66 protein-coding genes (2 of these 66 running past the window's edge) are annotated in these 57348 nt (G+C 34.6%); 41 read left to right on the top strand and 25 right to left on the bottom strand.

What is annotated here, in order from left to right; all coding sequences use genetic code 11:
- The 4 genes from OLM53_RS01430 to OLM53_RS01415 all read left to right on the top strand — a co-directional run.
- On the top strand, nucleotides 1-517 hold the final stretch of the coding sequence (locus tag OLM53_RS01430) for a hypothetical protein (RefSeq protein ID WP_264521278.1). Its footprint begins 791 nt before the window's first position; the window shows 517 of its 1308 coding nt (coding positions 792-1308); its start codon lies beyond the left edge, outside the window; the stop codon is at nucleotides 515-517.
- Nucleotides 518-626: 109 nt separating this feature from the next.
- Complete coding sequence (locus OLM53_RS01425; protein ID WP_264521277.1) at nucleotides 627-1106, top strand: TPM domain-containing protein; 480 nt, start codon at nucleotides 627-629, stop codon at nucleotides 1104-1106.
- Between the two features lie 132 nt (nucleotides 1107-1238).
- A complete protein-coding gene (locus tag OLM53_RS01420) occupies nucleotides 1239-1796 on the top strand; it encodes an RDD family protein (protein WP_264521276.1) in 558 nt (185 codons plus the stop codon).
- Between the two features lie 151 nt (nucleotides 1797-1947).
- Nucleotides 1948-2511 (top strand): hypothetical protein, encoded by a 564-nt coding sequence (locus tag OLM53_RS01415; protein ID WP_264521275.1) that lies wholly within the window; start codon nucleotides 1948-1950, stop codon nucleotides 2509-2511.
- A gap of 364 nt (nucleotides 2512-2875) precedes the next feature.
- On the opposite strand, the gene OLM53_RS01410 is transcribed toward OLM53_RS01415, so the two are convergent.
- Nucleotides 2876-3259 (bottom strand): winged helix-turn-helix transcriptional regulator, encoded by a 384-nt coding sequence (locus OLM53_RS01410; protein ID WP_264521274.1) that lies wholly within the window; start codon nucleotides 3257-3259, stop codon nucleotides 2876-2878.
- Nucleotides 3260-3382: 123 nt separating this feature from the next.
- Between OLM53_RS01410 and OLM53_RS01405 the strand changes: the two genes are divergently transcribed.
- The 3 genes from OLM53_RS01405 to OLM53_RS01395 all read left to right on the top strand — a co-directional run bounded on the left by OLM53_RS01405 (nucleotide 3383) and on the right by OLM53_RS01395 (nucleotide 5654).
- On the top strand, nucleotides 3383-4009 hold the full coding sequence (locus tag OLM53_RS01405) for an FMN-dependent NADH-azoreductase (protein ID WP_264521273.1): 627 nt from the start codon (nucleotides 3383-3385) through the stop codon (nucleotides 4007-4009).
- Nucleotides 4010-4053: 44 nt separating this feature from the next.
- Complete coding sequence (locus OLM53_RS01400) at nucleotides 4054-4428, top strand: VOC family protein (RefSeq protein WP_264521272.1); 375 nt, start codon at nucleotides 4054-4056, stop codon at nucleotides 4426-4428.
- A 686-nt stretch (nucleotides 4429-5114) separates the two neighbouring features.
- Nucleotides 5115-5654: a hypothetical protein gene (locus OLM53_RS01395; protein ID WP_264521271.1), complete on the top strand. Its 540-nt coding sequence runs from the start codon at nucleotides 5115-5117 to the stop codon at nucleotides 5652-5654.
- A 98-nt stretch (nucleotides 5655-5752) separates the two neighbouring features.
- On the opposite strand, the gene OLM53_RS01390 is transcribed toward OLM53_RS01395, so the two are convergent.
- The 6 genes from OLM53_RS01390 to OLM53_RS01365 all read right to left on the bottom strand — a co-directional run bounded on the left by OLM53_RS01390 (nucleotide 5753) and on the right by OLM53_RS01365 (nucleotide 14370).
- Nucleotides 5753-6055, bottom strand: coding sequence for a hypothetical protein (locus tag OLM53_RS01390; RefSeq protein WP_264521270.1), 303 nt, complete (start codon nucleotides 6053-6055; stop codon nucleotides 5753-5755).
- 152 nt (nucleotides 6056-6207) lie between these two features.
- A complete protein-coding gene (locus tag OLM53_RS01385; RefSeq protein ID WP_264521269.1) occupies nucleotides 6208-6582 on the bottom strand; it encodes a methylglyoxal synthase in 375 nt (124 codons plus the stop codon).
- A gap of 84 nt (nucleotides 6583-6666) precedes the next feature.
- Nucleotides 6667-7518, bottom strand: a complete 852-nt coding sequence (locus tag OLM53_RS01380) for a BadF/BadG/BcrA/BcrD ATPase family protein (protein ID WP_264521268.1) — start codon at nucleotides 7516-7518, stop codon at nucleotides 6667-6669.
- Between the two features lie 87 nt (nucleotides 7519-7605).
- Complete coding sequence (gap, locus tag OLM53_RS01375; protein ID WP_264521267.1) at nucleotides 7606-8616, bottom strand: type I glyceraldehyde-3-phosphate dehydrogenase; 1011 nt, start codon at nucleotides 8614-8616, stop codon at nucleotides 7606-7608.
- Between the two features lie 68 nt (nucleotides 8617-8684).
- Complete coding sequence (gene pfkA, locus OLM53_RS01370) at nucleotides 8685-9671, bottom strand: 6-phosphofructokinase (RefSeq protein ID WP_264521266.1); 987 nt, start codon at nucleotides 9669-9671, stop codon at nucleotides 8685-8687.
- A 142-nt stretch (nucleotides 9672-9813) separates the two neighbouring features.
- Entirely contained in the window at nucleotides 9814-14370 is a 4557-nt protein-coding gene (locus tag OLM53_RS01365) for a translocation/assembly module TamB domain-containing protein (protein ID WP_264521265.1), read from the bottom strand.
- Nucleotides 14371-14469: 99 nt separating this feature from the next.
- On the opposite strand from OLM53_RS01365, the gene tsaD reads away from it, so the two are divergent.
- From tsaD to OLM53_RS01335, 6 genes are all read left to right on the top strand, one after another.
- On the top strand, nucleotides 14470-15492 hold the full coding sequence (gene tsaD / locus OLM53_RS01360) for a tRNA (adenosine(37)-N6)-threonylcarbamoyltransferase complex transferase subunit TsaD (RefSeq protein WP_264521264.1): 1023 nt from the start codon (nucleotides 14470-14472) through the stop codon (nucleotides 15490-15492).
- A 2-nt stretch (nucleotides 15493-15494) separates the two neighbouring features.
- Nucleotides 15495-16199, top strand: a complete 705-nt coding sequence (locus OLM53_RS01355) for a 16S rRNA (uracil(1498)-N(3))-methyltransferase (protein ID WP_264521263.1) — start codon at nucleotides 15495-15497, stop codon at nucleotides 16197-16199.
- Between the two features lie 82 nt (nucleotides 16200-16281).
- Complete coding sequence (locus tag OLM53_RS01350; RefSeq protein ID WP_264521262.1) at nucleotides 16282-17397, top strand: thioredoxin family protein; 1116 nt, start codon at nucleotides 16282-16284, stop codon at nucleotides 17395-17397.
- On the top strand, nucleotides 17394-18035 hold the full coding sequence (locus OLM53_RS01345) for a DUF4159 domain-containing protein (RefSeq protein ID WP_264521261.1): 642 nt from the start codon (nucleotides 17394-17396) through the stop codon (nucleotides 18033-18035). Before OLM53_RS01350 ends, OLM53_RS01345 begins: the two co-directional genes overlap by 4 nt.
- An 11-nt stretch (nucleotides 18036-18046) precedes the next feature.
- The gene (locus OLM53_RS01340; RefSeq protein WP_264521260.1) at nucleotides 18047-19228 is read left to right on the top strand and encodes a class I SAM-dependent methyltransferase; all 1182 of its coding nucleotides are present in this window, start codon (nucleotides 18047-18049) and stop codon (nucleotides 19226-19228) included.
- A 3-nt stretch (nucleotides 19229-19231) separates the two neighbouring features.
- Complete coding sequence (locus OLM53_RS01335) at nucleotides 19232-19852, top strand: hypothetical protein (protein WP_264521259.1); 621 nt, start codon at nucleotides 19232-19234, stop codon at nucleotides 19850-19852.
- Here the strand turns inward: OLM53_RS01335 and OLM53_RS01330 are convergent.
- From OLM53_RS01330 to OLM53_RS01320, 3 genes are read right to left on the bottom strand one after another with little or no spacing between them, the layout of a single operon-like run.
- A complete protein-coding gene (locus OLM53_RS01330; protein WP_264521258.1) occupies nucleotides 19849-20511 on the bottom strand; it encodes a M15 family metallopeptidase in 663 nt (220 codons plus the stop codon). The genes OLM53_RS01335 and OLM53_RS01330 overlap by 4 nt on opposite strands.
- A gap of 3 nt (nucleotides 20512-20514) precedes the next feature.
- Nucleotides 20515-21819, bottom strand: a complete 1305-nt coding sequence (locus tag OLM53_RS01325) for an NAD(P)/FAD-dependent oxidoreductase (RefSeq protein ID WP_264521257.1) — start codon at nucleotides 21817-21819, stop codon at nucleotides 20515-20517.
- Nucleotides 21820-21876: 57 nt separating this feature from the next.
- On the bottom strand, nucleotides 21877-22194 hold the full coding sequence (locus OLM53_RS01320; protein WP_264521256.1) for a rhodanese-like domain-containing protein: 318 nt from the start codon (nucleotides 22192-22194) through the stop codon (nucleotides 21877-21879).
- Nucleotides 22195-22370: 176 nt separating this feature from the next.
- Between OLM53_RS01320 and OLM53_RS01315 the strand changes: the two genes are divergently transcribed.
- The 15 genes from OLM53_RS01315 (at nucleotide 22371) to OLM53_RS01245 (ending at nucleotide 35916) form a co-directional block, all read left to right on the top strand.
- Entirely contained in the window at nucleotides 22371-22826 is a 456-nt protein-coding gene (locus OLM53_RS01315) for a MarR family winged helix-turn-helix transcriptional regulator (protein WP_264521255.1), read from the top strand.
- Between the two features lie 13 nt (nucleotides 22827-22839).
- Nucleotides 22840-23472, top strand: coding sequence for an NAD(P)H-dependent oxidoreductase (locus OLM53_RS01310; protein ID WP_264521254.1), 633 nt, complete (start codon nucleotides 22840-22842; stop codon nucleotides 23470-23472).
- A 25-nt stretch (nucleotides 23473-23497) separates the two neighbouring features.
- Nucleotides 23498-24064, top strand: a complete 567-nt coding sequence (locus tag OLM53_RS01305) for a YceI family protein (protein ID WP_264521253.1) — start codon at nucleotides 23498-23500, stop codon at nucleotides 24062-24064.
- Nucleotides 24065-24317: 253 nt separating this feature from the next.
- The gene (locus OLM53_RS01300; RefSeq protein ID WP_264521252.1) at nucleotides 24318-25712 is read left to right on the top strand and encodes an anthranilate synthase component I family protein; all 1395 of its coding nucleotides are present in this window, start codon (nucleotides 24318-24320) and stop codon (nucleotides 25710-25712) included.
- A gap of 9 nt (nucleotides 25713-25721) precedes the next feature.
- The gene (locus tag OLM53_RS01295) at nucleotides 25722-26291 is read left to right on the top strand and encodes an anthranilate synthase component II (protein WP_264521251.1); all 570 of its coding nucleotides are present in this window, start codon (nucleotides 25722-25724) and stop codon (nucleotides 26289-26291) included.
- Nucleotides 26288-27283: an anthranilate phosphoribosyltransferase gene (gene trpD, locus OLM53_RS01290; protein WP_264521250.1), complete on the top strand. Its 996-nt coding sequence runs from the start codon at nucleotides 26288-26290 to the stop codon at nucleotides 27281-27283. Before OLM53_RS01295 ends, trpD begins: the two co-directional genes overlap by 4 nt.
- Nucleotides 27283-28068, top strand: a complete 786-nt coding sequence (trpC, locus tag OLM53_RS01285) for an indole-3-glycerol phosphate synthase TrpC (RefSeq protein ID WP_264521249.1) — start codon at nucleotides 27283-27285, stop codon at nucleotides 28066-28068. Before trpD ends, trpC begins: the two co-directional genes overlap by 1 nt.
- A 26-nt stretch (nucleotides 28069-28094) precedes the next feature.
- Complete coding sequence (locus OLM53_RS01280; RefSeq protein ID WP_264521248.1) at nucleotides 28095-28700, top strand: phosphoribosylanthranilate isomerase; 606 nt, start codon at nucleotides 28095-28097, stop codon at nucleotides 28698-28700.
- Nucleotides 28697-29884: a tryptophan synthase subunit beta gene (gene trpB, locus OLM53_RS01275; RefSeq protein ID WP_264521247.1), complete on the top strand. Its 1188-nt coding sequence runs from the start codon at nucleotides 28697-28699 to the stop codon at nucleotides 29882-29884. The genes OLM53_RS01280 and trpB overlap by 4 nt, the downstream gene beginning before the upstream one ends.
- A 2-nt stretch (nucleotides 29885-29886) precedes the next feature.
- Complete coding sequence (gene trpA, locus OLM53_RS01270) at nucleotides 29887-30648, top strand: tryptophan synthase subunit alpha (protein WP_264521246.1); 762 nt, start codon at nucleotides 29887-29889, stop codon at nucleotides 30646-30648.
- A gap of 160 nt (nucleotides 30649-30808) precedes the next feature.
- Entirely contained in the window at nucleotides 30809-31432 is a 624-nt protein-coding gene (locus tag OLM53_RS01265; protein WP_264521245.1) for a TetR/AcrR family transcriptional regulator, read from the top strand.
- A complete protein-coding gene (locus OLM53_RS01260; protein ID WP_264521244.1) occupies nucleotides 31422-32750 on the top strand; it encodes a TolC family protein in 1329 nt (442 codons plus the stop codon). The genes OLM53_RS01265 and OLM53_RS01260 overlap by 11 nt, the downstream gene beginning before the upstream one ends.
- An 11-nt stretch (nucleotides 32751-32761) precedes the next feature.
- A complete protein-coding gene (locus OLM53_RS01255; RefSeq protein ID WP_264521243.1) occupies nucleotides 32762-33835 on the top strand; it encodes an HlyD family secretion protein in 1074 nt (357 codons plus the stop codon).
- A 37-nt stretch (nucleotides 33836-33872) separates the two neighbouring features.
- Nucleotides 33873-35462: an MDR family MFS transporter gene (locus tag OLM53_RS01250; RefSeq protein ID WP_264521242.1), complete on the top strand. Its 1590-nt coding sequence runs from the start codon at nucleotides 33873-33875 to the stop codon at nucleotides 35460-35462.
- Between the two features lie 103 nt (nucleotides 35463-35565).
- Nucleotides 35566-35916, top strand: coding sequence for a hypothetical protein (locus tag OLM53_RS01245; protein WP_264521241.1), 351 nt, complete (start codon nucleotides 35566-35568; stop codon nucleotides 35914-35916).
- A gap of 27 nt (nucleotides 35917-35943) precedes the next feature.
- Here OLM53_RS01245 and yaaA read toward each other — a convergent pair whose 3' ends face one another.
- Nucleotides 35944-36702: a peroxide stress protein YaaA gene (gene yaaA / locus OLM53_RS01240; protein WP_264521240.1), complete on the bottom strand. Its 759-nt coding sequence runs from the start codon at nucleotides 36700-36702 to the stop codon at nucleotides 35944-35946.
- A gap of 191 nt (nucleotides 36703-36893) precedes the next feature.
- Here yaaA and OLM53_RS01235 point away from each other — a divergent pair, with 191 nt between their 5' ends.
- The 8 genes from OLM53_RS01235 (at nucleotide 36894) to OLM53_RS01200 (ending at nucleotide 44724) form a co-directional block, all read left to right on the top strand.
- A complete protein-coding gene (locus OLM53_RS01235) occupies nucleotides 36894-37349 on the top strand; it encodes a hypothetical protein (RefSeq protein WP_264521239.1) in 456 nt (151 codons plus the stop codon).
- 72 nt (nucleotides 37350-37421) lie between these two features.
- Nucleotides 37422-38141, top strand: coding sequence for a hypothetical protein (locus tag OLM53_RS01230; protein ID WP_264521238.1), 720 nt, complete (start codon nucleotides 37422-37424; stop codon nucleotides 38139-38141).
- A gap of 193 nt (nucleotides 38142-38334) precedes the next feature.
- On the top strand, nucleotides 38335-40938 hold the full coding sequence (clpB, locus tag OLM53_RS01225) for an ATP-dependent chaperone ClpB (RefSeq protein ID WP_264521237.1): 2604 nt from the start codon (nucleotides 38335-38337) through the stop codon (nucleotides 40936-40938).
- Nucleotides 40939-41070: 132 nt separating this feature from the next.
- On the top strand, nucleotides 41071-41673 hold the full coding sequence (locus OLM53_RS01220; protein ID WP_264521236.1) for a DUF2238 domain-containing protein: 603 nt from the start codon (nucleotides 41071-41073) through the stop codon (nucleotides 41671-41673).
- 92 nt (nucleotides 41674-41765) lie between these two features.
- Nucleotides 41766-42290, top strand: coding sequence for a hypothetical protein (locus OLM53_RS01215; RefSeq protein ID WP_264521235.1), 525 nt, complete (start codon nucleotides 41766-41768; stop codon nucleotides 42288-42290).
- Between the two features lie 69 nt (nucleotides 42291-42359).
- On the top strand, nucleotides 42360-42887 hold the full coding sequence (locus tag OLM53_RS01210) for a superoxide dismutase family protein (RefSeq protein ID WP_264521234.1): 528 nt from the start codon (nucleotides 42360-42362) through the stop codon (nucleotides 42885-42887).
- A gap of 6 nt (nucleotides 42888-42893) precedes the next feature.
- A complete protein-coding gene (locus OLM53_RS01205; RefSeq protein WP_264521233.1) occupies nucleotides 42894-43469 on the top strand; it encodes a YdeI/OmpD-associated family protein in 576 nt (191 codons plus the stop codon).
- A 55-nt stretch (nucleotides 43470-43524) separates the two neighbouring features.
- Nucleotides 43525-44724, top strand: a complete 1200-nt coding sequence (locus OLM53_RS01200) for an LETM1-related biofilm-associated protein (RefSeq protein WP_264521232.1) — start codon at nucleotides 43525-43527, stop codon at nucleotides 44722-44724.
- Between the two features lie 30 nt (nucleotides 44725-44754).
- Here the strand turns inward: OLM53_RS01200 and can are convergent, their stop codons facing one another.
- Nucleotides 44755-45393 carry a carbonate dehydratase gene (gene can / locus OLM53_RS01195; RefSeq protein WP_264521231.1) on the bottom strand — a complete coding sequence of 213 codons (639 nt, stop codon included), beginning with the start codon at nucleotides 45391-45393 and terminating at the stop codon, nucleotides 44755-44757.
- A gap of 152 nt (nucleotides 45394-45545) precedes the next feature.
- On the opposite strand from can, the gene OLM53_RS01190 reads away from it, so the two are divergent.
- Nucleotides 45546-46490 carry a LysR substrate-binding domain-containing protein gene (locus tag OLM53_RS01190; protein ID WP_264521230.1) on the top strand — a complete coding sequence of 315 codons (945 nt, stop codon included), beginning with the start codon at nucleotides 45546-45548 and terminating at the stop codon, nucleotides 46488-46490.
- Between the two features lie 32 nt (nucleotides 46491-46522).
- Here OLM53_RS01190 and OLM53_RS01185 read toward each other — a convergent pair whose 3' ends face one another.
- The 6 genes from OLM53_RS01185 to OLM53_RS01160 form a co-directional block, all read right to left on the bottom strand.
- On the bottom strand, nucleotides 46523-46717 hold the full coding sequence (locus OLM53_RS01185; protein WP_264521229.1) for a hypothetical protein: 195 nt from the start codon (nucleotides 46715-46717) through the stop codon (nucleotides 46523-46525).
- Nucleotides 46718-46865: 148 nt separating this feature from the next.
- Nucleotides 46866-47081, bottom strand: a complete 216-nt coding sequence (locus OLM53_RS01180) for a hypothetical protein (RefSeq protein ID WP_264521228.1) — start codon at nucleotides 47079-47081, stop codon at nucleotides 46866-46868.
- 105 nt (nucleotides 47082-47186) lie between these two features.
- Nucleotides 47187-47387: a hypothetical protein gene (locus tag OLM53_RS01175; RefSeq protein ID WP_264521227.1), complete on the bottom strand. Its 201-nt coding sequence runs from the start codon at nucleotides 47385-47387 to the stop codon at nucleotides 47187-47189.
- A 126-nt stretch (nucleotides 47388-47513) separates the two neighbouring features.
- Nucleotides 47514-48176 carry a tRNA (5-methylaminomethyl-2-thiouridine)(34)-methyltransferase MnmD gene (mnmD, locus tag OLM53_RS01170; RefSeq protein WP_264521226.1) on the bottom strand — a complete coding sequence of 221 codons (663 nt, stop codon included), beginning with the start codon at nucleotides 48174-48176 and terminating at the stop codon, nucleotides 47514-47516.
- Between the two features lies 1 nt (nucleotide 48177).
- Complete coding sequence (locus tag OLM53_RS01165; protein WP_264521225.1) at nucleotides 48178-48627, bottom strand: hypothetical protein; 450 nt, start codon at nucleotides 48625-48627, stop codon at nucleotides 48178-48180.
- Between the two features lie 6 nt (nucleotides 48628-48633).
- Nucleotides 48634-49128, bottom strand: coding sequence for a DUF4920 domain-containing protein (locus OLM53_RS01160; protein WP_264521224.1), 495 nt, complete (start codon nucleotides 49126-49128; stop codon nucleotides 48634-48636).
- A 280-nt stretch (nucleotides 49129-49408) separates the two neighbouring features.
- On the opposite strand from OLM53_RS01160, the gene OLM53_RS01155 reads away from it, so the two are divergent.
- The 3 genes from OLM53_RS01155 to OLM53_RS01145 all read left to right on the top strand — a co-directional run bounded on the left by OLM53_RS01155 (nucleotide 49409) and on the right by OLM53_RS01145 (nucleotide 51655).
- The gene (locus tag OLM53_RS01155; RefSeq protein WP_413614260.1) at nucleotides 49409-50476 is read left to right on the top strand and encodes a branched-chain amino acid aminotransferase; all 1068 of its coding nucleotides are present in this window, start codon (nucleotides 49409-49411) and stop codon (nucleotides 50474-50476) included.
- Nucleotides 50477-50976: 500 nt separating this feature from the next.
- Entirely contained in the window at nucleotides 50977-51183 is a 207-nt protein-coding gene (locus OLM53_RS01150) for a hypothetical protein (RefSeq protein ID WP_264521222.1), read from the top strand.
- A 22-nt stretch (nucleotides 51184-51205) separates the two neighbouring features.
- Complete coding sequence (locus tag OLM53_RS01145; protein ID WP_264521221.1) at nucleotides 51206-51655, top strand: hypothetical protein; 450 nt, start codon at nucleotides 51206-51208, stop codon at nucleotides 51653-51655.
- 740 nt (nucleotides 51656-52395) lie between these two features.
- Here OLM53_RS01145 and OLM53_RS01140 read toward each other — a convergent pair.
- From OLM53_RS01140 to OLM53_RS01125, 4 genes are all read right to left on the bottom strand, one after another.
- Nucleotides 52396-53220 (bottom strand): DNA adenine methylase, encoded by an 825-nt coding sequence (locus tag OLM53_RS01140; protein ID WP_264521220.1) that lies wholly within the window; start codon nucleotides 53218-53220, stop codon nucleotides 52396-52398.
- Nucleotides 53221-53286: 66 nt separating this feature from the next.
- A complete protein-coding gene (locus OLM53_RS01135; protein ID WP_264521219.1) occupies nucleotides 53287-53928 on the bottom strand; it encodes a thymidylate synthase in 642 nt (213 codons plus the stop codon).
- 196 nt (nucleotides 53929-54124) lie between these two features.
- Entirely contained in the window at nucleotides 54125-54481 is a 357-nt protein-coding gene (locus tag OLM53_RS01130) for a hypothetical protein (protein ID WP_264521218.1), read from the bottom strand.
- Nucleotides 54478-54903 carry a hypothetical protein gene (locus OLM53_RS01125; protein ID WP_264521217.1) on the bottom strand — a complete coding sequence of 142 codons (426 nt, stop codon included), beginning with the start codon at nucleotides 54901-54903 and terminating at the stop codon, nucleotides 54478-54480. The genes OLM53_RS01130 and OLM53_RS01125 overlap by 4 nt, the downstream gene beginning before the upstream one ends.
- Nucleotides 54904-55278: 375 nt before the next feature.
- On the opposite strand from OLM53_RS01125, the gene OLM53_RS14840 reads away from it, so the two are divergent.
- The gene (locus tag OLM53_RS14840; RefSeq protein WP_413614259.1) at nucleotides 55279-55443 is read left to right on the top strand and encodes a cysteine-rich outer membrane protein; all 165 of its coding nucleotides are present in this window, start codon (nucleotides 55279-55281) and stop codon (nucleotides 55441-55443) included.
- 739 nt (nucleotides 55444-56182) lie between these two features.
- On the opposite strand, the gene OLM53_RS01115 is transcribed toward OLM53_RS14840, so the two are convergent.
- The 3 genes in view from OLM53_RS01115 to OLM53_RS01105 are tightly spaced (at most 2 nt apart) and all read right to left on the bottom strand, a layout consistent with a single transcriptional unit that may run on beyond the window.
- On the bottom strand, nucleotides 56183-56503 hold the full coding sequence (locus tag OLM53_RS01115) for a hypothetical protein (RefSeq protein ID WP_264521216.1): 321 nt from the start codon (nucleotides 56501-56503) through the stop codon (nucleotides 56183-56185).
- 2 nt (nucleotides 56504-56505) lie between these two features.
- Nucleotides 56506-57216 (bottom strand): hypothetical protein, encoded by a 711-nt coding sequence (locus OLM53_RS01110; protein WP_264521215.1) that lies wholly within the window; start codon nucleotides 57214-57216, stop codon nucleotides 56506-56508.
- Nucleotides 57216-57348, bottom strand: partial view of a hypothetical protein gene (locus tag OLM53_RS01105; RefSeq protein ID WP_264521214.1) — the final stretch only. 365 nt of this gene lie beyond the right edge of the window; the window shows 133 of its 498 coding nt (coding positions 366-498); its start codon lies off the right edge, out of view — the gene reads right to left on this strand; the stop codon is at nucleotides 57216-57218. The genes OLM53_RS01110 and OLM53_RS01105 overlap by 1 nt, the downstream gene beginning before the upstream one ends.

Here is a 57348-nt window from a genome sequence, read left to right as displayed (position 1 = left end):
GGAATTAAAAAAGGGCGACCACATAATTCCAATAGAAACACTATTCCCGCATAACCCTGAATTCGAAAAACTACGCCATTACAAAACCCCAAAAGACAGCATGGTAATAGGCCTATTTATAATAGCTTGTGCCGGATTTTTTTTACTGACTTCCCTATTCTTTCTAATCCAGTATTTCAGAAGAAGGGAGCCTAAAAAGTATGCTTATCTACAACTAATGCTGTTTCCTATTGGCCTAATGCTATGCTATTATATGTATGTGTTAAGCGGACCCATTTCCGTTTTTTACTTTCCAGCACCCTATAAAGACCCAAAAAATATTTTTATAAGTGTAACTTCATACCTACCATTCCTAGTACTACTGCTGATAATCCCTTTTGGTGTGATGAATTACAAACTAATAAAAGAGAAAAGTTGGAGTTTCTTTGCCACAGGACTATTTACCCTAAACAATCTTATTTACCTTATACTAATTGGACTATTTGCCTATTGGAGGTTTTATGACATTTTCAACTAAGATACAGAATGAAAATAAAAAAGGATATTTCTATATATTTACAACTAAACAATAAAGACTTCATTGCCTGAACACATGTAACGTTATAAACAATTAAACCTCAATACTTTTGAAAAGAACACTTACAATTATTATACTATTCTTTTTTAGTTTCAGTTTTAGTCAAAACGAAATTAAAAACTTTGATGAAACAAACAAGTTACCTGAAATAGAAAAATTTGTTAATGATGTTGACGAAATATTATACCCATGGCAAGAAGAAAGCTTAACATCTACATTAAAATCAATTAAGGACAAAACAGGCGTAACAATTATAATCGTTACAATCAATTCGATTTTACCATATAAAAATATTTCAGATTACACGTCAGCATTGGTTAAACAATCAAAAAATGGGTGTATTTTCATAGTTGTTTATAGAAGTAAAGGACAAATTCAAATTAAGAATTGTGATTTTGTATCGAAAAAATTAACAAGTAAGGAAACTAATTTAATAATTAAAGACTGTATGGTATCTGAATTTATAAAAGGTAACTATCCAATTGGATTTCAAGAAGCACTAATTGAAATTGAAAAGCAAATAGAATAACTTCTAATAAAACCCCTTTCAAGCACCACCTCATATACTTTATAAACCATAACCCTCTAAAAAGATATTTCTAAATATTTACAACCAAAGAGGAAAGGCGTCAGCACGTTGTAAGCAAGCTTAATCATCTATATGAAAAAAATCACAGAGTTAACAGAAACAAGATTAGGAACAGTATATGTTATGGATGAATACGGCAATCGGGAACGCGATGCTGAAGAATATATATTGCAACGTCAAGTCAAAAGCGTTGAGGTGACTAAACGAATAGGACATTATATTATTGATATAATTTTATTTCGCCTTTTACTCATAGCTATAGGTCATCTGCTAGAAAATGCCAATGTTAGCATAACATTTGATACGGATCTTCAAGCAAGTGCCTTCAATTTGGCTTTTAATGCTTTTCTCTACGTGTTTTATTATGCCATCTTTGAATCCATTTGGCAAAGAACACCAGGAAAATTTATTACTAAATGCAGGGTAATTGACGAATATGGCAATGCCCCCGATTCAATGACCATACTTTTAAGATCTTTAATTCGAGTGGTACCCTTTGAACCTTTTTCCTGTACTGGCAATAAATACAGCTACGGATGGCATGATAAATGGTCCAAAACTTGGGTAGTGAGTCAAGATGAATTGGAAGAACTAAAAAGAATCCAAGCAGAACAAGAACAGTCAGAATAATTTATACCGCTACTCCTCTATAATTCCTTAGTTGTAGGTTGTAGGTTGTATGTTCTAGGTAGTAAGTGACAGCTTATATATAAAAGAGGGTATATTTGAGGTAATACCGCTACAAAATGACGGGGTTATGTAAGATTAATGCAACCATTACATGCGAAATTTAAAAGACATCGATATTAATAAAAGCCTTGAGCAAAAGAAATTAATCTATCCAGAAAAGTGGTTTGAGAAATTTGATTCATTGTGTGTTTATTTTTTTTTCTGTATTGTATTCATCATGCCATTTTTAGTTTATTTTGATCCATATAGAAATAAAATAAAAACAGGAAGTGAATATTATTTGCTTTTCATTGTTAGTTTAATTAGTATATATGGAATTTACAGAAAAGCAACAGAAAAATGTCTCTCGAAAATTATAACGCAAAATGAAAAGGCTAAAAATAAGAAGTTGGTCAAAGAATATTGTGAAAAGCTTGGCTATGTAATGTCTCAAAATTCTAAAAGCACTAAGGATTTATACATATTTGATGCCTCTGGTTTTATAAGTATGAGGCCTACTGATAAAACTTGCCGAATTTTCATATTTGATAAACAAACTATATATTTTACTACAATACGAGATAATTTTGCAGGGAATCCTCCAGTTTTGACTACGCATATTATATTAAAATATGATTTAAAGAAATTAGTACTAGATAGCCATGGCAAAAGTTAACAACCGTCTCAAACAATTGTAAATTTTGCAGTGAGTTCACGTTTTAGTTTTAGTAAATTTATAATTAAAGCCTCCAAGGCAAATCGGAGTTTTTTGTTTAAATGTCATCACACTTTGTCATACTGACGAAGGAAGTATCTCATCAACTTTAGTCCTAATAGTTTGGCAGCAGGGAAACCCCTGTTGGTTTTTACCCCATTTTCATTGTTTTTAGCATGCCTTTGGCGGATTATATAAAAAGAGAGTAAATTCCAGTTACTACCACTCCAAAATAGCGAGGATATACAAATTAGGTAAACATACTTCAGAAAAACAAGGAACAAAATGCCAACACTTCGCAAAAACTAAAGAGCAAGCAATTTGCCTATTCCACCTTTTGTTTTTTCATTCGGTATTCTTTTCCCCACTCGGCCATAGATATCATGATGGGCGATAAGGTAAGCCCAAACTCGGTTAAAGTGTATTCAACCCTGGGTGGGATTTCAGCATAAATTTTCCGGCTTATTAACCCATCATCTTCTAATTCTCGCAACTGCTGAGTAAGCATAGATTGCGTAATTCCCTTGACACTTCGCTTCAATTCTCCAAACCTTGCTGGAGAGGTATGATAGATAGCATTAATTAAAATGGCTTTCCATTTCCCACCCAAAACTTGCATGGTTGCCGTTACTGGGCAAGATTTTTCATCAAAAACAATTTTTTTTTCGTTTTCAACTTCTTGATTATCAATATTAGTATTGTTATTCATACTTACACATTTAAAATGTCCTACTTGTGAGAATAAATATAACTCTCAATATTTGCACTACAATAGTAAACAAAACTATTGAAATAATAAAAAATCAATCACTTCATTTAATTTCTTTTTATCATGAGTAACAACGCTCCCTCCCGCCCTCTTGAAATTCTGCGAATAGACAGCAGCTCGCGTTATGCCGATTCCGTGTCCCGACACCTAACCGACCACATGGTGGCTCGTCTGTTGCAGGAATATCCCGAGGCTAACGTCACGACTCGAGATTTAGCAGCAGGTATACCGCTCCCAACAGAGGCGTTCGTTGAGGGGAGTTTGTACGCCATGCAAAACCCAACCCCAACCATGCAAGCCGCCATACAACTTTCTAACGAAATGGTGGCCGAACTCCTCGCTGCTGATATAGTGGTGCTCGGCTTGCCGGTCTACAACTGGACCATTCCCTCCACTTTTAAGGCGTACGTTGACCATATCAGCCGTCTTGGCGTGACCTTTGGATACATCAACGGAGTTAGGCAAGGCTTACTCAAGGCCCGTAGCATTTACATCCTCTTTACCAGCGGAGGCACCGCTATAGGCAGCGAGAATGATTTTGCGACTCCGTATGCGACGTATTTGTGGCAAACCTTGGGTATTCAAGACGTGCAGATTATTGATGCTTCCGGACTTTTGTTCAACGCTGAGGAGATAACACAAAATGCCAAGACCCAGATAGATCAGTTGGTGTTACCTGTGTTTGCTTGATGGCTTAACAACTAAATAATAAAAACAACTTAAAATTAATAAACATGGTAAATACTTTAAATTGGTTTGAAATCCCAGCAACAGATTTCGCCAGAGCAAAAGCATTTTATGCTACAGTCTTAGATGCTCAAATTCAAGAAGACCCTAATCCTCATATGCAATATGCCTATTTACCGTCTGATCCTCAAAAAGGCGGATTTGGCGGAGCCATTGCTAGTGGTGAAAACTTTGTTCCTGCAACGACGGGCACAACGGTATACTTAGATGGCGGCAACGACCTTTCGGTTCCGTTAAGCAGAGTAGAAAGTGCGGGGGGAACCATTATTCTTCCGAAAACGGATATCGGCGAAAACAGGGGCTTTATTGCACTTTTCATCGACACAGAAGGAAACAAAGTGGGATTCCATTCCATAGGATAAAACAGCGTGCTCCTGCATCTTAGTAAAATAGCTGATAGCAGTGTTATCATTACTAAGTTTATAGACAAGAACTCCGAGGCCACTCGGAGTTTTTTGTTTGGATGTATCACACTTTGTCATGCTGACGAAGGAAGTATCTCATCAACTTAATTGCTTTTAGAATGCCTTTTGACGGTTTATATAAAAAAGATAGTATATTTGGTATAATACTGTTACAAAATAGCGGGTATTTATAAGTTAGCTTCAATGCTCAAAACTGTGCACAAAAAATGAACTTATCTTTTAGAATAATTTTTAAATCTGAAAATTGGGAGAATTTCTCTTATATGCTTCTTTTTCTTGGAATGGCTTTTTTTATGTATAGAATAATGAAGTGGAATGTGAAAATAAGAAGAGAAAAGAATTTTAGTGAAATAATTACTAAAGGAAATATAATCCGAAATTGGATGTTCATAGTTTGCTTAATTTTTGGTGCATTAGTATGTTTTTTGAGATTGGTATTTTAATGCTAACGCACAGCCGCTAACAGCGGTTTCGCACAATGGCTGGTTTATTTTTCTTTAGCCGGAAATTACTCAAAAGGAAATTTACATATCTTTACAACAAAGCGGAAAGTTGTCGCCACTGCGAGAAGCCGCGGAACGTTAGCGGCAATTTTTGAGTACTAAATCTTAAATAAAGACAACATGAAAGAGTTACCAATATTTAGGATAACTTCTGATGGAAAACAGAAAGAAATTAATTGGGTTGAACTTAATCAACTAAAGAAGGATATTCTTTGGATATATGATGAAAATACTAATGATCTTTTTAATGTTTTTATACCAAAGGTATCTTTTCAAAGTAAATATTGGGAATATCTATCATTGAATGGTGACAAATTTCTTTATGAAGATGTTAAAGATTTTTACATGCAAGGGGTTTTGATAATAATTCTTTGCATGACAATAGACTATACAGACACTGAAAGTGGAAATCAAAATATATTTGAAGGAACCGAAATAGATTTGATAATAAAATATGTAAAAGATTTTGAGCCAAGAAATACAAATCAAGCTAAACTTAAAAGCATCGTAATCTCACGACTTGAAGTTGCTAATTTAATGACAGAAAGTGATTTAATGAATAAAGAATATGAACATACAAATCTTAATGACTTTGTAAAAGAATTAGAGTGGGTTGATTCTGAATTTATTAAATCTTATTATAAAAGTTTAAGTATATAAAAACTACCACTACGCTCCCGCACGAATCCCTTCGTGTACTTTTTTCTTGTCTATAACTAAAAACCCTCAGTCCTACCTCACTAGGACTTTTTTTATTTCTATCCTTCCCTAACTATATCCTCAACCGCAAATTTCAATCCCATTTTGTAGCAAAAAAAGGCGCTGTAAAAATAGTAATCATGCATCGCCGTAGCTAAATGGAGCATCCCCACAGCTAAATGAAGTACCCCCATAGCTAAATGAAGTACCCCCATAGCTAAATAGAGCATCCCCAAAGCTAAATGGAGTACCCCCACAGCTAAATGAAGTACCCCCATAGCTAAATAAAGCATCCCCAAAGCTAAATGAAGTACCCCCACAGCTAAATAGAGCATCCCCGTAGCTAAATGAAGTACCCCCATAGCTAAATGAAGCACCCCCATAGCTAAATGGAGCACCCCCGTTTCTCAAGAGAGCATCCCCATACATAAATGGGGTATCCCAATTGGTAGTTCGTAATTATTAATTTATTCCGTTGCGCTCCTTACAGTCGAGAAAAGCTCTGGTGTCGTAATTATTTTAATTCATCCAATCCCAGCAACAACAACTGCGCAGTAGCTTCATTAGTAGCAACGGGTACATTATGCACATCGCATATACGAATCAGCATATTAATATCAGGTTCGTGAGGATGACTCGAGTTAGGGTCTTTGAAGAATAGGACCATTTTGGTTTTGCCTTCCGCTACTCGAGCTGCTATTTGGGCGTCCCCTCCCATCGGTCCTGAGAGCATTTTTTTTACTTTAATCCCAACAGCTTCTACTTTACTTCCCGTAGTTCCCGTAGCAATAAGTTTGATGTTCTCTTTTTCTAAAAGGTGTTTGTTTTTATTGATAAACTGAACCATGTCGGCTTTTTTGCCATCATGTGCAATTATAGCGATTTCCATAAGTCGTATTTTAATGCAAGGTAAAATATTCCTCTAAAGGGAGCAAATAAAAAAGGCCTACTGTTAAGTAGACCTTCTATTGAATTATTTATTCAAAGCATGGTAGGCAATCAAACCATCAATAGGTCTTCTTAGCACGTTACCCACTTTAATATCGTATTCTTCTAGGGCTTTCTCTAGTTCTTCTCTTAAATAAAAAGCGATAGAGCCTACAAAATGTACTAAGACATCTCTACAATTATCAAACTGCATGATATAATTTTGAGCAAAGTCTTTCATCTCCGCTTGGATGATATTTTTACAGAAAGGTTCGTCTTTGTGCTTTATCAAGAACTTAGCAAAAGTAGCCAAATACGCATTCGGATTCGGTTCTTTGTATAAATTATGTTTGATGTAATCAGGATCTACATTATATTCCTCTTGAAATTCTTGCGCTAATTCCTTAGGCATTTGGTTGAAAAAGTAGCCACGTAACAAATGACGTCCAAAACGATTTCCAGAACAGTCATCCATAGCAATATACCCTAAGGATTGTACTTTTTGGTGCAACACATTTCCATCAAAGAAACTACAGTTAGAACCCGTTCCTAAGATGCAAACTATCGCTTGCTCGCCTTTTGGAGTAGTAGCATACACCGCAGCATAAGTATCTTCATGTACCGAAATCTTAGCTTTAGTAAAATACTCTTGAAACACTTTAGTCAAAAAGTCTTTCATTCTATCCGTTCCGCAACCAGCACCATAAAAATAAAGATGAGAGGCTTTGTCTTTGTTATGAGAAATATCAAACTTATCTTCTAAACGGTTGATGATTTCTTCCTTATCCAACACTTCCGGATTCAACCCTAGTGTTTGTGTAGTGAACAATACTTTTCCGTTATCATCAATGGCAATCCAATCGGCTTTGGTAGATCCACTATCAACTAATAATTTCATTTGGTTTCGTTTTGGTTTGGTTGTATAGCATAAAAAAGAGTAAAGATATTAGTTTAGGCTATTCTCTTTACTCTTTTTTAAATTTTCTTATTTCAAATTAGCGATATGAACTGCTAAATCAATTAATTTACTTGAATATCCGTACTCATTATCATACCAAGACACTAATTTGAAGAACGTAGAGTTCAACCCAATTCCCGCTTTAGCATCCACAATAGAAGTTCTTGAATCAGACACAAAATCTTGAGAGACTACATCATCTTCAGTATAGCCTAAAATGCCTTTCATTTCATTTTCTGAAGCTTTTTTCAACACAGCCATGATTTCTTCATACGAAGTTTCTTTAGCTACTTTTACCGTTAAATCCACCACAGACACGTCAACCGTAGGAACACGGAAAGACATTCCAGTTAATTTCCCATTCAAGGCTGGAATTACTTTCCCCACCGCTTTAGCAGCTCCTGTTGAAGAAGGAATGATGTTTACACTAGCAGCACGTCCACCTCTCCAGTCTTTTCTAGAAGGTCCGTCAGCTGTCATTTGAGTTGATGTGGTAGCGTGAACGGTTGTCATTAACGCTTCTACAATACCGAAGTTATCATTGATTACTTTCGCTAATGGTGCTAAACAGTTAGTAGTACATGAAGCATTAGACACTACTGTATCAGTTGCTTTAGCTTCATGGTGATTTACTCCCATTACAAACATTGGTGCATCTGCTGATGGTGCAGAGATAACCACTTTTTTAGCTCCCCCTTCAATGTGGGCTTTTGCAGTTTCCACTGTAGTGAAGAACCCGGTGCATTCTGCTACAATATCTACATCTACATCTTTATCATCCCATTTGATTAATTTAGGGTCTCTTTCTGCAGTTACACGGATGTATTTATCGTTTACATATAACTTTCCGTCTTTTACTTCTACTTTTCCAGCAAAACGACCGTGTACTGAATCGTATTTTAATAAATAAGCCAAATGGTCTACATCTAATAAATCATTGATGGCTACTACTTCTACATTGTCTCTGTTATAGGTTTCTCTGAAAACTATTCTTCCAATTCTTCCGAAACCGTTTATTCCTAATTTTACTTTTGACATCTTATTTATTTGCTTTAGGCATTATGCCGATTAATTTTTGTTATTCGTAATTTCTAATTCGTAATTAATTATGTAGTCATGATATCAGACACTCTCAATAATTCTTGATCAATTTCTGAATGACCTTTGATAGCGTTTTCCAATGGAGTCAAGGCTACTTTATCGTTTAGGATACCTACCATATAATTGGATTTTCCTTCTAGTAACGATTCCACTGCTTTTACACCCAAACGTGAAGCCAAAACCCTGTCGTAACAAGACGGTGCTCCCCCACGTTGCATGTGCCCTAATACAGAAACACGGATATCATATTCTGGTAGATTTTCTTCGATATAATCTTTTAGTTCGAATACACTTTTCCCGATTTTATCCCCTTCGGCAATCACCACAATACTCGATGATTTTCCTGAGGCTTTACTTCTCTTTAAAGACTCTAACAATCGTTCTAGTCCTAAGTCTTGTTCTGGGATAAGGATTTCTTCTGCTCCAGCACCAATTCCAGCATTCAAAGCAATATGTCCAGCATCACGCCCCATTACTTCCACAAGAAATAAACGGTTGTGCGAACTGGCTGTATCTCTAATTTTATCGATACATTCTACCACAGTATTCAAAGCGGTATCAAAACCTAAAGTATGACTGGTTCCAAAAATATCATTATCAATAGTGCCTGGAATTCCCATTACAGGGTACCCAAATTCATTATTGAAAACTTCAGCTCCTGTAAAAGAACCATCTCCTCCAATAACAACAAGAGCATCAATTTTAGCATTAACTAAATTTTGATGCGCTTTAAGTCTTCCTTCTGCGGTCATGAATTCTTTTGATCTAGCCGATTTCAAAATGGTTCCTCCTTTGTTCACGATGTTGTTTACGCTTCGTGGTCCCATTTCTTTAAAATCGCCTTCAATCATACCTTGATATCCTCTGTAAATACCAACACATTCAATATCGTGAAAGGCACATGTCCTAACAACAGAACGGATGGCAGCATTCATTCCAGGAGAATCACCTCCCGAAGTTAGAACACCTATTTTTTTTATAGTATTTGGCATTTTTTCAGTATTAAAATGTAAAATTAGCAAACAACTGCTATTAATTCACCCCATTTATTGCCATAATAACAATCTAGAGTAAATTCAATCGTTTTCGTTGATAAGTTTTTGAGTTATTCATTTTAAGAAGAGGATTTCCGCCTTAATCGTCTGTCGGAATTGCTTCTTTATTTGGAGTAGGTTCTGGTTTTTTCTTCTCTTTATCCGCCGCTTTTTTTTCCTTGATGGTCATATTATCAGGAAGCAAACTAGAGTCATGGATTTCAGTACTTGAATTTTTGTTGGTCTCTGCTTTACCTAATTTGGCGTTTTTAAATATCTTATTGACCAATTCACTAAAGGTATCAAAATCAACTTCATAAGACATTCCTAACCCTTGCGTATAACCAACGCCTTGACCAATATAGGTAATGTCATTTTCCCGATTAAAGACTCTTAGGTTCAAGGTACCATCTTCATTTACGCGGTATTGCACTTCAAGATTTCCAACTATAGAGGTTTGGGTAATACCACCCACTGGCACCCCTACTTTTCCGTTAACGGTAATTCGGTCATTAATTTTAGAAGAAACATTTACACTAAAACGAGCATCTGTTTGTTGCCCTGTAGCCAATTTATCGGCCACGACATATTCTGGTGCAATAGAAATTTTATCATTGTTATTGGAGAAAATATCTCCAAATAGGCTACTCGCTTTTTCATAAAGATTATTAGACAACTGGTTTTGATTAACCCCATCTTGACTCAGAAAACTCCCTGAAGAAAGCAAATACAAAGCTTGTGTTTGACGAGCATCTCTATCATCTAATTTATATTGTATTTCTGATTTTAAAGAACTGCTCACATTAGGGAAATTGATATTAAAATCAGGTTCCGGATTGGTTAAATTCCCTCTAACTCCAATCACCACTTCCACATCTACTTTCTTATTAAAAGATGGATTATCAATCAGAATTGCTGGATTAGCTCCACCTGGAACTTTATATACGGCTTCCAAATTTAAAGTGGCTGCCAATGGATCTCCTGCCCACACAATAGAACCTCCTTTTTTTACAGTAAAATCTTTTCCTATTAATCCTCCGTATTTAAAGTTATAGGAACCCGAGACCACGGAAAAATCACCAAACATTTCAAATTTACCAAACGTATTAATTCGGAATAAAAGAGTACCATTGCCTTTTCCTTTCATACCATGACCACTTTCTCTATTCAGAATGACTTCGATATTGGCGATTTCAGTAATATTAAAATTAAAGTCTAATTCAAGTCCGCTATAATTTCTATTTTGAACCACATTACTCTTGTCCCCTTTCTTATTCTTTTTCTCTTCTGGAGTTAAAAAGTGAATGTATTTGTTTTCGTCTACGGCTTCAGCATCATTTATAGGGATTTTAATATCGGTTCCTTTCGCCGACTCTGCATCTACTTTGATCATCAAGTTACCAGTAGGTCCTTTTATAGTCGCCGAACCATTCATAAAGGCCGTACCATAATAAGCGGCATCTTCTTGATCAACCGTATTTAGAGCTAACAATCGTTTAGAATTAATACTCAAATCCAATTGCCAATCCCCAAATTGTTTGTGTTTTATAAATCCGTTGATGGTTCCTTTGGTATCAAATTTAGTATCCGTAATGTTCGTTTCACGGATGATGAATTTATTTTCCGTGACATCTATCACTGAATTATCATCAAATTTATAATCGGTATTAAGATACGGAATGTTTAGCCCAGCCTCATTAACAAACAATCTTCCATTATAATCTAAATTATCAACATCCCCATTAATCCTAGCATTTCCTGAAGCAAATCCTCTTATGTTAGTAATCACATCGCCTCCAATTTTGCCTAAAACGCCTAGATTAAATTTGTCAAAACTGAGGTCAACATCCAAAGCTGTTTTATTATCAAAGACCGAAATATTTCCTTCAGCACTAAAAGATTCAACATTTTTGTTTTCTAAAGTTGATTTTAAATGAAACGTTCGGAGCGATTCGTCTCCTCTGATGTCCAAATTTAAATCTCCTAAAGCGATGTCGTTCACTTTCAAACTATCTATCTTAAGTGTCGAAGTAGGTTGGAAAACCGTATTGTTTTGCTTGAAATTAACTTTACCATTCAGATTTCCATCAAACTTAAACTTCTCTACATCGGGGGTAATTTTGTTTAAATCGACATTAGTAAAGTTGAGCTCTAAGTCCTTATTCTGCTTGCCTTGCAGCAATCCTACAAAACTCATACTTTGATTTTCATGGGACAGTATTATGTTTTCAAAAGAAAAGTTATTCAGCTTTTTATCAAAAACAATTTTATTATTCTCCTTGCTTTCTTTTTCATTTAAATTCCATAAAAAGTCTTTGAACTGAAGCTCTGATTTATTAAATCCGATTACGTTTTTATTCTCCTTATTAATGGTATGGTAGAAATTCAAGTTGTAAAAATCCTTGCCTTCTTTACCCCCTTTAAACTCCGATCTAAAGTACAAGCTATCGTTAACTATCGTGTTAATCATACTAAAATCTCTTATTTTATAGTACTTGGTCTTGATGGAATCAAGCTGCACATAAGAACTGTATAACGGATTTTTATTATCTACTTGAAAGACTAACTTATCAAACGTATTGTTGTACGCTACAATTTGTGGTGATATAAAATCGAGCTTAAAGTTTTTGGTGTCTGAGCTGATATTTCCTTTTAATGTGGTGTTTTTAGCCAAAGAAATATTAGGATTAAAAATCTCAATGATTTTACTATGCAATGAAAAATCAAACTTCAGGTATTGGTTGGGAGTGACTTTATTGGGTCTGTAATTTCGGTACAAACTTCCCATTGAATTCTCTACTATTTTTTGTACTTCGGCCAGCTTATATTTTCCAACAACGGTACCTTCGATGGCATCGGGAGAATTGACAACCACCGCTCGTTCTCCAGTAGCATCAAAACTAGAATTGACATTCAGGTAATCGATAAAATAAAGATCTTTTCTGTTTTGGTAAGAAGCATTGGTTAATAAGAAATCCCCTTTCAAATTATCCAACGAATTCCCTGTGGCTTTAATCACAATATCCCCTTTAAAAACAGCAATTGAATCTTTTATAAAGTTCAGTTTTTGCAGATTAGCATAATCTATTTTGGTATGGAAATCATAAATGTTTTCTCTTTTGGACAAATCTAACACTCCGTTGAAATCCATGAATAAATTAGGGTCGTTTACATAGAATTTACCTTTAAATATGGGTTCTTTAAAGCTTCCGTCAACGATAACCTTGGTATAATTATAACCGTTATATTTCAATTGAAAAATATCGCCAACAAAAGTGGTGTTTAAATATTTTCGGGTAAATCCTTTTCCGTCGACATCCAAATTAAGAGACACTTTTCCTAGACTTTTTTCGTTTATCAAAGCACCAATATCAAATCCGTCTAAGATGACATTTCCTTGGTATTTCGCATTGTCAATAGTATTGAGATTAGACATGTGCAAATCAGACTCAACAATACCAAGTGCCGTATTCATAATGAAATTGGTATTGATGTAAGTTTGGGTTACTTCGGCATCTCCAGCATAATAAAACTGTCCCAATTTGTCTAAAGAAGAAGGCAATTTCTTCCCGAGAATATTAGGCAATAGTTTTGTCAAATCTTTATAATTGGAAGCTATTTTATTAAACTTACCCTTCATGTAAAAAGCACCAGGAGCTCTTGGAAAAAGATTTTTGAAGTTAACGTCTCCTTTGATGATTGAATTCTTTCTATCCTGCAAATACATATCCGTAGCATAGAAATCATTTAAGGTTCCTTTGATTTTGGAGTTCAGATAGAACTTTTGGTTGGGAGCTAATTCACTATAGAAGTGGCGAATATCGTTTGTTGACAAGGTAGAACTGTCAATCGCAACATCAAATTTAACTCTATTGTTGAAATTACTGAAGTCATGGTTGTCCTTATTGTAATTAAGAATTACCATTCCGTTCAAATAAGACTCTGGGGTTCTCACTTCAAGGTTTTCTAATCTAATATTCTTTTTAGTATAGGTGAAATCCGCAAGCAAATTATCAACGGTAACCCCACGATGATCATGAAAAGTCATTGCTGCAATGTTGGCAGTAACATTTGGTCCTTTTATTTTGAATTTCTTTAAATGCGCATCGAGTTGCGTAAAGTCGACATCTTTTGGATCTGCTCTGTTTTCATCTAACATCACAAAGCGGCTCTTGGTTAGATATATATTATCTGAAGTCATTAAAAACTTTCCGCTACTTGGCTTTCCGTCGTCAAAAGCGGCGATGAACAAATCGAGGTTCGTTTCTTTTTCTCCTTTGTAATTCTTAATTTGAAGATAAAAGTTATCTAACCTTAGGTCTCCAAAAATCAACTTGCCATCCATTAATTTTTTGAAATCTAAAACCGTAGTTTTGATTCTTTGTGAATAAATTAAAGTATCTTGATGATGGTCTAGAATTAAGACTTGCTTTAGCTTTATCCCTCCAAAAAAGGTTATGGCAACCGCATCAATATTGATATGAGTGCCATAGCTTTTGTTGATTTTTTCAGTAGCATAATGAGCAATTTTACTTTGCACCACTGGCAAAGACAAGGTAATGCTGACTAATAATAAGAGTAGGATTAGCCCAACAATCGTTCGAAAAAGTATTTTCCGAAATTTTTTAAAACCGCTATTTGTTTTAATTTTTTCCAATTATTATCATGGCTTACGAAAGAAATTTACCTTTGTAAAAAATCTTTACATTTGATTTTTCTTTAGATTGTCAAATATAAATCAAAAATCGCGCCTTTTATGCATCCCGAAGAAGTTTTTATATTAGCCATCGAAAGTTCATGCGATGATACTGCTGCTGCTGTTTTAAGAAATGACAAAGTTCTATCGAATGTAGTAGCTAGGCAAAGTATCCATGAAGAGTATGGTGGTGTCGTTCCCGAATTGGCTTCAAGAGCCCACCAACAAAACATAGTTCCTGTAATTGATGTTGCTTTGAAAAAAGCAAACATCACCAAAAATCAACTGTCAGCAATAGCTTTTACTCAAGGTCCTGGATTGATGGGGTCGCTTTTAGTGGGTTCTTCTTTTGCTAAATCGATGGCGATGGCATTGGATATTCCTTTGCTTGCCGTGAATCACATGCATGCTCATATTTTGGCTCATTTTATTGATGAAGAAGGGTATGATAAACCAACCTTCCCTTTTTTAGCCTTGACTATTTCGGGAGGACACACTCAAATTGTGAAGGTTATTGATTTTTTCCATATGGAAATTATCGGAGAAACTACTGATGATGCTGTTGGAGAAGCGTTTGATAAAACCGCTAAAATATTAGGACTTCCCTACCCAGGTGGTCCATTAATTGATCAATTTGCTAAAGAGGGCAATCCTAACAAATATCTTTTCACGAAACCAAAAGTGGAAGGCTTGAACTTTAGCTTTTCTGGATTAAAGACTCAGATATTATATTTTGTTCAAAAAAATGTATTGGAGAATCCCAACTTTGTCGAAGAAAACAAAGCCGATATTTGTGCTTCGGTGCAACACATCATTATTGAAATTTTGATGGATAAATTAAAATTGGCTGTAGCCGAAACGGGTATTACGCAAATTGCTATTGGTGGAGGAGTTTCTGCTAATTCAGGTATTCGAAATACCTTAAAAGAAGCTGAAAGTAAATACGGCTGGAAAACCTTTATCCCAAAATTTGAATACACTACAGATAACGCTGCCATGATTGGTATTGTGGGCTATCAGAAGTTTTTGCATCAACGTTTTTCAGATGCTAATGTGGTTTCTAAAGCCCGAATTGAATTTTAACTATGCAATTATTCTACAATCCAAACATAACTGAAAGCGACACTTCGTTTGTTTTTGACAAAGAAGAAAGCAAACACATTATTAAAGTCTTGCGCAAAAAAGAAGGCGATGTTTTGCATGTTACCAATGGTTTAGGTTTTTTGTTTACAACCGAAATTACAATTGCTTCAGATAATAAATGCACCGTTAAGATTAATGCCACTGAAAAGCAAGAAACTCCTAAATTTCATTTGCATCTTGCCGTTGCTCCAACCAAAATGAACGAACGCTACGAATGGTTTTTAGAAAAAGCGACGGAAATTGGTATACAAGAAATCACCCCTATTATCTGTGAGCATTCCGAACGAAAAGTCATTAAAACCGATCGATTTCAGAAGATTTTGGAAAGTGCCATGAAGCAATCTTTACATTATTATTTGCCCAAATTAAACGAACCTATTCTTTTCAAAGATTTCATCAAAACCAAGAAATCGGGACAATTATTTATGGCACATTGTGAAGAAACCGATAAAAAATCGCTGAAAAATGAATTAAAAAACAATGAAGATGTTACCATTTTAATTGGTCCTGAAGGCGATTTTTCTGTTAAAGAAATCCAACTAGCCCTTGAAAATAATTTTATTCCTGTATCTTTGGGAGCCACCCGTTTACGAACTGAAACAGCGGCAATTGTGGCCTGTCATAGCGTAGTTTTTACAAATGAATAATACAATGCTTAAAAGATTTATTTTATTTTTATTGTTACTGCTAAATTCGACTATCCTTTTGAGCCAAAAGCAAACGCTTTTTATGGATAAAAATTATAATGAAACATTGGCTTTATCAAAGGTTGAAAAAAAACCTCTAATCATCTTCTTTTATGCTAGCTGGTGTCCACATTGTAACAAAATGAAGAATGAGATTTTCACAGATAGTACTGTCACCGCATTTTATAGAAAAAACTATGTCCGTATGGCAGTTGACGGCACAACAACTTATGGGCTAGAACTAAAAACCAAGTTTCGAAATCAATTCAAAGTCCTTAATTTTCCAACATTTGCCTTTTTAGATTCTAATGAAAATTTACTCTATTGTGTTTCAGGTGAATTAAAAAAAGAAGCTTTTCTCTCTGAAGGAAATGATGTTTTATTACCTGAAAATCAGTTGCCCAATATAAAGAATGCCTTTATCAATGATCCATCAAATATAGATAAGTGTTTGAAATACATAACAACGATTCGGAAAGCGGGTTTTGATGCTACGCCAATTACGCAAAAATACTTTAGTACAAAAACGGTAGAGGAGCGATTTACAGAGCCTAACTGGAAAGTCTTCTCTAATGGAATCAATAATTTTGATACCGATGAATTTAAATTTGTAGTTCAAAACAAAGAAGCCTTTTACAAAGTGATCTCACCCACAAGAGTAGATAAAAAAATAGTCTATACTGTATCTCAAACATTAAGACCTTTTGTAGAGGCTATCGACACAATCAATTATGATAAAAAACGGTTGGTAGCGGAAGCTTTTCACTTTCAAAAAATAGATTCATTATTATATCGATTTGATGTTCAAATTCTATCTGGGACTCCTAATTGGAAAAAATATCAAAAAGTAACTTCTGAAAATGTGGAGAAATATTCATGGAAAGATCCCGTTATGCTCAGTGACATCTGCAACACCTACCTCGAAACTGTACCTGATAAAAAAGGATTATTGTTAGCCATAAACTGGGGGAAACATTTAATGGATTTCGGTGAGTCGATGGATAAATATGTACTTATGACTAAATTATGTTTAAAAGTAAAAGACTATAAGCAAGCTTTTGATTATGCCCAAAAAGGTAAAATCTTTGCCGATAATTTAAACCTAAAAAGTGACGCACTAGATCCTCTTCTGTTAGAAGTCAAAAAGCATATCAAATGAAAAAAATAATACTTCTTCTTCTTCTTTTAATTTCAAGTTGGTCTTATTCCCAAGAAATTGCATTGCTAAAATATAATGGTGGTGGCGATTGGTATGCTAATCCAACTTCATTATCCAATTTGGTAAAATATGCCAATCAAACACTAAATACCAATTTAAAATCAAAGCCAGCTACTGTAGAACCAGGAAGTCCAGATCTTTTTTCCTATCCCTATGTTCATATGACTGGGCATGGTAATGTGGTCTTTAGTGATACTGAAGTGATCAATCTAAGAAACTATATGCTTTCTGGAGGGTTTCTTCATGCCGACGATAATTATGGCATGGATCAATACATTCGAAGAGAAATCAAACGAATATTTCCGAATAATGATTTGGTAGAAATTCCTGCTAATCATCCTATTTTTCAAAAACCAAATTTGTTTGCTAACGGGTTGCCCAAAATTCATGAACATGATGGAAAAAGAGCGCAAGCCTTTGGGATTTTCATCGATAACCGATTAGTTTTTCTCTATACGTTCGAATGTGATTTGGGAGATGGTTGGGAAGATCCTGAAGTACACAGTGATCCCAAAGAAGTTCGTGAAAAAGCCTTAAAAATGGGAGCGAATATTTTAAACTATATTTTTAATAATTAAAAATATACTGAGTGAATAAATCACTATTGTCTGCCGATATTCAAGAGTTCATCAATTCAAACATAGAAGTTGATGTTACCAAATTGGCTTTGCAAAAAAACAAATTTTCTAATGAGGATTGGGCTTCTATTTTGAATCAGATTGTTGGAAAACAAAAATCAAAAAGCAAACTACCCACTTGGTTCAATGCCAAAAACATTATTTATCCTGTAAAAATATCGATTGAACAAACTTCCTCCGAAAAAACAGCCGAATATAAATCACAGCTAGTTTCTGGTGAAACATTGATTGATTTAACAGGAGGGTTTGGTGTAGATGATTATTACTTTTCAAAAAAAATAGACCGAGTTACTCATTGTGAAATCAACATAGAACTATCTGAAATAGTAGAGCATAATTTTGAGCAATTGAACATAAAAAACATTCAATGTTTGGCTGGAGACAGTTCAGAAATTTTGAAAAGCTTAAATCAAAAATTTGATTGGATTTATATTGATCCTTCTAGAAGAAATGATGCTAAAGGCAAGGTTTTTATGCTTAAAGATTGCTTGCCGAATGTTCCTGATTTGCTTACTTTTTACTTTGAATACGCTTCTACTATTATGGTAAAAACAGCACCCATTCTCGACATTACTGCAGGCTTATCTGAATTACAAAACGTAAAAGCAATTCATGTTGTTGCTTTAGAAAATGAAGTAAAAGAACTGCTGTGGATTTTAGAAAAAAACTATAATCAATCGGTTTCCATAACAACTGTTAATCTCCTAAAAAACAATACCGAAAGCTTTTCTTTTGTTTTAAAAACAAAGAATGATAGTGTTGTCTATTCTTTGCCAGAAAAATATCTTTATGAACCTAATGCTGCCATTATGAAAGCGGCTGGATTTAATGAAATAGCATTACAATTTGAAGTCAAAAAACTGCATCAACATTCTCATATATATACTTCCGACAATAGGATAGATTTTCCTGGTAGGATTTTTAAAATTGATTCTATTTTGGAATACAACAAGCAAAACATGAAATCATTTTTGAAGGATAAAAAAGCAAATGTCACTACGCGTAATTTTCCAGAATCTGTAGAAAGCATACGCACAAAGTGGAAAATTAAAGAAGGTGGTGATGTCTATTGTTTTTTTACAACCAATATGAATAATGATAAAATAGTTTTACTTTGCAGCAAATTAAAATAAATCATGAAACCAAAGGTTCACGAATACCAAAAAATCAATTTTAAAGTCATGAGTAAAAATCTTGTTTTATCGTTATTCTTGCTATTAAACTTAGTAGCTTTTGCTCAAAAACCATGTGAAATCGACACCAATGTTACCGATAGTTTAGGAACTTATAAATTGTTAAAGCAATCCATTATTTTTGAAAGAAGTTTTGCTGGAAATTCGACTGATATTTTCTTTTCGTTATATAGTAACAATGGGATTTTAGGTCTTGAAACACAAATTTTACAAAGAAGTTCCGACTTTATCAAAGCGTATTGTTTTGATGCCAATTCTAGAATTTATTTTCAGTTAAACAATGGGAAAATCATCAACTTAATATATGCAGGAAACGAAACTTGTGGCAGTTTAGTTCATAATGAAGAAAAGAATAACAACATTAGAATTATGACGGGTTCTTTTGTGTTTTCAAAAGAAAATTATGAAGACTTGAAAGTTTCTCCAGTTACCTTTATGAGAGTAAAATATGCAGCTGAGATTATTGATTATCCCTTAAAAACAGAACTCACATCAGAATTGGATAAAAAAACATATAATCCAGAAAATTATTTTATTGATTACTTAAAGTGTATTGAAAACTAATTTTGACAACGCCATTTTAAGTTAGAAACCTGGTCTTTATTACTTCCGGTTAAGTTATAATGCCACCATTCGGAATCGAAGGATTTAAAATTATTTTGAAGCATAATCTCTTTTAAAAACTTTCTATTAGACAGAATTTCTGGGGAAAGATTTTGAAAATTATGACTGGCTTCTTTTCCAAAAAAGTCAAACTTTGTACCCATGTTAACTTCAATTCCAAGTGAGTCAACTAAGGAAATATCTACTGCTCCTCCTCGATTGTGAATTGATCCCTTTTTAGGATTAGCCACAAAATTAGCATCAGGTACTATTTTCCACATTTTCTTTTGAATCGATTTGGGGCGATAACAGTCATACAATTTTATTCTGAAACCTTTGTTTAAAAACGATTTATTAGCGGCCAATAATGCTTTTACTGTTTTTACACGGAGGAAACATTCATCACAAGGATATACTTTATCTTTAAGAAAATTATCAGCAGTGGCATATTTCATGTCAAAAATAAAGTCGCGACTGTAATTTCTTAAATTGACAAAAGCATTACTATCCACTTCTTTAGTTATATCAAGTAAAACTGGAGATTTCCTAGAATCAAGGTAATTTGATTTGCAGGAGAACAATAGCATTGTTATTAGGGTCAAATAAATTATTCGTTTCATAAACTAAACTTCATCATTAGTAAAAGTAGTGAAACTTTTCTTTTTGTATGGTCTAATAATTAATCTTCCTTCACGGTCAAACCAAATGTAATTGTAAACCCAATTCAAGAAAACTACTGCTTTATTTTTGAAACCTATAAGAGAAAACAAATGAACAAACATCCACACAAACCAGGCAAAAACACCACTAAAATGATAATGAGGCAAATCAACCACAGCTAAGTTTCTACCAATTGTAGCCATAGAACCTTTATCATTGTATTCAAACGCTACCATCTTTTGCATACGCAGTAATCGAATTAAATTTTCTCCCAATAACTCCCCTTGTTGTATTGCAGGTTGTGCCATCATGGGATGACCTTGAGGATATTTTTCTGTTTCCATTGAAGCGATATCACCTACAGCAAAGATATTGTCGTATCCTATCACTTGATTGTATTGATTTACTCTTATTCTCTCAACTTTTTCTACCAATGATTTAGCATCCAAACCATTCACTTTAGCGCCTTGAACTCCAGCTGTCCAAATAACGGTGGCAGAATCAAATGTCAATTCGGTATTGGTAGTTATTATTCTTCCATCGTAATTAGTAACGCGAATGTTTTTCCAAATTTTCACTCCTAATTGTAATAAAAATTCTTCAGCCGCTTTTGAGGATTTCTCACTCATTGTGTTCAAAACTCTATCGTTGCTTTGAATTAAATTGATTTGCATTTTGGAGATATCCAAATCAGGATAATCTTTTTGAAGAATGGCTTTTTTCATTTCGGCCAAAGCCCCAGCTAATTCTACTCCAGTTGGACCAGCACCTACAAGAACAAAATTCATTAAAGCATTTCGTTCAGCCTCATCTTTAATCAAAACAGCCTGTTCGAAGTTTTCTAAAATCAAACTACGGATATTTAGTGACTGTGGAATGGTCTTCATTGACATGGCATTGCGTTCTATTTCTTTATTGCCAAAATAATTGGTTTTAGAACCTGTAGCAATGACCAAGTAATCATAATTTAAATCGCCAATTTCAGAAATGATTTTTTGATTGTGTGTGTCAATTTCTTTGACAGAAGTTAATCTAAAATAAAAATTAGGATATTCCTGAATGACTTTTCGAATAGGATAAGCAATCGATCCTGCTTCTAACCCTCCTGTAGCCACTTGGTACAATAAGGGTTGAAAAGTATGATAGTTGTGTTTGTCAAGTAAAACTACTTGAAGGTTTTTATTTTTAAGTTTTTTGGCTAAAGCGATGCCTGCAAATCCACCACCTATGATGACTACTCTTTTCAGAGAACTATTAGGAATATTCATTTTAGAAATTCAACTGAGTGAATAACAAAGTTACGAAGCATTACTTCATAAACAGGTTTATTCTTCTGGAAAAACAACAGGTCCTTTCCAATTCATAAAACCTCCTTCAAGATTATAAGTGTTTTCAAAACCCATTTGATTCATGATAGCGCAAGCTTGCGCACTTCTCCCTCCGGCTTTACAATAGACATAATAATTTTTGCTAGGATCTAACTCTTCCAATCTATAGATAAATGCCTGACCTTTGTAGATATCGTTTAATACTGCATTGGGAATAATTCCTTCGCTCCATTCATCAGCAGTTCTTACATCTAAAATAACCGCATTGCTGTCCTCTTCTAATTGTGATTGCCAATCTTTTTGTGATAAATCCATGGTTTATAATTTTTCAAAACAAATATATTTCTTTTACTGGAAAGATGAAAGATAAAAGTTAGAGTAACACTAGGTTTTACTTGGTTAAAAAAAATTAACAAAAAAATAACACAACATTTGTATATACAACTAATAATTATTTTACATTTGTAGCTACAAATATTGTACGGGTAATTATGAAAATAGAAGAAATCATAAAATCGACAGTGGCTATGGATGATGCTAAAAAAGTCATTCTGAATATTATGTACACACAAAATGTGATAAATGATAAGTTTAGTGAAATACTAAAGCCTTATGATTTGTCTGGTGAACAATACAACGTTTTGAGAATTTTAAGAGGACAAAAAGGATGCCCTGCTAATATGTGTATCATTCAGGAACGGATGTTAGCCAAAAATAGTAACACTACCCGACTGATTGACAAACTATTATTAAAAGATTTTGTTACCCGGGAAGTTTGTCCTGAAAATCGCAGAAAAATAGAAGTATTGATTACCCAAAAAGGATTGGATGTTTTAACTGCTTTAGATCCAAAAGTAAACAATCATGAACAAGTTTTTGCTGCCAATTTATCATCAGAAGAATTAGTTACATTAAATCATTTATTAGAAAAATACAGAAACAATTAATTAAAAACTAGCTATGAGTAATTTTATTAAAAATGCCAACTGGCGTTATGCCACCAAAAAATTTGATGCTTCCAAAAAAGTATCTGAAGAAGATTTAACAACACTTAAAGAAGCTATCCGTTTATCGGCTTCCTCTTATGGTTTGCAACCCTACAAAGTGATTTTTGTTGAAAATCCAGATTTGAGAGCTCAATTACAACCAGCCGCTTGGGGACAAGGTCAAATTGTTGATGCTTCACAACTAATTGTTTTTGCAAACATCACAAACATAGGAGAAAATGAAATTGACGCTTATTTCAAAAACCTAATAGAAACAAGAGGGATTCCAATGGAAGCCGTTCAAGGGTATAGTGATTTCATGAAATCAAAAATTACTACTCTTCCTCTAGAAGTTAGAAATACTTGGACATCAAAACAAACGTATTTGGCATTAGGGAATTTATTAAATGCTGCTGCGGAATTAAATATTGATGTTACCCCGATGGAAGGATTTGACGCTGCTCAATTTAATGAAATTCTTGGTTTAGACCAATTAGGATTAAATGCTTCATTAGTAGCAACTGTTGGTTATCGTCATGCTGAAGATGATACGCAACATTACGCAAAAGTGCGTAAATCAAATGAAGAATTATTCATCAAATTATAATCAATAACTCAAAAACAATTTAAAAATGAAAAATTTAAAAACTATTGCAATTGCATTATTAGTAGCATTCGGAACGACTTTAGCTACTGCACAAACTAAAAAAGTTGACACTCAAAAAAGCACTATTACATGGAATGCCAAAAAAGTAACGGGTGAACACAGTGGAACTGTTAATTTTAAAGAAGGAAATTTAATCTTTAAAAGTGGAAAACTAGCTGGTGGAAATTTTACTGTAGATATGACTTCTTTAGTGGCTACTGATTTATCAGGCGACTGGAAAGTAAAATTAGAAGGTCACTTGAAATCAGAAGATTTCTTTGGAACTGAAAAAAACCCAACATCCACTTTAGTATTCAAAAAAATTGCTACTAAACCAAACGGAGTTTATACTGTAACTGCTGATTTAACAATCAAAGGAATAACAAATCCTGTAACTTTTGATTTGACAGTTAAAGGAAATACTGCAACTACTGTAGTAACTATCGACAGAACAAAATACGGTATCAAATACAATTCGAAAAATTTCTTTGAAAGCATTGGAGACAAAGCTATCTACGATGATTTTACTCTAACTGTTAACCTACAGTTCTAATTAGGGAATGATTGCTATGAAAAACCTCGGGAAGAAATTTTCGAGGTTTTTTTATTTTTTGTTTGAAAATTAAAAACACATCACTACATTTGTTTCAATCAATAGCATTATGAGCACAATTTTAAATAATACTTGGTGGTGGAATAATTTACGTCAGTCGTCGTGAAGTAGTCCATTATTGGTATCATTAACCCAAATAATAAAAAGACTTGTCATTCACGACAAGTCTTTTTTTATTTAAACAACTTTTAACATGCAACAATTTAATTTATATACTAGTTACAAGCAAATCCTGGCCGACACCATAACGCCAGTGAGCATTTATTTGAAAATTAGAGACAAATTTCCCAATAGTATTTTATTGGAAAGCAGTGACTATCACACCGCCGACAATAGCTTTTCTTATATCTGTTGCAATCCAATAGCTTCCATCAAAATAGAAAATAATACCATTGTAAAGACTTTTCCAAACGGAACTTCAGAACTAGTAACTATTTTGTCGAATACAAATGTTCCTAGTATAATTGAAGAATTTGCAGAGCAATTCAAACTAGAGAAAAATAATTTCAAATTTATAAACAACGGTCTTTTTGGCTATACAAGTTATGATGCCGTTCACTATTTTGAAAAAATAGAGATTACTAAAAAAGAACAAGACATAGCTATTCCAGAACTCTACTATGCGGTTTATAAAAATATTATTGCCATCAATCATTTCAAAAATGAAGCCTATATCTTTTGCCATAATATTGACACCGATAATAACATAAAAGAAATTGAACAATTACTACAAACTAAAACTTTTGCTAGTTATAGTTTTACTAAAGAAGGCGATACCATTTCCAATTTAACGGATGAAGAATTTAAAAACAATGTGGCTTTAGCCAAAAAACACTGTCATCGTGGCGATGTTTTTCAACTAGTTTTGTCTCGACGATTTTCACAAGCTTTTAAAGGAGATGAGTTCAATGTTTACAGAGCGTTACGCAATATTAACCCTTCGCCCTATTTATTCTTTTTTGATTATGGCAATTTCAAAATATTTGGCTCATCTCCCGAAGCACAATTGATTATCAAAAACAAACATGCTGAAATTCATCCAATAGCAGGGACTTTCAAACGAACTGGAAACGACGAACAAGATGCCGAATTAGCCAAAAAGCTTTCAGAGGATGCTAAAGAAAATAGCGAACATGTGATGCTTGTAGATTTAGCTCGAAATGATTTGAGTCGAAATTGTAGCGATGTCAAAGTCGAGAAATACAAAGAAGTCCAATTCTTTTCTCATGTAATTCATTTGGTGTCAAAAGTTACCGGAAAATTAAAAGGAAGTTCCATGAAATTAGTAGCCAACACTTTCCCTGCTGGCACATTAAGTGGTACTCCAAAACACAAAGCCATGCAATTGATAGAAAGTATTGAAAACAGAAATCGAACTTTTTATGGAGGAGCCATAGGCTTTATGGACTTTGAAGGGAATTTTAATCATGCCATTATGATTCGAACTTTCCTATCAAAAAATCATCAATTACATTACCAAGCAGGTGCGGGAATCGTAGAAAGTTCAACTGAAGAAAATGAAATGCAAGAGGTATACAATAAACTAGGAGCGCTCAACAAGGCACTAGAATTAGCAGAAACAATATAAAATAACACCATGAAAACAATAGCCGTTATTGATAATTACGACAGTTTCACGTATAATTTGGTTCATTATTTAGAAGATTTAAATACTAAAGTTACTGTGTTCAGAAACGATGAATTTGAATTAGATGAATTAGAAATGTTTGATAAAATTTTGTTATCTCCAGGTCCCGGAATACCTGATGAAGCTGGTTTACTGAAAGCTGTAATTTCAAAATATGCTGAGACTAAAAGTATTCTGGGAGTATGTTTGGGGCAACAAGCCATCGGAGAAGTATTTGGCGGAAGCCTAATTAATTTGGAAAAAGTATATCACGGGGTAGCTACAAAAGTAACTCAATCTGTAACGGATGAAACATTATTTAACGGTTTGCCCAATGAATTTGAAGTTGGACGTTATCATTCATGGGTAGTGGCTAATACCGATTTTCCAACGGTTTTAGAAATCACTTCAACGGATCAAAATGGAGAAATTATGTCATTGCGTCACAAAACATTAGATGTGAAAGGAGTACAATTTCACCCTGAAAGCGTTCTAACTCCTTTTGGAAAACAAATTTTAGAAAACTGGATTAACTCATGAAAACCATTTTAAACCGATTAATTAATCACGAAAGCTTATCGAAAGAAGAGGCCAAATCCGTTTTGGTCAACATTTCCTCAGGGCTATATAATCAAAGTCAGATTGCTTCTTTTCTAACGGTTTATATGATGCGAAATATAACTATTGAGGAGCTTTCCGGATTTAGAGAAGCCTTGTTAGAACTTTGCATTCCAATAGATTTTTCGGCATACAACACGATTGATTTATGCGGGACAGGCGGTGATGGCAAAGACACTTTTAATATTTCAACTTTAGCATCATTTGTAACTGCTGGAGCTGGAATCCAAGTGGCTAAGCATGGAAATTATGGGGTGTCTTCTATTTCTGGATCTAGTAATGTCATGGAAACCTTGGGAGTGAAATTCAGCAATGATTCGAATTTTTTAACCCAGTGCATTGAAGAAGCTAATATTGCAATTCTTCATGCACCACTCTTCCATCCTGCTATGAAAAATGTGGGGCCAATTCGAAAGGAATTAGGCGTTAAAACTTTCTTCAATATGCTTGGACCAATGGTAAATCCATCGTTTCCAAAAAATCAATTAGTGGGTGTTTTTAGTTTAGAGTTGGCTCGAATGTATGCGTATTTATATCAAAATACCGAAGTAAATTATTCCATTCTACATGCCTTGGATGGGTATGATGAAATATCATTAACTGGTGATGCCAAACTGATTAGTAGAAATACTGAAACCATAATTAACCCATATGATTTTCAGCTTTCAAAATTGCAATTTGAAGCTATTAAAGGAGGAGAAACCATTGAAGAATCTGCTACTATTTTTATGAATATCATCTCTGGAAAGGGTACTGAAGCACAACAAAATGTGGTTTGTGCCAATGCTGCTTTAGCGATTGCAACAGTAGAAAATTGTACCGTTTTAAATGCATTCGAGAAAGCAAAAGAAAGCCTACAATCAGGAAAAGCACTAGAAAAATTGCAAAGACTTCAACAAATTAGTAAAGCCTAATGACCATTTTAGATCAAATAATAGCCAGTAAAAAACGAGAAGTTGCCCTAAAGAAAACAATTGTCTCTTTGCAACAATTGGAAAACACTAATTTGTTTAATTCCAAAACTAACTCATTAAGTAAATCAATCCTCAATTCACCTTTCGGAATTATTGCAGAACACAAACGTCGCTCCCCTTCTAAAGCAACTATAAATCATGACTTATCCGTGGAAGAAATTGTCAAAGGATATGAAAATGCTGGTGCTAGCGGAATTTCTGTTTTAACAGACAGTCAGTATTTTGGCGGTTCATTAGAGGATTTACTATTCGCAAAAGCAACAGTAAATACACCATTACTTCGGAAAGAATTTATTATAGATGAATATCAATTGCTAGAAGCAAAAGCTTTTGGTGCCGATGCTATTCTATTGATTGCTGGAGTTTTAACTAGGAATGAAATCAAAACACTATCAGAGTTTGCTCAATCAATTGCCCTAGAAGTTTTATTAGAAGTACACAATCAAGAAGAACTTGAAAAAAGCATCATGCCAAGTCTTGATATCATTGGTATAAACAACCGAAATCTCAAAACGTTTGAAGTGAGTTTGCAAAACAGTATTGATTTGGCCACCCAAATTCCGAATGACTTTATCAAAATATCTGAAAGTGGTTTAAGTTCATCCAATGATATCAAACTTTTAAAAAATCATGGATTTCAGGGATTTCTAATAGGGGAAAACTTTATGAAAACGGATAATCCAGGGAAAAGTTTAGAACAATTTATCAATCAACTAAGAGGATAATGGCAATTAAAATAAAAATATGTGGCATGAAATTTCCAAAGAACATCACGGAAATAGCAGCTTTACAACCAGACTATTTGGGCTTTATTTTCTATGAAAAATCACCCAGATATTTTGAAAATACAATTCCAAACATAGACAAATCAATAAAAAAAGTCGGCGTTTTTGTAAATGCTTCCTATAACGAAATTGAAGAAAAAGTAAAGTTATATGATTTGGATTTGGTGCAATTACACGGTGATGAAAACCCTGAATTTTGTGCTTTAATAGAAAATAATTTAGTTAAAGTTATAAAAGCTTTTAGCATAGATAATAATTTTAATTTCAATAGTTTAAAAAAATACACAAACCATTGTTCTTACTATCTTTTTGACACTAAAGGTCCTAAATACGGCGGTAACGGATTTGCATTTGATTGGTCAGTTTTAGAAAACTATCCTTTTGAAAAAGCTTATTTCTTAAGTGGCGGAATTGGATTAGAAAACACAAATGACATCGAATTATTCTTTAAAAAAAAACAAGCCAAATATTGTCTCGCCATCGACCTCAACAGTAAGTTTGAAATCGAGCCTGGATTGAAAAATCTTGAAATAGTAAGCGAATTTATAGAACAACTAAAACAAAAACTATGAGCACAAGATACAATGTAAATGAAAAAGGTTTCTATGGCGACTTTGGAGGTGCTTTCATTCCGGAAATGCTTTATCCAAATGTAGAGGAGTTACGCCAACAATATCTCTCTATCACAGCAGAGAATAGCTTTCAAGAGGAATTTCATTCGCTTCTCAAAGAATATGTTGGTCGGCCAACCCCTTTATATTTTGCTAAACGATTATCGGAACAATTTAAGGCTAAAATCTATTTAAAAAGAGAAGATTTATGCCATACAGGAGCGCATAAAATCAACAACACTATCGGACAGATACTTTTAGCCAAACGTTTAAACAAAACCCGCATAATAGCCGAAACGGGCGCAGGACAACATGGAGTAGCAACCGCCACGGTTTGTGCTTTAATGGGATTGCAATGTATTGTCTATATGGGAGAAATTGATATTGAACGTCAGGCGCCAAATGTAGCCCGAATGAAAATGCTTGGAGCCGAAGTTCGCCCGGCAAGCTCTGGATCTAAAACGCTTAAAGATGCTACTAATGAAGCGATTCGTGATTGGATTAGCAATCCTTTAGATACTTTTTACATTATTGGTTCAGTGGTCGGACCTCATCCTTACCCTGATATGGTGGCCCGATTTCAAAGTGTAATTTCAGAAGAAATTAAAAGTCAGTTACTTGAAAAAGAAAATCGAGAAAATCCTGATTATGTGATTGCATGTGTTGGTGGCGGAAGTAATGCTGCCGGAGCATTTTATCATTTTTTAGAGAATGAAAATGTAAAATTAATAGCTGTAGAAGCGGCAGGAAAAGGAATTGATTCAGGAGAAAGTGCCGCCACTTCTGTTTTAGGTAAAATTGGTGTTATTCATGGAAGCAAAACATTACTAATGCAAACAAATGATGGACAAATCACCGAACCTTATTCGATTTCAGCAGGATTAGACTATCCTGGTGTTGGCCCCATGCATGCTAATTTATACCAGACCCAAAGAGCCGAATTTATAGCTATTACAGATGATGACGCCATGCAAGCCGGAATTGAATTAGCTAAAACAGAAGGCATCATTCCAGCTATAGAAAGCGCCCATGCCTTTGCCGTTTTGAAGTACAAAAAGTTCCAGCCAAATGATATTGTAGTAATCAATTTATCAGGTCGTGGCGATAAGGATTTGAATACTTATATCAATTATTTTAAACTATAATAATGAAGCGAATTCAACATAAATTATCTGAAAATAAAAAAATACTATCTATCTATTTTTCAGCAGGTTTTCCTAATTTAAATGACACCAAAAGTTTAATAGAAAAATTAGCCGAAAATGGAGTTGATATGATAGAAATTGGGCTTCCTTTTAGCGACCCTTTAGCCGATGGACCAACCATTCAAGCTAGTTCAACGCAAGCCTTAAAAAACGGAATGACTTCTGAAATTCTTTTTGAGCAGTTAAAAGACATTAGAAATACAGTTAGTATTCCACTCATAATCATGGGCTATTTCAATCCGATTTTGCAATTTGGCATTGAAGATTTTCTAAAAAAGTGCAAAGAAACAGGCATTGACGGCTTAATAATACCCGATTTACCACTTGAAATTTATCTTTCCGAATACAAACAACTCTTTGAAAGCCATAACATTTCAATGATTTTCTTAATCACATCTCAAACTTCTGAAGAAAGAATTAGGTTAATTGATGCCAATTCGAATGCTTTTATTTATATGGTAAGTAGTGCAAGTGTAACGGGGAGTAGAGATAGTTTTGACGATAATCAATTAGCTTATTTCGAAAGAATTGCAGCAATGAAATTAAAAAACCCACAAATAATTGGCTTCGGAATTAGCAACAAAACTACGTTTCAACAAGCAATAAAACATCAAAAAGGAGCCATTATTGGCAGTAGTTTTATTCAATTCATTACTAACAACCCCGTTTCTTCTATTTCTAATTTTATCCAAAATATAATTTAGATAGAATATACTATATAATTGATAATTAATTTTATAAATATTCAATATAGAATTTATCTATGATGTTTATTTTAGTTAAATTAATGTTAAAAGAAAATTAAACAAACGTTTAATTTAAACAAGTGTTTAATTTTGTCATCGATTTACAAATCATAAAACCATGACCGACTTAAACGAAAAACAATTAGAGATTCTTCAAGTAGCCGAGCAGTTATTTGCCGAAGAAGGATTTGACGGTACTTCGATTAGGGATATTGCCAAAAAAGCCAACATTAATATCGCCATGATATCCTATTATTTTGGATCTAAAGAAAAGATGTTGGAATCTCTTATCATATACAGAATTGCTGATATGCGCTTGCAATTGGAAAGCTTGTATAATGAAAACATCACCCCTTTGGAAAAGATTGATAAACTGATTGAACTTTATATCAGTAGAATCAACAAAAACCGTTGCATGTATCAAATTATTCATTTCGAATTCTCCACTAAAAAAAGAGAATTAAACTTTGAAAAATTTACCGAAATGAAGATCAACAATCTAAAAGCTTTAGAAAGAATTATCAAGGAAGGGCAAGATTTAGGTATGTTTCAGAAAAATATCAATGTTGCCCTGCTCTCTCCTACAATCATGGGGACCTATTTTCATTTTCATATGAACAAACATTTTTACGATGAGATTTTCAATTTGAAAACAGAAGAAGATTACAACAATTTTGTTGCAACTACATTAACACAACACATTCAAAAAACCATAAAAGCACTTTTAGTATATGAAAATTAATCCAATGGTTCTCCTCGCCTTTCTTCTTTTGACTATGACTAAAAATCAGGCACAAGAAAAAAAACTACTTACGCTAAAAGAAGCAGTTGAATTGGCTGTCACCAACAGTGATGATGCTGCACTTGCCAAAACCAAAGTAGCCACTTCAAAACTAGAGTTAGACATTGCAAAAAACAACCGTTATCCAAGTGTAAAAGCTTCTGGACAATACCTACGCCTATCAAGTGCAAATGTAGTTTCTAACATTCAATCAAATAGCGGAAGCAGTTCAGGTTCTTCGGCTCCTTTGAAAATTGATCAACTCATGTTAGGACAAGTCAATGTCGCTATGCCTGTTTTTAATGGCTTTAAATTAAAAAATAGTATCAACGAGTCCGATAACATGTATAAGGCCGAAACCTTCTCTGAGAAGCACTCTAAAGAGCAAATCGGATTAGAAGTAGTGAATTTATTTTCTACACTATACAAAGCGCAACAAATGACTGCTTTAATTGAAGACAATCTAAAAACGGCAGAGCAAAGGGTAAAAGACTTTACGGCTATGGAAGAAAACGGTTTGATTGCACGAAACGATTTGCTTAAAGCCCAGTTACAACAATCCAATGTGCAATTGTCTTTGGATAATGCTAAGAAAAACTCAGCCATTGCCAATTATAGATTGATAACACTTTTAAAACTTCCAGAAAATACCGAAGTTGAAATTGATATCGAAGCTGTAAAAAGAGATATGGCTAGTAACAAAGACAATATGTCAAATGGAGAAAGAAATGATTTAAAATCGTTGGAACTGAAAAAAGCTGCAGCAGAAAACGGCATCAAAATCGCCAAAGGAAATTACTACCCTTCTCTTTCTTTAACCGGTGGATATATTGCATTTGATTTAAATAATGTGTTAACAGTTACCAATGCTATGAATGTTGGAGTTGGTGTTTCTTATGATTTATCAAACATCTTCAAAAATGGCAAACAAGTAAAATTAGCACAAAGTAAAGCTAAAGAAACAGAGATAGCGGTTACAACGTTAAGTAACGAAATCAAAGAAGAAATTTTTCAATCGCAACAAAACTATAACCTATCGTTGAAACAAAGTTTAGTTTACGAAAAAGCAGTGGAACAAGCTATTGAAAACTATCGCATTGTAAAAGACAAATACGATAACAATCTTTCGGATACTAACGATTTATTAGAAGCCGATTACCAACAATTACAAGCCAAAATCAACCAAGCACTTTCTAAAGCCGATATAGCACAGAAATATTACGAATTACAATTCGCTTCCGGAAAATTAATCAATTCATTAAACATCACTCAAAACTAAAAATAGAAACCATGGCAAATACCAATAAAAAATTCACGCTAATATTCATTGTTCTTCTCGTTATTGGAGTATCATATGGAGGTTACAAATACATTCACTCTCTTTCGCACGAAACGACTGATGATGCGCAATTAGCCAAAAAAATGAACCCCATCATTCCAAGAGTTGGCGGGTACATCACAAAAGTTTTGGTAAAAGACAATGATGTGGTCAAAAAAGGAGATACGCTTTTTATAATTGACAATAGTGAGTACATAGTGAAATTAGAAGAAGCTAAAGCTAATTTGGCTGCAGCCGAAAACAGTTTAGAAGTAGCCAAAGCCGACATTGGTTCTGCCGAAGCTAATGTTTCTGTCTCGAATGCCAACGTACAATCGGCTAATGGAAGCATCGAAACTGCTAAAATTCGTCTAAGAAGAGCGTCTGCCGACTTTGAACGCTACAGCAACCTATACAAAAATCATTCAATTACCAAACAACAATTTGAACAAGCGGAAGCCACTAAACAAGAAGCTCAAAGTCAGTTGCAAATCATACAAGACCAACAAAAGGCATCCTCTTTTCAAAAATCAGTGGCCGCATCAAAATCCAATGTGAGTAGCAAACAAGTTTTAGTAGCTGCTGCCAATGTTAAAAAGGCCCAAGCTGCTTTAGATGCCGCCAATTTAAATTTAAGTTATACTGTGGTTACCGCCTCTATTGATGGGCAAGTTTCTACTGTTGACATTCAACCTGGCCAATTAGTACAACCAGGACAGTCATTGTTTTATATTGTTAATAATAATGAAACTTGGGTGATCGCTAATTTCAAAGAAACTCAATTAGACAAAATGCGCCAAGGTCAAAAGGTAAAGCTGAAAATTGATGCTTTCCCAGGTATCGATTTCGAAGGCGAAGTTAGTTCGTTTTCACCTGCTACCGGCTCTAAATTTTCTCTTTTGCCTCCTGATAATGCCAGCGGAAACTTTGTAAAAACGGTTCAAAGACTACCCGTTAGAATTAATTTTACAGATAACAACGATAAAGAAAAAATAAAATTACTACGTTCCGGAATGAATGTTGACGTAGATGTAATCTTAAAGTAAAATTCACAATTTACCATTCATAATTCACAATTAAAAAATGGCAGCAGCACCAGTAGTTCAAGATGATTTAGTAGAATATGGGTTCCGACGAACCATTATCACCATTACGGCAGTGCTTTGTGCTTTGCTCGAAATTGTAGATACTACCATTGTTAACGTGGCATTAAACAACATGCGTGGTAGTTTAGGAGCATCGCTAACCGATGTGGCCTGGGTTATCACAGCCTATGCCATTGCTAATGTAATTGTAATCCCAATGACGAGTTGGTTATCACAACAATTTGGTCGTAGAAACTATTTTGCTGCTTCAATTATCATCTTTACCGTAGCTTCATTCATGTGTGGTAATGCCGATAATATATGGGAATTAGTGGCTTTTAGATTCATACAAGGACTTGGTGGAGGTGCTCTTTTAGTAACAGCTCAAACCATTATTACCGAAAGTTACCCAATTGAAAAAAGAGGAATGGCCCAAGCTATTTATGGTATGGGAGTAATTGTAGGACCTACTCTAGGCCCCCCTTTAGGAGGCTATTTGGTCGATAATTTCTCTTGGCCTTATATCTTCTACATCAATTTACCTATCGGAATTGTAGCCACACTACTAACCTTAACTTTTGTTAGAAGTCCAAAATACGGAGAAAAATTAAAAGCCAACCAAGTCGATTGGTTAGGAATAGGATTATTAGCCGCCTTTATTGGTTCGTTACAATACATCTTAGAGCATGGCCAACAAGACGATTGGTTTAATGATACAACCATTTGCACTTTGGCAGTAATTAGCTTTTTAGGGTTATTCTTTTTCATTTGGCGTGAACTCACTTATAAATTTCCAATTGTAAACTTAAATGTACTCAAAGACAGTAATCTTAAAGTAGGTGTTGTCATGAGTTTCATCATGGGATTTGGTTTATACGGAACCACATTTATCGTTCCCATTTACACCCAATCTATTCTAGGATGGACAGCTACTGATGCCGGATTATTATTAGTGCCAAGTTCAATAACGGTTGCGTTTATGATGCCAATGATTGGTAAAATGATTCAGCGTGGAGTGCCACAAACCTATTTGGTAGCAATGGGTTTCTTAGCCTTTTTTGTCTTTACCTATTGGATGCACGATGTAATGACTCCAGATACCGGAGAAGAGCATATGTTTTGGCCTCTAATTGTTCGTGGATTAGGTTTGGGATTATTGTTTGTCCCCATTACTACCCTTTCTCTTTCTTCCTTAAAAGGAAAAAGTATTGGTGAAGGAGCTGCATTTACAGGAATGATGCGTCAATTAGGCGGTTCATTCGGAATTGCGATTATCACAACCTTTATAGCTCGTTTTGGTCAAGAACACAGAGTTAATTTAATTGCTCATTTAGACATTACAAGAGTGGATGTACAAAACAGATTGAATGCTTTGCAAAGAGGTTTCATGTCAAAAGGATTTAGTCCCGAAGTAGCTTTACATAAAGCTTATAAAGTCTTAGACTTCAATGTGACCAAACAAAGCACAGTCTTGTCATACATGGATATTTTCCTTTATTTAGGGTTGCTTTTCCTATTTTGTATTCCGTTTATTCTATTAATTAAGAAAGGAAAAAACAAAGTTGACATGAGTGAAGCCATGCATTAATTAACTAATTTACAAGTTATTAACAATTTGTCTTATTTCTAAAAACAATTCCCTAAATTTGATTTAACACTGTCACAACAAAACAACTTTAAATCAAATCATCATGGGACTTTTTGGTAATAAAGAAAAGAAAATCATCGAGGAATTTCATAAGAAAAGCGAAGATCATTGCAAAGAAATCACTAAAGAAATCGATGAGTTGTTAGATGAATTAAAATCTGAATACGATCAAAATCGTGAGGTAGTAAATGAGTTTTCTTCTTTTGTAGACGAGCTAAAAACAAAACTGAGTCCAGAAGATGCTAATAAACTCTTAGACTTTTCGAAACGGTTAAGTAAAGTAAAACGATGTGCCAAAAAAGGAGTCGAAGCTATGAGAGAATTAGCTCGAGACCAACGAAAAGTTACAAGAGAAACTATAATGGAGTATGAAGAATACTTCTATATGAAATAAAAAATCCTCGATAAATCGAGGATTTTTTTATCTAGTAAAAACCAATGTATTTCCTTTGCTCAAAGTAGCATCAAAACCATACCCTTCATAATTAAATCCTTTCAAGTCATCAATCGTTTCGGCATTCGTATCAATAATATAACGCACCATCATCCCCCTCGCCTTCTTAGCAAAAAAACTAATCATCTTCAAGTTCCCATCTTTGTAATCTTTAAACTCAGGAGTAATCACCGGTACTTTCAAAGCTTTAGCATCCACAGCACTAAAATATTCATTACTAGCCAAATTGATAAACAACTCCCCTTGCTGTAATTCACTGTTCAATGTTTTAGTAATCGTCTTTTTCCAAAACTCATACAAGTTTTTGTTTTTCCCAATAGGTAATGAAGTTCCCATTTCTAAACGATAAGCTTGCATTAAATCCAAGGGTTTCAACAAACCATACAACCCCGAAAGGATTCTCAATTTATCTTGCAAAACTTCTAACTTATCCAAAGTCAAACTATAAGCATCCAAACCAGTATAAACATCACCATCAAAAGCATAAACCGCCTGACGCGCATTTTCCAAAGTAAAAGGGGTTTGCCACTCCTGATTGCGTTGCCAATTCAATTCAGCTAACTTCTCCGAAATATCCATAAGCTCAGATAAAACCTTTGGCTTTTTCTTTTTAAGTGTTTTTTGAATGGTAATGGCCTCCTTTAAAAACTGAGGTTCCGTAAAAACACTAGTAGGAACAGTGCTTTCAAAATTCAATGATTTGGCTGGCGATATAACGATTTTCATTTTATTACAATTAGTGGTTCAAAAATACAAATTCAATACTGAAAACCATATACGGGAAAATAAATTGTTTTGATGCTATGAATTATATAAATAGTATAAAAAATGCTGTAACAGTCTAACAAACAAAAGACAATAAATTTGGCACACCTTTAGTATAAAATAGTGATTCACAACTAGTAAACTTCCTATCTATGAAACAACTAATAATACTTTGTTGCCTAACAATGCTACTTTCTTGTAAAAGTAAAAATGGGGTTGCCGAAAAAACAATAGTGCTAGTAAAACCCGATGAAGTAGAAACGATAAAAAAAGACAGAGCCTACGAATTGGGAACAAGACTACTCGAAGCTTGTAACACTTCTCGCTTTAAAAACTTCAGCAGTAATGAAGCTACAGACAAAGTGAGACAAAACGCTACCAGAGAAAAGATATCAAACACTTGCAAAAAAATAAACCAACGCTACGGAAGATACAAAGGGCTTACCCTTGTTGATGTTACTCTGAACAAAACAACGAACGACTATATTTTTCGCTACAGTATTGATTATGAAAAGAAATACTTTAAAAAAGAACTAAAAGTAACTATCAATGCTGAGAATAAAGTATCAGCCATTGCTACTCAAGAAATCCCTGTGAAACCGATGTAGAAATATTTAAATTTCAAGGTAAAGAACATATAGATTATTTAATTATTTTTACGGTGTAACTAGCCTTATCAGATGAAAAAAAATCTATTACTCGTACTTCTTTTTCTTGCCAATAGTTTCTATGCGCAAACCGTTACTTTTCTTGAAAAAGGGGATACAATACGCAAACCTAATTACCAACAATTCATCTACCTAAGTGATAGTACGGATATTTCGAGCGCCAAGTTTGTGGCCAAAATAAAAGCCCGTGGCAGTTTAAAACACACTACTAACTTATACTATTTCATTCGCAATGAAGCACAGCGTTTTGGTGCCAATGCATATCGATTTGAAAGTTTTACCAAGACGGATAATGACATCAATGGTGAGTTAATATTGTCTGCCTACTTTTGCGAAGATTCTCTTTTTGAGGCCAACTTTGAACACATCCCAAAAAATAAAATATTCATTTTTGGAAACGATGATATGACCGAACAAAAAACGCAGGGATATAAAGTCAAAGGCGAAAAGTACCAAATCAGTGGCGGACAATTCAAGGTATTTACTATAGGTGAAAAAGAAGAAATTGATATTACAAAAGGCGGCTTTACTGGTATGACTTTATGGTACAAGCGCAAAGAAAATGGCTATAGTTCCTACCTGACTTTTTCTGGTTTTGGTATTAATGGCGGTGGTACGACTTACTCTCCAGGATATAATGGCATTGGGATAAGCTTCAATACCGGAAAAATAAACCATGTAGAACCCAATTTAGCATTGGCACTCCTGAAAATATATCAGGAACAGAAATAATCGTTACCTAATTCTTCCTAGTTACTCTAATAGCATCTACTTTCTAAAAGTAAGCCTAACTGTCTTATTTTAAGACATTTTGTCTTGCATAAGTGATTAAAATCATATTATAAAAGACATTTTGTCTTTAATTTTACATTGGAACATAATTTGAAGAGAACCTGTCAACTTTAAACAAGTAAAACATACAACCATGAATCTAAATAATTTAACCATCAAATCGCAAGAAGCGCTGCAACAAGCACAGCAAATAGCACAAAGTTTTGGTCAACAACAACTAGAAAACGAACACATCTTTAAAGGTATTCTAGAAGTAGACGAAAACGTAACACCCTTCATTTTGAAAAAACTCAATGTGAATGTAGAACTATTCAAAAAGATATTAGATAGCACCATTCAAAGTTTTCCAAAAGTATCAGGAGGTGAAATTATGCTATCTCGTGAAGCTAACACTATGCTAAACGAAGCTAGCATCATTGCCAAGAAAATGAACGATGAATATGTTTCCATCGAGCATTTACTCTTAGCCATCTTTAAATCCAAAAGCAAGGTAGCTCAAATCCTAAAAGACCAAGGCGTAACCGAAAAAGGAGTACAAGCCGCCATTGACGAAATCAGAAAAGGGGAACGTGTTACTTCTGCTTCTGCCGAAGAAACGTATAATGCTTTAAATAAATATGCTAAAAACCTCAACGAGCTAGCCAAAAACGGTAAACTCGACCCTGTAATTGGACGTGATGAAGAGATTAGACGAGTATTACAAATTCTAACAAGACGTACTAAAAACAATCCCATGTTGGTTGGAGAACCTGGTGTAGGTAAAACAGCCATTGCCGAAGGTCTTGCTCACAGAATCGTTGACGGCGATGTACCCGAAAATCTAAAAGACAAAATCGTTTACTCTCTAGATATGGGTGCACTAATTGCAGGGGCTAAATACAAAGGAGAATTCGAAGAACGATTAAAATCCGTAGTAAAAGAAGTAACTTCAGCAGAAGGCGATATCGTACTTTTTATTGACGAAATTCACACACTTGTAGGAGCTGGTGGTGGCGAAGGCGCTATGGATGCTGCCAATATTTTAAAACCTGCTTTAGCTCGTGGTGAACTGCGTGCTATTGGAGCTACAACTTTAGACGAGTACCAAAAATACTTTGAGAAAGACAAAGCCTTGGAAAGACGTTTCCAAAAAGTAATGGTCGATGAACCTGATACTGAAAGTGCCATTTCCATCTTACGGGGTATCAAAGAAAAATACGAAACACACCATAAAGTGCGTATCAAAGACGATGCTATTATAGCAGCAGTAGAATTATCGCAACGCTATATTACTAATCGTTTCCTACCCGATAAAGCCATCGACTTAATGGACGAAGCTGCCTCTAAATTGCGTATGGAAATCAACTCTAAACCTGAAGAACTAGATGTTTTAGACAGAAAGATTATGCAGTTGGAAATCGAAATGGAAGCCATTAAACGCGAGAATGATGAAGCTAAACTAAAAGGTCTCGGAATGGATTTAGCCAACCTAAAAGAAGAACGCAACGAGATTTTTACCAAATGGAAATCGGAGAAAGATGTCGTGGATAACATCCAAAACGTAAAACAAGAAATTGAAGACTTCAAAACGGAAGCCGAACAAGCCGAACGCAATGGCGACTACGGAAAAGTAGCCGAAATTCGTTATGGAAAAATAAAAGAAGCTCAAGAACGTCTAGATACACTCCAAATTCAATTAGCCGAAAACCAAGCGGGAAGCTCTTTAATCAAAGAAGAAGTAACTCGAGAAGATATTGCGGAAGTAGTAGCAAAATGGACAGGGATTCCAGTAATGAAAATGCTACAAGGAGAAAGAGAAAAATTGTTGAAACTGGAAGAAGAATTATACCACCGTGTTGTCGGACAAGAAGAAGCTATTGAAGCCGTGAGTGATGCTGTACGTAGAAGTCGTGCCGGATTACAGGACATGAAAAAACCAATTGGCTCCTTCCTATTTTTAGGAACTACAGGGGTAGGTAAAACTGAATTGGCCAAAGCCTTAGCGGAATATCTATTTGATGATGAAAACGCTATGACCCGTATTGACATGAGTGAATACCAAGAACGTCATAGTGTGAGTCGTTTAGTAGGCGCGCCTCCAGGATATGTTGGTTATGATGAAGGAGGTCAATTGACAGAAGCTGTGCGAAGAAAACCGTATTCTGTAATCTTATTAGACGAAATCGAAAAAGCACATCCAGATACCTTTAACATCTTGTTACAAGTATTAGATGAAGGCAGATTAACCGATAACAAAGGCCGTGTAGCTGATTTTAAGAATACCATTATCATTATGACTTCTAACATAGGAAGTGCTATTATACAAGAGAAATTTGACAACCTAAAAGGCGGTCTTGAAGCTGCCACTGAAGCTGCTAAACTAGAAGTATTAGGTTTGCTAAAACAAACAGTTCGTCCAGAGTTTATTAACCGAATTGACGAAATTGTAATGTTTACGCCATTAACTAGTGCCAACATCAAACAAATTGTAGGCTTACAATTGAAAAGTGTAACCAAAATGTTAGCACATCAAAACATCACTATGGATGCTACTCCAGAAGCTGTTGACTACTTAGCACAAAAAGGTTTCGATCCTCAATATGGCGCCCGACCAGTTAAACGAGTAATTCAAAGAGATGTATTGAACCAATTGTCTAAAGAGATATTAGCAGGTAAAGTAACTACAGATAGTATTATTCTACTTGATGCTTTCGACGGTCAATTGGTCTTCAGAAATCAAAGCGAGCTAGTATCGTAAAAATTTTATAAATAAATTCTCTAAGCCCTGATAGTCGAAATACAATCAGGGCTTTATATTTAATTACAATTTAAATTTCTATTTTTGACTCAATAAACTATACGGCATTAATGTATATAAAAACCAAAATCCATGCGAAACATCCAACTGTATTGTGTCCTGTTCTTCATTAGTCTTTTGATTTCAGCAGTGCAGCCTAAAGATTACTTTACTTGGTTTTTGGAAGTCATTCCAGCTTTAATTGGTTTTGTAGTGTTGGCATTAACATACAAACGCTTTGTTTTTTCAAATTTCACCTATTTCTTTATACTACTACATTGCATCATTTTATTTATTGGAGGTCATTACACTTATGCCGAAGTCCCACTATTTGATTGGGTTAAAGAGGTATTCCATCAATCAAGAAACAACTATGACAAACTGGGACATTTTGCGCAAGGTTTTGTGCCTGCAATGATAGTTCGAGAATTGTTTATTAGAAAAGCGGTTATTGCCAACCAATCATTTTTCAATTTTGTCATAGTAGCCATTTGTCTGGCCATAAGTGCTGCTTACGAATGGATAGAATGGTGGGTTTCCCTTTGTACAGGAGACGGTGGTGATGCTTTTCTCGGGACACAAGGTTATGTTTGGGACACACAATCTGACATGCTTTGTGCCACTATTGGTGCCATTTGCATGCTGGTTTTTTGCAGTAAAGCACAAGATAAAGCTATTGAGAACCAATACAAGTAAGCAGAATGACTTTCTACTTTCTGTCAACCTCTAAGTCAAAATTTGATTATTCCAACCAAATTCCTATTTTAGTCGCTTAAATATTTGCAACTATGAAACTATTGGGAATTGGCTCCAGAATTAACCATGCCGAATATGGCAAAGGTGTAGTAACTAACGTATCGTCTAAAGAATATTGGGTAACCTTTATAGAAGGTGGTCTTGAAACCATTGCAATTGATAGCGAATTTGAAGTAATCGAAGCCGCAGAAAATGAAGTAGACACCATCAGTTTCTATGATGTAGAACAAGGGTTACTTTCGATTCTAAAAAAATGGAATGGCTTGGGAGAACCGGTAGCCATTGGTGACAAATGGAAAGGCGGCAACATGAAATTAGTACCTGGACAAGCTGGTTTAGCTCACAAAGATGTGCCTATCGATGTGTTCTTTCACAAAATTGTTATGCTTCGTGATCGTCTAAGAGTAATGGAACAAAAAATAAACGGTAGTAGTATTGAAGAAATAGAGAAAGTAGAATTACAACAATACATCACTCGTATCTATGGCACACTGACTACTTTTAACGTTTTATTCAAATCACAAAACGATTATTTTGTTGGTGAAAAAACTAAATAAATTTTTACCTTTATTTACCTGCTATAAATCTATTAATTGATTACTTTTATACTTCAAAAAATAAAAGTCATGAAAAAAGTATTTTTAGGATTAACCGTTGTTGGATTATTGATTTTCAGTTGTAAAAGTTCTTCTACAGCAGACAAAGCCAAAACCATAAATCTTACCCTTGAAACTAAAAGCAATAGTGGTGTTACAGGTACTGCCGATTTTGTTGAAAAAAATGGAGAAGTAACCTTAACCGCTAAATTAACGGGATTAAAACCTGGCACTCACGGCATTCATATTCATGAAAAAGCAGATTGTTCCGCTGCTGATGCTGCTTCGGCTGGTGGACACTGGAATCCTACTTTCAAAAAACACGGTAAATGGACCGATGCCGAACATCACAAAGGCGATATTGGTAACTTCGAGGCAGATGCTTCTGGAAAGGCTACAATCACTTTCAAAACAAATGAATGGTGTATTGGCTGTGGCGATGCTACCAAAGATATTTTAGGAAAAGGGTTAATTGTGCATGATAAAGCCGATGATTTTGTAACACAACCTTCTGGAAATGCTGGGGCAAGAGTGGCTTGTTCTGCTATCATACAATAGATTGCCTTGGAAGAAAAAGAACATTTATACTTCAAAAATGCTCAAGAATGGCGCGAATGGTTGCATGAAAATCATCATTCGTCAAAAGGTGTTCATCTAATTTTTTACAAAGTAAATAGCGAAATGGAAAGTATGCGCTGGGAAGAAGCAGTTCAAGTAGCTATATGCTATGGTTGGATAGATTCTACTGTAAAGAAATTAGATGACGAACGCCGCCGCCAAATGTTTACCCCTCGCAAAGACAAAAGTGTTTGGAGCAAACTCAATAAAACTTATATCGAAAAGCTGATTTCCGAAAACCTAATGCACAAAAGTGGATTAAAGAAGGTTGAAATAGCCAAACAAAACGGCTCTTGGGAAACTTTGGATGGAGTGGAAAATCTAGAAATGCCAAAAGATTTAGAAGCTGCTTTTTCCAAAAATAAAACTGCATTACATAACTACAACAGCTTTAGTCCTTCCTATAGAAAAAGCTACCTCTATTGGCTCAATCAAGCCAAAAGAGAAGAAACAAGAAAAGTCCGTATCACAGAGATTGTAAAACTTTGTGAGCAAAACATCAAATCAAGAGGTACTTTTTAAATTTGTTTTTAACTCCTAAAAAAGATTTAGCTTTGCAAGGTAAAAGTATTTCAATATGATAAACCCCTCAGCTTACGGTTGGATAGACAAGTTTTTTATTGAACAGCAACCCGCTGACCAACCGGTCTTGACCAATGAGGAATCTTTTTACCTTCAAACCCGTGCCACAGGTTTTATATTCGGACACATAGTTAGTTTTAATACTATCCCTGCTATTCCCATTGCCAACAGGCTTCCTGAAGAAATCTCAAAAATAGGTATGCTCAATACATTATACCAAATGTATTGCTTAACCAAACAAGATACAAACGAAACCAACTTTATCAAAGAAGCCGTTGCCTTTTATAATTTGCTTACCCCTAAAGGTTTCAACCCTTTACAAAAAATGCTTCCCACTAGTTCTGATTCTAGTAAACTAGAGAAGATTATTCACGATAGGGTACAAACTAATGAGGATTTGTTTAGTAAAAACTTTTCTCATGTTATCACTAACGCCCTCCTTTTTGTAGATGTTTTGGCCTTCAAAAAACACTTAGAAAAAGGATCACTTCCTGATAAATATTTCAATAGAATAGAAGCCATAGTGACCAGTGTCGTTTCCCTTTCATTAAAGTCTAAAACAGGAATCTCTGTTCATGATGATTTATTACAAAAACTCTTCGAATCGTCTGTGCGTTATAATAAGTTTTCGGATAAAGGAATAGTGACAATTGATGATTTAGACTTGAGTTATTTGAGTAATGATTTAGAAAAATTCTATCTGATTGATTTAGCCGGAATCAGTTTATGGAGCGATGAAAAAGTAGAAAATGAAGAACGTTATTTTCTTTTTAAACTCGGAGAAAAACTAAATATCCCAGAAACCTTTATCAAAGGAAGTATTGATTTTATTAATGATTTCATTGTAAAATACAAAAACGAAATTCCTTATTTTAATAATTCCAATCCCGTAAAAAACTTCTATGACCACACAACGGAAAGTGTACAAATATTAATCCGTAGAAACAAAAACAGATTGGTTAAGGAACTATCCGAAAGCAAAGAATTAATGCAACTTTTAGCTAAGTCTACTCGAAGAGAATTAGATAAAGAAGAGAAGAAAAAAATCAAAACACAATTGCTTGACATTTGTAAAACGGTACCCTCATTAACCATTTTCTTATTGCCAGGTGGAAGCTTATTGTTACCTATCCTAATCAAATTCATTCCGCAACTACTGCCCTCTTCTTTCAACGAAAACGAAGATAGAGAATAAAAAAATCGCCATAAGGCGATTCCTATTTCTTTAAAATTTCAATTGATACACTTCATCCAAATCTTTATTGGAGCTGATGTTCACATCCAAATCGGTTACAAATCCTGAGTTTAAACCATAAACCCAACCATGTAAGGTTAACTCTTGTCCATCTCTCCACGCCGACTGTACAATTGATGTTTTAGCTAAGTCAAACACTTGCTCTTTTACGTTTATTTCAACAAAAGCATTGAAACGAGCATCTTCATTGTGAATAGAATCTAAATAAGTATCGTGTAAACGATAAACATCTTTAATGTGACGAATCCAGTTGTCAATAATTCCAATGGAGTCATTTCCCATAGCTGCTTTCACACCACCACAACCATAATGCCCACAAACGATAACGTGTTTTACTTTCAAGACATTGACAGCATAATCCAAAACACTCAACATATTCATATCGGAATGTACCACCATATTGGCAATATTTCTATGTACAAATACTTCACCTGGTTTAGCACCAATAATCTCATTCGCAGGAACCCGACTGTCCGAACAACCTATCCATAGTAACGGTGGTGTTTGTCCTTTTGCTAAATCTTTAAAATAATTAGGATCTTTTTCTAAGGTTTTCTCCACCCATTCTTTATTGTTCTCTAATATTTTTTTGTAAAAATCGGTACTCATAGTTTATTGATTTGTCCATTGTAAAAACACTCCATAAAAGTAAGTAATTACAACTTAGGTTTATTATTTATTTTAATCATTACAAATAATAATTCCATTATACTATAAGTTAATCTTATAGTTTTTATATTTGTATCAAATTTTACTATATTATGACTATCACACAACTTAAATATGTTCTTGCTGTTGCGGAACACAAGAATTTCACACTAGCTGCCGAAAAATGTTTTGTTACCCAACCTACCTTGAGTATGCAAATACAAAAAATAGAGGAAGAACTTGGTATTCAAATTTTTGACAGAACCAAAAAACCAATACAACTAACAGAAATTGGGCAAAAGATTGTCAATCAATCTAAAAATATTGTCAATGAAGCTGATAGAATTCAGGATATTGTTGACCAACAAAAAGGCTTTATTGGTGGCGAGTTCCGTTTGGGAATAATACCAACCATTATGCCAACACTGCTACCGATGTTTCTCAATAACTTTATCAAGAAATACCCAAAGGTCAAGTTGATTATTGAAGAGCTAAATACTGACGAAATCATTGTGAAACTCAACAATGGTCATTTAGATGCTGCTATTGCTGCCACTCCATTGAAAGAGGAAAAGATAAAAGAAATTGTATTGTACTTTGAGCCTTTTGTGGCTTATATTCCAGAGGGACACAAATCGTTTCAAAAACAAGAAATTGAAATCGAGGATTTGAATATTGATGAAATCTTATTGCTTCAAGATGGTCATTGTTTTAGGGATGGAATTCTGAATTTGTGTAAAAATGTAACAACTAATGAAAAGGCGCATTTTCAAATTGAAAGTGGAAGCTTTGAAACCCTGATTAAATTAGCCGATGAGGGATTGGGAACGACACTCCTTCCTTATTTACATACCTTAGATTTAAAAGAAAAAGATCAACTTAAACTACGTCATTTCAAGGAGCCTAAACCAGCACGTGAAGTGAGTTTGATTTTTCCTAAAAATGAATTGAAAATACATATTATTGATGCGTTGCGTAATACTATTGCTGGAGTGATAAAAGGTGCTATAGTATTTCAAAATGTTCAGATTATTAGTCCATTACAACAAAAAAAATAAGGAGCTGTTGCACCAACTCCTTATTTTCTCTGTTAACTAACTACAGATAAACATTCTTTTAATTCGGGATGCTCACTCGTGAAGAATTGCAACCATTTTTTTAATTGTTCTACCTCGTAAGGCAATAGGTTTTTTATTGCCTTTTTCAATTCTTTGGCAAAAAGAATAGGATCGAAGCTAACTCTTTCGAGTACTGATTTGGTGTAATCATAAATCATTCTAGGCATAGTAATAAAGATTTGGGGTTATCTTTTGGTAAGAACGTTTAGTAAATGTAAAGCAAAAAATAATTTCGAGCAAACTTTTTTGTCAAAAAACATCGTTTAAACTCTATTTTATTCGATGAAATGCACTTTTTAAGATGTTTTTAAAGTTTTAACTTACTAATATTTCTTTATCTAGCACTTCATATAACCATTTTTGTGCTTCCGGTTTATCTGCTGTGAAAAAGAATAACCAATTGATTAATTTCTCTTTTTCATGTGGTAATAAAACTTTGGATGCTTTAACTACTTCTTTTACAAAATGATCTTTATTATTACTTACTCTAATAATAGCCGTTTTGATGTTGTTTAATACTACTAGTCTCATACCTATAATTTTTTGAAATTAAACTCTTACTGGTATAACAATTAACTAAGAAGTTTCCCTAATTATTTTTGCAAAAAAAAAGGAACCGTTTAAGTTCCTTTAGTTTTATTTATTATTAATTAGTAACAGACAGTGCTGTAGCTCTGGTTTTTCTTTTATAAATGTAGTAAGCCATGATACCAATTCTTCCAATTCGTAGGGCAAAAGAACTTTCCATGCTTTTTCAAGTTCTTTGGTAAAAAGTGATGCATCAAAACTTACTCTTTTCAATACCGACTTAGTGTAGTCTAACATTGATTTTGACATAGAATGTGATTAAAATTAGGTAAGACAATTAGGTAAGAACGTTTTTTAATATCTCAAAAGTAAAATATATTTTTTTTCGATATCCTATTTCAATGTTAAATATAACTTCACAAAAAGTTAATTTTTTTAAACCTCTTTTGTGGCGCGCAACATCTCTCTTTTGCCTGGAGCGCCTGGTAATTTTTTTACAGAAAATCCTGCCGATACCATAGCATTCTTAATTGATGTACGGCAAGCATAAGTCACTAATACTCCGTTTGGTTTTAAAGCTTTAAACATGGCTGCAAAGATGGCCTCTGACCAAAGCTCAGGCTGCACTCGGAAACCAAAAGCGTCAAAGTAGATAAGGTCAAATGTTGCTTCGTCTTTTATATCCTGAAAGAATTGTTTGCGTTTGGTTAAAGTAAAGATATTGGAAAGAGCGTTCTTTTCTTCCCAACTAACTTGATGTAGTTGTTGGAATATAGCAGATTGATTTTCATCAATTTCAATGGCATAGTTCATTTGGTTGGCTTCTTCTAAAGAAACCGGATAGGCTTCTACTCCAACGTAATCAATAGTTTGATTGTTCTTTTGGGCTTCCACGAAAGTGATGAAAGCATTTAATCCGGTGCCAAAGCCAATTTCTAAGATAGCAACAGGTTTTCCTTCAAAGAGAGACAATCCGTTTTTTATAAATACATGATAGGCTTCTTGAATAGCGCCGTGTTTAGAGTGATAACTTTCATTCCATTCGGGTAAATGGATGGTAGTCGAACCGTCGTTGGTTTGAATAATTTCGCGTTTCAACTTAGTCTTTGATGTAGAGTTTCTTGATGCGGGCTATAGGTCCACCACATTTTCCTTCGTGACAAGCTATACAAGCATCAACTCCTGCATTGAAATGTTCTTTTCTTTTTTTGGTATCGCTATAAAGTAACTGTTGCGCCGCAATGTATTCTTTGGCTTTGACTTTGAAGAACAAATCATTATCCGTAGGATCTGTGAATTTGGCGGTGTAGATATTTAAATAATGTTTTGGAAAGCTTCCTATGGTATCTCCCGTTTTAATATGCTCTTTTACCCTTTGGTTGTCTACATACATTTGTTCCATCAGGGCGGCCATTTCTGACATCTGATACATTTCTAGTTTTTTGCCCGACTTACACTTAGGTTGTGGTGCTTTGACTTCTTTGGGTGTTTCTTTCTTTTGGCAAGCGAAGAAACTGAGTACAAGAACCAATAGGATTGTTTTTTTCATCCTTACTTACTTTTTGATGTACACGCCATCGGCAGTAAAGGCATAAGTTACTTCTGGTTTGGTAATCTTAGCTATTTCGGCAGCTGATTTTCCTCCGTCTTTGGCATAGTGTTTTAGTTCTTCTACCGATACTACATCTACGAAAGCTTTACCATTTACTATGGCCGTGCTATTATCAGCATTTAAGGGAACGAAGAAGCCGTAATCTTTGAAACGTACAAAAGAATCGTCATCGCCTGCTAGTTCCATTTTCATCCAGCAGCCTTTCTTTTTGCAAACCGATTTAATATTAGATTGAAACTGTACTACTATAGTATCTCCTTTTTTAAGGTTTTTGTATTTCTTAAGCATTTCATCTTTGGTAAGGATCTTGGTTACTTTGAATTTATCGCCAAACAAAGCATAATCATTAGCATTGAATGCTTTTGCTTTTTTTTGCGCCATTACGGAAGTTCCAACCAATAGTGCTAACAGTATTAGAATACAATTTATATTTTTCATGAGAGTGTTTTTTAAATGTATTGCAAATGTAAAAAGAATAGCAAAAAAGCGTGTTAAAATGACAATTATTTTTGTTTTTTATTGCGAAGATGCCCTATAAAACAAGGCTAAAATGGGTATTTCAAAAAAAGTATTCAATTTTTTGAACGGATGCAAAATGTAAACCTATTTTTATTAGTTTTACAAAAACTAACAACACAACTCTAATTTTTAGAAAACAAATTACAACCTATTAATTATCAGTGTTTTGAATTGTTTTCTAAATTAAATCTTTACCTTAATTATGCTAAAAACTACTCACGAAATCGATATAGTTAGCGCTAAGACCTCTAAAATTAACGAAGTTGATTTCGAAAATCTTGCCTTCGGAAATGTATTTACCGACCATATGTTGGTTTGCGATTTTAAAGAAGGACAATGGCAAAAACCTATCATCAAACCTTACGAACCTTTCTTGATTGATCCTTCGGCTAAAGTGTTCCATTATGGGCAAGCTATCTTTGAAGGAATGAAAGCTTACAAAGATGAGCATGATGATGTATGGCTTTTTAGACCTGACCAAAACTTAGACCGTTTCAATAAGTCGGCTGTGCGTATGGCGATGCCTGAAATTCCGGAAGAAATCTTTATTGGTGGTGTAAAAACCATTGTAGATTTGGAACGCAATTGGGTAAAGAAAGGCTTGGGAAATACGTTGTATATCCGTCCGTTTATGATTGCTATTGGTTCGGGAGTGATTGCCCAACCTTCTACACAATATCGTTTTATGATTATCCTCTCTCCTGCTCGTTCTTATTATTCGGGTGAAGTGAAGGTGATTATTGCTGAGCATTATAGTCGTGCTGCTAATGGTGGTATAGGTGCTGCGAAAGCGGCTGGGAATTATTCTTCTCAATTTTATCCACAGAAGTTGGCACAAGAACAAGGATTTCAACAAATCATTTGGACTGACGATGCTACTCATACAAAACTGGAAGAAGCCGGAACGATGAATGTTTTCTTTAGAATTAACGATACTATTTATACTGCTCCTACCAGTGAAAGAATCTTGGATGGTGTTACTCGTAAGAGTTTGATTGACATTGCGCACCGTGATGGCATTAAAGTAGAGGAACGTTCTGTACTAGTTGACGAAATTGTGGCTGGTGCTAAGGATGGTAGCTTGAAAGAAATATTTGGTGCAGGTACGGCTGCGGTGGTGAGTCCTATTGTAGGATTTCAATATCAAGAGCATTATTATGAGTTGCCTAAACTAGAGAACTCTATTGCATTACAATTAAAAGATACATTGACTAAAATACAATACAAACTGGCTGAGGATACTTTTGGGTGGACGGTTAAAGTGTAATTGTGAATTGTAAATTGTGAATTGTGAATTATAAGACTTCGGGGAGACTCGGAGTTTTTTTTGTGCCTATGCTGATGGGTATTGTGCCGACCTAGAAAGTCTTTGCGCCGTCCTAGAAAGTCTTTGCGCCGTACTGGGAATCATCTGCGCCATACTGGATATTGTTTGCGCCAGCCTGGAAACTATTTGCGCCGACCTGGAAATCATTTGCGCCTAACTGGATATTGTTTGCGCCCAACTGGAAATCATTTGCGCCGTACTGGGAATTCGTTGCGCCATACTGGAAATCGTTTGCGCCGACCTTGGAATCATTTGCGCCAGTATTAGTAAAGCTTGCGCCGCCATTAGTAGTTATTTTTCTTCCTTTATTATGCCATGTTCCTCGCTTACAGAATGTTAAATTTTTGTTAGCGTAGGAATTTTGGCACGTTATTTGTTAAGAGAAAAATACACGTGTACTGAGTTTTAAATTATTGTTTTACTTTTTAATTTTTATTGTTATGTCTACTAGAGTTAAAAAAGAGGAATACACTGCTTTGGGTGATTTTATACTACCAAGCTTTGTGAGAGACCAACCTACTATTGTAGCTAAGTTTCCTAAATTTAATAATGCGTTTTTGACTGCTTTTACTACCAAGTTAAATTTTGTAAAAAAATTGGAGAACCGAGTGGTAAAAGCTGAAGAAAAAAAAGAAAGTTACGGCTGACTTGTATCAAACGGCTGCTGCCTTGAATGCAGAGTTAACGGTTTTGAATAGTTATGTTGCTGATGCTGGGTTGAATACCCAGGTGATCACCGCTTTGAAAAATGATTTGTACAATGGTAATATTGAAGGTGCCGTTTTGAAAACGGAAGGCGTATTACAGTTTGTGACGAGTAACCAAGCGGCTCTTGAGGAAGAGGGTATGTTGGCTGGATTTGTAACTGTCCTTGATGACTATATTACGAAGCTTGCTGCGAAGAATAGTTTGCAAAATGACTATATGAATAGTTTGAAGAAGCTTACGGAGACTAACGGTTCACACTACGATGAATTGTATGGTTTTATTAGTAAAATTGCTGCTAAAGGCAAGTTGATTTTTAAAGAAACGGTTACTTATGATGAGTATAGCATTGCGAAGAATATTGGTAGGATGCGTGCCATTAGGGTAACTACTAATGATAAGAAATTGCCTTGATTTCTGAGTTTGTTTTCATGACGAGAAAACCCCTGCCTATATGGTGGGGGTTTTTGGTTTTGGGGGTGTTTATTTTAAAAATATTATATTTGGGGTATGACTGCTAATGAGTAGCTTGTATGTGGAAGTTAGTCATAATTTGCAAAAAACCACGTAAAACTAGCTTGCAATATGTTTATGAATTATATTTCTAAAATTTGGTTAATGACAATCTTAGTAACGCCTTTCATTTATTGGCCAGTCAATATTTATCTAAATGATCACTCCCTTTTTAACTTAAGTGAAATTGGACCAGTAGTTTTTGCAACAATGTTAGTAGCTTCTATTTTATCAATGCCAACATTTCTTATACTTTACTTATGTTTAGGCAAGATGAAGGAGAAAAATTATAGAGAAATAAACATTAAAAGAATGACATCAATAATTGGATCAATTGGAGTTATATGCACATTTGCATTACTTGATTTTTCAATTTTGTTTTCCTATATTGGTTTTCTATTTCCTGCTAGTTATATTACATTAATTTGTTTTTCATCATATTTATTTAAAACAGATACAAATTAGAAATAAACAAACTATTGCTAACAGCCGTTTCTCGCAATTCCGAATTTATGGTAAGTTCACGTTTATAATCGGAAAATCAAAAAGTACGTTATTTCAAATCAAAAAGTATCATTCTATACCAGAATGCATAAAAATTGTAAAAGGCGCTCAAATACAATTTAAACGCCTTTTTAATACTATTTAAACACCATAATATCCGTATAGGTTGCATTAAAGTTTACTGCATTCGTAACATAAGACCTATTGGCATCCTTAAAAGGATTACCTACAGTACTATTCTCAATCCACTCACACAATTCAATTATAGATGACTTATTACTGGTAAAGTAGAAGTATCTGGTACCATCAAGCACTGTTAGAACATCCAAGTAGTCGGCAAGCTTCCAATAACTCTTGTAGGCTTTAACATCAGTAGATAAGTATGGTGGGTCTACCAAAAAGACAACACACTCATTATCTTTAAACGCCTGGAATATCTTCTTATAGTCATCCGCCACACGCTCTACACCTTCAAGATATCCATCAGCATTATAGTCACTCATTCTAACAGTATTGTATAATGTTGCCTTCTGGAACTCCTCCAGGTTTAAATGATACTTACCACTAAACAAGATAGAACTACTAACAGTAATCCAATCAACAAATCCAGTCTTATCCTCTTTCTCTAGTCGTTGAATTATTGCACTTTTATAAGGGTCATCTATCTTTTTATCTTTAGGATATCCTTCTAAAATATCTCTGATATCTCCTAACAAATCGTTAGTTTTAGCGATATTTTTTAGCCTTTCTGAAAAATTATCATAATCATTGTAAATTACTCTAGCTTTTGGATAAAGCTGTTTTACTGTGTGCGATAGTAACCCAGAACCTCCAAATAAATCCACATAAATTGCGTTTTCTGGATAGTTCTCTAAAGCTTTGCTAAAATCTTTCAAAAAGTTGCGTTTTTGCTCCATAAACGGTAATGGCGCAGTGTTAAAATTCTTTGTTTTTTTGTTCATTTTTTTGATTAATTATTTGTTTTATTGATTGATGTTCACTATATTTATAGTGTGTTTAAAGATTATTTATGCACCTACATTTAGTGTAAATGTGGCAGGTTTTCCATCGAGCAATTGATTAGTTGCTTCGAGGTTGTTTTCATATATGTGTACATTGCCCAAGTATAATGTTATGCTCTTAAGCTGTACATTAATTTGTTTGCTAATCAGATACAAGTGATAGATATCACAAGGTAATCCAAGAGAAGCATCAGAGCTTCTTTGATACGCAGTCACAACCAACTTATTGTTTTCTATTTGAAATTGCACCAGGCTTAAACATGGCTGTTGGTTGCTCTCTGTGTTGGTAGAACCCAGAAACAAAACATAATTCTTAGACGGCCGCTTTTCACGGTTAATTTTATCAATAAGTTTTGGCAGCTGTTCAAAGTAAGTTGGATAACTGTTGACTAATATCGGGCCACAGTAATCCCACCAATTCACTCCAATACTCCTGTAAGCTTCTGTTGATCGCTCACCACTCATAAATAAGTTTAGCTCATCTTTAAGCTTCTTTTTTACCAATGGATGCCCCTCAAACAGCTCCAATAAGTCAATTGGCTTTAGTTCAAGTGATTGATTTAGCAAATAAGTAATTGCTCCTTTTTTGTTCTCCTGGCGTTTGCCTTTCTTGACAATTTTTGTCAAAATTTCATGGTACTTGTTCATTTTTTTGATTGTTGATTGATGATTATTATTCTATCTTTGCGCCTCTCACGGCTATTATATAAACGAAAACACTCAAGGCTCAGAAGACTTTTGTCCTCCGACGACCTTGAGTGTGTCAGTTTAAATAACCGTGAGAAGTTTTTAAATGTCGGAGGGCTTTTTTTATTCTCTCCTCCAGAGAACTACACTTTCTACCTTATTCCTTGTAGTGCCTCAAAATCAACACAACAGAAACTACAGAAAAGACTACTGCAAAAATCCAATTAGGATATAACATATCAAAAAGACCGCCAAATACTCCCGATACAGCAGTTATATATACTTTAACAATGTCTTGATTGACTTTAAACTTTTCCTGCTGCCATTGATCCCATTTAAAGCAAATGAAACCTGCCGGTAATAATCCAATCAAAGGAGTAAAATAGTTATTCCAATACTCAACAGTCAATGGAAAGTTTTTTGTGTTCAGTCCACACACTAAAAAGAAATCATAGCCAATTGCTATTCCAATTAAGATGTGGTATAGCGTTCTAAGACTTAAGTACTTTTTCATAATTGTATATTGTTTGCTTGTATAAATATTTCATCAACCTGTTCATTTGTCATTTCCAATATGCTTTGCAATAAAAAAACCGTTTGACTTTGCCTTTCTATTGTTGTGCCAAATTGCCAAATATTGAGTGCAGCAGTTTTTATTGGATCCTCGAAACTATTTAAAGTATCTTCAATAATACTTTCTTTATCATTAAGTTTCAAAATGGTTCTTATTCGCCAAAGAGCAACTTCTACAGGAACTGGAACCACTTCAATAACTGGAATACCTTCGTAAAATTCTTTTTTGGAAGTGCTATAGTAAGGATTATTAAAATCTCCAGTAGGATAATCATCAATTAAGATTTGGTCACTACTAAGTTCTACCTCAATTGCAGTTACAAAAAGCACTTTTCCTGAATTTTTATCAATTACTGTTTTCATATCGTTTTAATTTCAACTGCTTCAATTTGGCATGATGATGCTGAACTAGTAGGAGTTATTGATACGTATAAATAAACACTATTTACAGTGTTATCGCAAGCTGCAGATACTCCACTACTAAAAGCTCCTATGTCAGTATAATTATTATTACCAGCAGATGTAAGGGCTGCTGTTAAAATATTTCCTCCTTTTAAAGTAAATTTTCTATTAATTTGCATTTGAGGATTAAAGTTACCTCCTGTTGTTGGTGATGCTATTAAAGCCGCTGTAGCAAAATTATTAGTGGAATTTATTTTAATATTGATTGTATATGCGGCACTACCTCCACTTCTTGAAGCATAAACAAATACATCAAGAAAACCACTTGTTGGTAAAGTGCCTGGAGTAAAAGTGTATGATTTTAATAAACTTTCACTTGTGGTACTAGGAGCCGTACTTGTAGTAGTATCTTTAATTAATATTTTTGTTCTAGCAGCTAATTCATCAGTAATAGCCTTACGGGTCATAGTTCCATCAGTACTAGAACCAGTAGATGTATAAAGCTTCATTTTACCTGCAGTAGTTGCATCTGCAGTAGGAACTGTAGCGTCACTACCCGGAGCCCCAGTTGCACCAGTAGCTCCTGTTGGTCCTTGTGGTCCAGTTGCACCTGTAGCTCCGGTTAATCCTGTTGGCCCTTGTGGTCCTGTTGCACCAGTAGCTCCTGTTAATCCTGTTGGTCCTTGTGGTCCTTGTGGTCCAGTTGCACCTGTAGCTCCGGTTAATCCTGTTGGCCCTTGTGGTCCTGTTGCACCAGTAGCTCCTGTTGGTCCTTGTGGTCCTTGTGGACCTTGCGCTCCTGCTGCACCAGTATCTCCTTTGTCGCCTTTCAATCCTTGTGGGCCTGTATCTCCAGTATCGCCTTTGTCGCCTTTCAATCCTTGTGGTCCTGTTGCACCAGTATCACCTTTGTCACCTTTCAATCCTTGTGGACCTGCATCACCAGTATCACCTTTGTCGCCTTTCAATCCTTGTGGTCCTGTTGCACCAGTCGCTCCGGTTAATCCTGTTGGTCCTTGTGGTCCTGTTGCACCAGTCGCTCCGGTTGTGCCAGTATCACCTTTGTCGCCTTTCAATCCTTGTGGACCTACATCTCCTGCATCGCCTTTTTCTCCCTTTTCACCACGAATAAAAGCAACGGTAACATTAATTGGTTCCGCACCAACCACCTCCAGGATATTTGGTTTGTCGCAAGTAATAGTAACTTGAATTGGCTCAGCCGATGTAATGATTACATCCATTATTCAACTATGTTTAAAGTGCCTTTAAATAATACTCTTGAAGTTTGAGTGTGCATTATTTCGTAATAGTATAGTCCTTTAGGAATTGCTTGAGCCGTTGGATCAATAGTCAAAGTCATCACGTTTGTTGCTATTCCAATAGGAGTTCCTGTAACTAGTATTTCTGTATTTTTTACATCAGAATTCCAAAGCTTAAACGTGTAGTCTCCACTCCAATTTTCTGGTGCAGTAAAATAGATGGGTACAATTTCTTTTTTACCAACTGAGGCAATATTCACAACAGCTGCTATACTTGGGTCAATGGTTACCTGTTGTTTCATAACTATAATTGTTCAAATTCAATATACGCATGCGAAAACTCACCTCCATCAGAAGTTGCTCCATCAAGTGGCCAGTAAACATTTTTTAACGCCACAAATCCTCCCTGATTAAACCAAGATGCCTTAACAAAACCTCCTGCTTCAACATTTATAGTTAAAGGCTCTTGAATTCGCACAACAGTAGTAGGAAAATAGGGCACATTAGTCAACCAATAATCAGCAACTTGAGTTACTTCAATATCATAACCTAGAGAATTTTTACCGGCAGCGTAGACAGTTCCAGTAAGAGTACCTACAGCTATTTTACGCAAAGGCAGAACTGCCTCCTGAATATCACTTGAGGTCAATAATATAAACTGACTTTCATTCACTTGACCTTGACCAGTTCCATAAGTTCCACCAATACCAACAAATGCATATATATATTCAACCACGCCTATTTTATAAACTAAAAAACAAGGTTCTGGAAATACTCTTGCAGTATGCGTGTTTATGTAAGTTATAAATGACCCAGTAATAGTCCCTAAATCAACTTTTTTACTTGGATGGAAATTAGCACTACTTGGATTAGCTATAGCCCAAAGTACAGTTATCCTATCCAATAAAAAATTATAGTCAGCAGCAGACTCATACGTTTTCGGGTCTTTACCAACTGCCCAGGCTAATCGCTCAGGAGTATCAATTTTTTGTGGTGGGTTTCCGTTCTGTAACATTAGATTGTATGTTGAGATATAGTTAATAATCTTGAGTAATAAGCTGCTAAAAAGTCATCAATATCAGCATCAAGCAAAGAGTAAAGTGTATTACTCATTGTTTTGATTTTAGTATTACAACGATTCTTTTCA

Origin of the sequence: Flavobacterium sp. N1994 (assembly GCF_025947145.1) — a bacterium.
Classification (GTDB): Bacteria; Bacteroidota; Bacteroidia; order Flavobacteriales; family Flavobacteriaceae; genus Flavobacterium.
The sequence above is the reverse complement of the archived record's forward strand: the minus strand, read 5'-3'. Positions and strand labels throughout refer to the sequence as shown.

Coding starts and splice junctions, on each gene's coding strand:
- OLM53_RS01420 (WP_264521276.1), top strand. CDS start 1,239: ATGAAAAAAATCACAGAGTTAACAGAAACAAGATTAGGAACAGTATAT.
- OLM53_RS01415 (WP_264521275.1), top strand. CDS start 1,948: ATGCGAAATTTAAAAGACATCGATATTAATAAAAGCCTTGAGCAAAAG.
- OLM53_RS01410 (WP_264521274.1), bottom strand. CDS start 3,259: ATGAATAACAATACTAATATTGATAATCAAGAAGTTGAAAACGAAAAA.
- OLM53_RS01405 (WP_264521273.1), top strand. CDS start 3,383: ATGAGTAACAACGCTCCCTCCCGCCCTCTTGAAATTCTGCGAATAGAC.
- OLM53_RS01400 (WP_264521272.1), top strand. CDS start 4,054: ATGGTAAATACTTTAAATTGGTTTGAAATCCCAGCAACAGATTTCGCC.
- OLM53_RS01395 (WP_264521271.1), top strand. CDS start 5,115: ATGAAAGAGTTACCAATATTTAGGATAACTTCTGATGGAAAACAGAAA.
- OLM53_RS01390 (WP_264521270.1), bottom strand. CDS start 6,055: ATGGGGGTACTTCATTTAGCTACGGGGATGCTCTATTTAGCTGTGGGG.
- OLM53_RS01385 (WP_264521269.1), bottom strand. CDS start 6,582: ATGGAAATCGCTATAATTGCACATGATGGCAAAAAAGCCGACATGGTT.
- OLM53_RS01380 (WP_264521268.1), bottom strand. CDS start 7,518: ATGAAATTATTAGTTGATAGTGGATCTACCAAAGCCGATTGGATTGCC.
- gap (WP_264521267.1), bottom strand. CDS start 8,616: ATGTCAAAAGTAAAATTAGGAATAAACGGTTTCGGAAGAATTGGAAGA.
- pfkA (WP_264521266.1), bottom strand. CDS start 9,671: ATGCCAAATACTATAAAAAAAATAGGTGTTCTAACTTCGGGAGGTGAT.
- tsaD (WP_264521264.1), top strand. CDS start 14,470: ATGCATCCCGAAGAAGTTTTTATATTAGCCATCGAAAGTTCATGCGAT.
- OLM53_RS01355 (WP_264521263.1), top strand. CDS start 15,495: ATGCAATTATTCTACAATCCAAACATAACTGAAAGCGACACTTCGTTT.
- OLM53_RS01350 (WP_264521262.1), top strand. CDS start 16,282: ATGGATAAAAATTATAATGAAACATTGGCTTTATCAAAGGTTGAAAAA.
- OLM53_RS01345 (WP_264521261.1), top strand. CDS start 17,394: ATGAAAAAAATAATACTTCTTCTTCTTCTTTTAATTTCAAGTTGGTCT.
- OLM53_RS01335 (WP_264521259.1), top strand. CDS start 19,232: ATGAAACCAAAGGTTCACGAATACCAAAAAATCAATTTTAAAGTCATG.
- OLM53_RS01330 (WP_264521258.1), bottom strand. CDS start 20,511: ATGAAACGAATAATTTATTTGACCCTAATAACAATGCTATTGTTCTCC.
- OLM53_RS01325 (WP_264521257.1), bottom strand. CDS start 21,819: ATGAATATTCCTAATAGTTCTCTGAAAAGAGTAGTCATCATAGGTGGT.
- OLM53_RS01320 (WP_264521256.1), bottom strand. CDS start 22,194: ATGGATTTATCACAAAAAGATTGGCAATCACAATTAGAAGAGGACAGC.
- OLM53_RS01315 (WP_264521255.1), top strand. CDS start 22,371: ATGAAAATAGAAGAAATCATAAAATCGACAGTGGCTATGGATGATGCT.
- OLM53_RS01310 (WP_264521254.1), top strand. CDS start 22,840: ATGAGTAATTTTATTAAAAATGCCAACTGGCGTTATGCCACCAAAAAA.
- OLM53_RS01305 (WP_264521253.1), top strand. CDS start 23,498: ATGAAAAATTTAAAAACTATTGCAATTGCATTATTAGTAGCATTCGGA.
- OLM53_RS01300 (WP_264521252.1), top strand. CDS start 24,318: ATGCAACAATTTAATTTATATACTAGTTACAAGCAAATCCTGGCCGAC.
- OLM53_RS01295 (WP_264521251.1), top strand. CDS start 25,722: ATGAAAACAATAGCCGTTATTGATAATTACGACAGTTTCACGTATAAT.
- trpD (WP_264521250.1), top strand. CDS start 26,288: ATGAAAACCATTTTAAACCGATTAATTAATCACGAAAGCTTATCGAAA.
- trpC (WP_264521249.1), top strand. CDS start 27,283: ATGACCATTTTAGATCAAATAATAGCCAGTAAAAAACGAGAAGTTGCC.
- OLM53_RS01280 (WP_264521248.1), top strand. CDS start 28,095: ATGAAATTTCCAAAGAACATCACGGAAATAGCAGCTTTACAACCAGAC.
- trpB (WP_264521247.1), top strand. CDS start 28,697: ATGAGCACAAGATACAATGTAAATGAAAAAGGTTTCTATGGCGACTTT.
- trpA (WP_264521246.1), top strand. CDS start 29,887: ATGAAGCGAATTCAACATAAATTATCTGAAAATAAAAAAATACTATCT.
- OLM53_RS01265 (WP_264521245.1), top strand. CDS start 30,809: ATGACCGACTTAAACGAAAAACAATTAGAGATTCTTCAAGTAGCCGAG.
- OLM53_RS01260 (WP_264521244.1), top strand. CDS start 31,422: ATGAAAATTAATCCAATGGTTCTCCTCGCCTTTCTTCTTTTGACTATG.
- OLM53_RS01255 (WP_264521243.1), top strand. CDS start 32,762: ATGGCAAATACCAATAAAAAATTCACGCTAATATTCATTGTTCTTCTC.
- OLM53_RS01250 (WP_264521242.1), top strand. CDS start 33,873: ATGGCAGCAGCACCAGTAGTTCAAGATGATTTAGTAGAATATGGGTTC.
- OLM53_RS01245 (WP_264521241.1), top strand. CDS start 35,566: ATGGGACTTTTTGGTAATAAAGAAAAGAAAATCATCGAGGAATTTCAT.
- yaaA (WP_264521240.1), bottom strand. CDS start 36,702: ATGAAAATCGTTATATCGCCAGCCAAATCATTGAATTTTGAAAGCACT.
- OLM53_RS01235 (WP_264521239.1), top strand. CDS start 36,894: ATGAAACAACTAATAATACTTTGTTGCCTAACAATGCTACTTTCTTGT.
- OLM53_RS01230 (WP_264521238.1), top strand. CDS start 37,422: ATGAAAAAAAATCTATTACTCGTACTTCTTTTTCTTGCCAATAGTTTC.
- clpB (WP_264521237.1), top strand. CDS start 38,335: ATGAATCTAAATAATTTAACCATCAAATCGCAAGAAGCGCTGCAACAA.
- OLM53_RS01220 (WP_264521236.1), top strand. CDS start 41,071: ATGCGAAACATCCAACTGTATTGTGTCCTGTTCTTCATTAGTCTTTTG.
- OLM53_RS01215 (WP_264521235.1), top strand. CDS start 41,766: ATGAAACTATTGGGAATTGGCTCCAGAATTAACCATGCCGAATATGGC.
- OLM53_RS01210 (WP_264521234.1), top strand. CDS start 42,360: ATGAAAAAAGTATTTTTAGGATTAACCGTTGTTGGATTATTGATTTTC.
- OLM53_RS01200 (WP_264521232.1), top strand. CDS start 43,525: ATGATAAACCCCTCAGCTTACGGTTGGATAGACAAGTTTTTTATTGAA.
- can (WP_264521231.1), bottom strand. CDS start 45,393: ATGAGTACCGATTTTTACAAAAAAATATTAGAGAACAATAAAGAATGG.
- OLM53_RS01190 (WP_264521230.1), top strand. CDS start 45,546: ATGACTATCACACAACTTAAATATGTTCTTGCTGTTGCGGAACACAAG.
- OLM53_RS01185 (WP_264521229.1), bottom strand. CDS start 46,717: ATGCCTAGAATGATTTATGATTACACCAAATCAGTACTCGAAAGAGTT.
- OLM53_RS01180 (WP_264521228.1), bottom strand. CDS start 47,081: ATGAGACTAGTAGTATTAAACAACATCAAAACGGCTATTATTAGAGTA.
- OLM53_RS01175 (WP_264521227.1), bottom strand. CDS start 47,387: ATGTCAAAATCAATGTTAGACTACACTAAGTCGGTATTGAAAAGAGTA.
- OLM53_RS01165 (WP_264521225.1), bottom strand. CDS start 48,627: ATGAAAAAAACAATCCTATTGGTTCTTGTACTCAGTTTCTTCGCTTGC.
- OLM53_RS01160 (WP_264521224.1), bottom strand. CDS start 49,128: ATGAAAAATATAAATTGTATTCTAATACTGTTAGCACTATTGGTTGGA.
- OLM53_RS01150 (WP_264521222.1), top strand. CDS start 50,977: ATGTCTACTAGAGTTAAAAAAGAGGAATACACTGCTTTGGGTGATTTT.
- OLM53_RS01140 (WP_264521220.1), bottom strand. CDS start 53,220: ATGAACAAAAAAACAAAGAATTTTAACACTGCGCCATTACCGTTTATG.
- OLM53_RS01135 (WP_264521219.1), bottom strand. CDS start 53,928: ATGAACAAGTACCATGAAATTTTGACAAAAATTGTCAAGAAAGGCAAA.
- OLM53_RS01130 (WP_264521218.1), bottom strand. CDS start 54,481: ATGAAAAAGTACTTAAGTCTTAGAACGCTATACCACATCTTAATTGGA.
- OLM53_RS01125 (WP_264521217.1), bottom strand. CDS start 54,903: ATGAAAACAGTAATTGATAAAAATTCAGGAAAAGTGCTTTTTGTAACT.
- OLM53_RS01115 (WP_264521216.1), bottom strand. CDS start 56,503: ATGAAACAACAGGTAACCATTGACCCAAGTATAGCAGCTGTTGTGAAT.
- OLM53_RS01110 (WP_264521215.1), bottom strand. CDS start 57,216: ATGTTACAGAACGGAAACCCACCACAAAAAATTGATACTCCTGAGCGA.